General features: G+C 63.3%; 55 protein-coding genes (2 of these 55 cut by a window edge). 29 read left to right on the top strand and 26 right to left on the bottom strand.

The features are described from left to right. From V1278_RS04280 to V1278_RS04255, 6 genes are all read left to right on the top strand, one after another. On the top strand, positions 1-1,002 hold the 3' portion of the coding sequence (locus V1278_RS04280) for a divergent polysaccharide deacetylase family protein (RefSeq protein WP_334379798.1). The gene continues 201 nt to the left of window position 1, outside the view; only the last 1,002 of its 1,203 coding nucleotides appear in the window; the start codon falls outside the window, past its left edge; it ends in the stop codon at positions 1,000-1,002. A 96-nt stretch (positions 1,003-1,098) separates the two neighbouring features. Beyond that, positions 1,099-1,602 (top strand): RNA pyrophosphohydrolase, encoded by a 504-nt coding sequence (locus V1278_RS04275; protein ID WP_057842610.1) that lies wholly within the window; start codon positions 1,099-1,101, stop codon positions 1,600-1,602. Between the two features lie 52 nt (positions 1,603-1,654). Next, the gene (locus V1278_RS04270; RefSeq protein WP_334384093.1) at positions 1,655-2,152 is read left to right on the top strand and encodes an RNA pyrophosphohydrolase; all 498 of its coding nucleotides are present in this window, start codon (positions 1,655-1,657) and stop codon (positions 2,150-2,152) included. 158 nt (positions 2,153-2,310) lie between these two features. Beyond that, positions 2,311-2,541 carry a hypothetical protein gene (locus tag V1278_RS04265; RefSeq protein WP_334365578.1) on the top strand — a complete coding sequence of 77 codons (231 nt, stop codon included), beginning with the start codon at positions 2,311-2,313 and terminating at the stop codon, positions 2,539-2,541. Between the two features lie 561 nt (positions 2,542-3,102). Further along, a complete protein-coding gene (locus tag V1278_RS04260; RefSeq protein ID WP_213250974.1) occupies positions 3,103-3,555 on the top strand; it encodes an Hsp20 family protein in 453 nt (150 codons plus the stop codon). Between the two features lie 92 nt (positions 3,556-3,647). After that, positions 3,648-4,148 (top strand): Hsp20/alpha crystallin family protein, encoded by a 501-nt coding sequence (locus tag V1278_RS04255; protein ID WP_334365579.1) that lies wholly within the window; start codon positions 3,648-3,650, stop codon positions 4,146-4,148. Between the two features lie 127 nt (positions 4,149-4,275). Here the strand turns inward: V1278_RS04255 and V1278_RS04250 are convergent, their stop codons facing one another. The 5 genes from V1278_RS04250 to V1278_RS04230 all read right to left on the bottom strand — a co-directional run bounded on the left by V1278_RS04250 (position 4,276) and on the right by V1278_RS04230 (position 9,360). Then, on the bottom strand, positions 4,276-4,683 hold the full coding sequence (locus V1278_RS04250; RefSeq protein ID WP_334365582.1) for a F0F1 ATP synthase subunit epsilon: 408 nt from the start codon (positions 4,681-4,683) through the stop codon (positions 4,276-4,278). 116 nt (positions 4,684-4,799) lie between these two features. Next, on the bottom strand, positions 4,800-6,242 hold the full coding sequence (gene atpD, locus V1278_RS04245) for a F0F1 ATP synthase subunit beta (protein ID WP_028348512.1): 1,443 nt from the start codon (positions 6,240-6,242) through the stop codon (positions 4,800-4,802). A gap of 54 nt (positions 6,243-6,296) precedes the next feature. Continuing rightward, positions 6,297-7,175: a F0F1 ATP synthase subunit gamma gene (locus V1278_RS04240; RefSeq protein WP_334379797.1), complete on the bottom strand. Its 879-nt coding sequence runs from the start codon at positions 7,173-7,175 to the stop codon at positions 6,297-6,299. A 95-nt stretch (positions 7,176-7,270) separates the two neighbouring features. Continuing rightward, a complete protein-coding gene (gene atpA / locus V1278_RS04235; RefSeq protein ID WP_334365584.1) occupies positions 7,271-8,800 on the bottom strand; it encodes a F0F1 ATP synthase subunit alpha in 1,530 nt (509 codons plus the stop codon). Then, a complete protein-coding gene (locus tag V1278_RS04230) occupies positions 8,800-9,360 on the bottom strand; it encodes a F0F1 ATP synthase subunit delta (RefSeq protein ID WP_334379796.1) in 561 nt (186 codons plus the stop codon). Before V1278_RS04230 ends, atpA begins: the two co-directional genes overlap by 1 nt. Before the next feature lie 643 nt (positions 9,361-10,003). On the opposite strand from V1278_RS04230, the gene V1278_RS04225 reads away from it, so the two are divergent. After that, a complete protein-coding gene (locus V1278_RS04225) occupies positions 10,004-10,492 on the top strand; it encodes a septal ring lytic transglycosylase RlpA family protein (RefSeq protein WP_334365586.1) in 489 nt (162 codons plus the stop codon). 300 nt (positions 10,493-10,792) lie between these two features. Here V1278_RS04225 and V1278_RS04220 read toward each other — a convergent pair whose 3' ends face one another. After that, the gene (locus V1278_RS04220; protein WP_334379795.1) at positions 10,793-13,003 is read right to left on the bottom strand and encodes a primosomal protein N'; all 2,211 of its coding nucleotides are present in this window, start codon (positions 13,001-13,003) and stop codon (positions 10,793-10,795) included. 159 nt (positions 13,004-13,162) lie between these two features. Here V1278_RS04220 and V1278_RS04215 point away from each other — a divergent pair, with 159 nt between their 5' ends. Together V1278_RS04215 and V1278_RS04210 are read left to right on the top strand one after the other, a co-directional pair. Next, a complete protein-coding gene (locus tag V1278_RS04215) occupies positions 13,163-14,134 on the top strand; it encodes a tyrosine recombinase XerC (RefSeq protein WP_334379794.1) in 972 nt (323 codons plus the stop codon). 120 nt (positions 14,135-14,254) lie between these two features. Continuing rightward, a complete protein-coding gene (locus tag V1278_RS04210) occupies positions 14,255-14,845 on the top strand; it encodes a DUF4337 domain-containing protein (RefSeq protein ID WP_334365588.1) in 591 nt (196 codons plus the stop codon). A gap of 112 nt (positions 14,846-14,957) precedes the next feature. Here V1278_RS04210 and V1278_RS04205 read toward each other — a convergent pair whose 3' ends face one another. The 12 genes from V1278_RS04205 to V1278_RS04150 form a co-directional block, all read right to left on the bottom strand. Next, positions 14,958-15,488 (bottom strand): hypothetical protein, encoded by a 531-nt coding sequence (locus V1278_RS04205; protein WP_334379793.1) that lies wholly within the window; start codon positions 15,486-15,488, stop codon positions 14,958-14,960. 124 nt (positions 15,489-15,612) lie between these two features. Further along, positions 15,613-17,013 carry a dihydrolipoyl dehydrogenase gene (lpdA, locus tag V1278_RS04200; protein ID WP_334379792.1) on the bottom strand — a complete coding sequence of 467 codons (1,401 nt, stop codon included), beginning with the start codon at positions 17,011-17,013 and terminating at the stop codon, positions 15,613-15,615. Between the two features lie 35 nt (positions 17,014-17,048). Then, positions 17,049-17,795, bottom strand: coding sequence for an SDR family oxidoreductase (locus V1278_RS04195; RefSeq protein ID WP_334379791.1), 747 nt, complete (start codon positions 17,793-17,795; stop codon positions 17,049-17,051). Positions 17,796-17,874: 79 nt separating this feature from the next. Further along, positions 17,875-19,128, bottom strand: coding sequence for a 2-oxoglutarate dehydrogenase complex dihydrolipoyllysine-residue succinyltransferase (gene odhB, locus V1278_RS04190; protein ID WP_334379790.1), 1,254 nt, complete (start codon positions 19,126-19,128; stop codon positions 17,875-17,877). A 151-nt stretch (positions 19,129-19,279) separates the two neighbouring features. Beyond that, complete coding sequence (locus V1278_RS04185) at positions 19,280-22,237, bottom strand: 2-oxoglutarate dehydrogenase E1 component (protein WP_334365593.1); 2,958 nt, start codon at positions 22,235-22,237, stop codon at positions 19,280-19,282. 135 nt (positions 22,238-22,372) lie between these two features. Next, positions 22,373-23,257: a succinate--CoA ligase subunit alpha gene (gene sucD / locus V1278_RS04180; RefSeq protein ID WP_057842589.1), complete on the bottom strand. Its 885-nt coding sequence runs from the start codon at positions 23,255-23,257 to the stop codon at positions 22,373-22,375. Positions 23,258-23,296: 39 nt separating this feature from the next. Further along, positions 23,297-23,773 (bottom strand): DUF1579 family protein, encoded by a 477-nt coding sequence (locus V1278_RS04175; protein ID WP_065744742.1) that lies wholly within the window; start codon positions 23,771-23,773, stop codon positions 23,297-23,299. A 2-nt stretch (positions 23,774-23,775) separates the two neighbouring features. Further along, positions 23,776-24,975 (bottom strand): ADP-forming succinate--CoA ligase subunit beta, encoded by a 1,200-nt coding sequence (gene sucC / locus V1278_RS04170; RefSeq protein ID WP_334379789.1) that lies wholly within the window; start codon positions 24,973-24,975, stop codon positions 23,776-23,778. 132 nt (positions 24,976-25,107) lie between these two features. After that, positions 25,108-26,076, bottom strand: a complete 969-nt coding sequence (mdh, locus tag V1278_RS04165) for a malate dehydrogenase (protein WP_065744744.1) — start codon at positions 26,074-26,076, stop codon at positions 25,108-25,110. Positions 26,077-26,333: 257 nt separating this feature from the next. After that, complete coding sequence (zapE, locus tag V1278_RS04160) at positions 26,334-27,518, bottom strand: cell division protein ZapE (RefSeq protein WP_334379788.1); 1,185 nt, start codon at positions 27,516-27,518, stop codon at positions 26,334-26,336. 199 nt (positions 27,519-27,717) lie between these two features. After that, positions 27,718-28,254 carry an RNA 2',3'-cyclic phosphodiesterase gene (thpR, locus tag V1278_RS04155; protein ID WP_028348494.1) on the bottom strand — a complete coding sequence of 179 codons (537 nt, stop codon included), beginning with the start codon at positions 28,252-28,254 and terminating at the stop codon, positions 27,718-27,720. Between the two features lie 180 nt (positions 28,255-28,434). Beyond that, positions 28,435-29,145, bottom strand: coding sequence for an arylesterase (locus V1278_RS04150; protein WP_334384092.1), 711 nt, complete (start codon positions 29,143-29,145; stop codon positions 28,435-28,437). Between V1278_RS04150 and V1278_RS04145 the strand changes: the two genes are divergently transcribed. The 4 genes from V1278_RS04145 (at position 29,144) to V1278_RS04130 (ending at position 34,301) form a co-directional block, all read left to right on the top strand. Further along, entirely contained in the window at positions 29,144-29,857 is a 714-nt protein-coding gene (locus V1278_RS04145; RefSeq protein WP_334365596.1) for an ABC transporter ATP-binding protein, read from the top strand. The genes V1278_RS04150 and V1278_RS04145 overlap by 2 nt on opposite strands. Continuing rightward, entirely contained in the window at positions 29,854-32,424 is a 2,571-nt protein-coding gene (locus V1278_RS04140) for an ABC transporter permease (RefSeq protein ID WP_334379787.1), read from the top strand. The genes V1278_RS04145 and V1278_RS04140 overlap by 4 nt, the downstream gene beginning before the upstream one ends. A gap of 242 nt (positions 32,425-32,666) precedes the next feature. After that, complete coding sequence (locus V1278_RS04135) at positions 32,667-33,458, top strand: Bax inhibitor-1/YccA family protein (protein ID WP_334365598.1); 792 nt, start codon at positions 32,667-32,669, stop codon at positions 33,456-33,458. A 312-nt stretch (positions 33,459-33,770) separates the two neighbouring features. Then, entirely contained in the window at positions 33,771-34,301 is a 531-nt protein-coding gene (locus V1278_RS04130; protein ID WP_334379786.1) for a GNAT family N-acetyltransferase, read from the top strand. Between the two features lie 112 nt (positions 34,302-34,413). Here V1278_RS04130 and V1278_RS04125 read toward each other — a convergent pair whose 3' ends face one another. Continuing rightward, positions 34,414-34,785 carry a DUF2794 domain-containing protein gene (locus tag V1278_RS04125; protein ID WP_334379785.1) on the bottom strand — a complete coding sequence of 124 codons (372 nt, stop codon included), beginning with the start codon at positions 34,783-34,785 and terminating at the stop codon, positions 34,414-34,416. 1,306 nt (positions 34,786-36,091) lie between these two features. Between V1278_RS04125 and V1278_RS04120 the strand changes: the two genes are divergently transcribed. Both V1278_RS04120 and V1278_RS04115 read left to right on the top strand, forming a co-directional pair. After that, positions 36,092-36,298, top strand: a complete 207-nt coding sequence (locus V1278_RS04120) for a hypothetical protein (protein WP_334365601.1) — start codon at positions 36,092-36,094, stop codon at positions 36,296-36,298. Between the two features lie 2 nt (positions 36,299-36,300). Then, on the top strand, positions 36,301-36,681 hold the full coding sequence (locus tag V1278_RS04115) for a DUF1036 domain-containing protein (RefSeq protein ID WP_334379784.1): 381 nt from the start codon (positions 36,301-36,303) through the stop codon (positions 36,679-36,681). A 233-nt stretch (positions 36,682-36,914) separates the two neighbouring features. Here V1278_RS04115 and V1278_RS04110 read toward each other — a convergent pair whose 3' ends face one another. Together V1278_RS04110 and acnA are read right to left on the bottom strand one after the other, a co-directional pair. Further along, positions 36,915-37,676, bottom strand: a complete 762-nt coding sequence (locus tag V1278_RS04110) for a DUF1223 domain-containing protein (protein ID WP_334365603.1) — start codon at positions 37,674-37,676, stop codon at positions 36,915-36,917. A 158-nt stretch (positions 37,677-37,834) separates the two neighbouring features. Beyond that, entirely contained in the window at positions 37,835-40,555 is a 2,721-nt protein-coding gene (gene acnA / locus V1278_RS04105; protein WP_334379783.1) for an aconitate hydratase AcnA, read from the bottom strand. Positions 40,556-40,780: 225 nt separating this feature from the next. Between acnA and ccmA the strand changes: the two genes are divergently transcribed. The 6 genes from ccmA (at position 40,781) to V1278_RS04075 (ending at position 44,441) form a co-directional block, all read left to right on the top strand. Next, a complete protein-coding gene (ccmA, locus tag V1278_RS04100; protein ID WP_334379782.1) occupies positions 40,781-41,383 on the top strand; it encodes a heme ABC exporter ATP-binding protein CcmA in 603 nt (200 codons plus the stop codon). A gap of 271 nt (positions 41,384-41,654) precedes the next feature. Further along, positions 41,655-42,323, top strand: a complete 669-nt coding sequence (gene ccmB / locus V1278_RS04095; RefSeq protein WP_334379781.1) for a heme exporter protein CcmB — start codon at positions 41,655-41,657, stop codon at positions 42,321-42,323. Positions 42,324-42,402: 79 nt separating this feature from the next. Beyond that, positions 42,403-43,134 (top strand): heme ABC transporter permease, encoded by a 732-nt coding sequence (locus V1278_RS04090; RefSeq protein WP_334379780.1) that lies wholly within the window; start codon positions 42,403-42,405, stop codon positions 43,132-43,134. Position 43,135: 1 nt separating this feature from the next. Continuing rightward, complete coding sequence (gene ccmD, locus V1278_RS04085; protein ID WP_334379779.1) at positions 43,136-43,315, top strand: heme exporter protein CcmD; 180 nt, start codon at positions 43,136-43,138, stop codon at positions 43,313-43,315. Continuing rightward, positions 43,315-43,908, top strand: coding sequence for a DsbE family thiol:disulfide interchange protein (locus V1278_RS04080; RefSeq protein WP_334365609.1), 594 nt, complete (start codon positions 43,315-43,317; stop codon positions 43,906-43,908). The genes ccmD and V1278_RS04080 overlap by 1 nt, the downstream gene beginning before the upstream one ends. A gap of 173 nt (positions 43,909-44,081) precedes the next feature. Next, positions 44,082-44,441 (top strand): ComEA family DNA-binding protein, encoded by a 360-nt coding sequence (locus V1278_RS04075; RefSeq protein WP_334365610.1) that lies wholly within the window; start codon positions 44,082-44,084, stop codon positions 44,439-44,441. A 132-nt stretch (positions 44,442-44,573) separates the two neighbouring features. Here V1278_RS04075 and V1278_RS04070 read toward each other — a convergent pair whose 3' ends face one another. Both V1278_RS04070 and ftsY read right to left on the bottom strand, forming a co-directional pair. After that, on the bottom strand, positions 44,574-45,176 hold the full coding sequence (locus V1278_RS04070) for a septation protein A (RefSeq protein ID WP_334365611.1): 603 nt from the start codon (positions 45,174-45,176) through the stop codon (positions 44,574-44,576). Further along, the gene (ftsY, locus tag V1278_RS04065) at positions 45,176-46,120 is read right to left on the bottom strand and encodes a signal recognition particle-docking protein FtsY (protein WP_028348478.1); all 945 of its coding nucleotides are present in this window, start codon (positions 46,118-46,120) and stop codon (positions 45,176-45,178) included. The genes V1278_RS04070 and ftsY overlap by 1 nt, the downstream gene beginning before the upstream one ends. Before the next feature lie 178 nt (positions 46,121-46,298). On the opposite strand from ftsY, the gene V1278_RS04060 reads away from it, so the two are divergent. After that, a complete protein-coding gene (locus tag V1278_RS04060) occupies positions 46,299-46,934 on the top strand; it encodes an RluA family pseudouridine synthase (protein WP_334384091.1) in 636 nt (211 codons plus the stop codon). 185 nt (positions 46,935-47,119) lie between these two features. Here the strand turns inward: V1278_RS04060 and mtaB are convergent, their stop codons facing one another. Together mtaB and dapF are read right to left on the bottom strand one after the other, a co-directional pair. Beyond that, a complete protein-coding gene (mtaB, locus tag V1278_RS04055; protein WP_334379778.1) occupies positions 47,120-48,385 on the bottom strand; it encodes a tRNA (N(6)-L-threonylcarbamoyladenosine(37)-C(2))-methylthiotransferase MtaB in 1,266 nt (421 codons plus the stop codon). A gap of 5 nt (positions 48,386-48,390) precedes the next feature. Next, on the bottom strand, positions 48,391-49,263 hold the full coding sequence (dapF, locus tag V1278_RS04050; RefSeq protein WP_334379777.1) for a diaminopimelate epimerase: 873 nt from the start codon (positions 49,261-49,263) through the stop codon (positions 48,391-48,393). 180 nt (positions 49,264-49,443) lie between these two features. Between dapF and V1278_RS04045 the strand changes: the two genes are divergently transcribed. Both V1278_RS04045 and V1278_RS04040 read left to right on the top strand, forming a co-directional pair. Beyond that, entirely contained in the window at positions 49,444-50,154 is a 711-nt protein-coding gene (locus tag V1278_RS04045) for a GyrI-like domain-containing protein (RefSeq protein WP_334379776.1), read from the top strand. A gap of 5 nt (positions 50,155-50,159) precedes the next feature. Beyond that, on the top strand, positions 50,160-50,855 hold the full coding sequence (locus tag V1278_RS04040) for an SIMPL domain-containing protein (RefSeq protein WP_334379775.1): 696 nt from the start codon (positions 50,160-50,162) through the stop codon (positions 50,853-50,855). A gap of 156 nt (positions 50,856-51,011) precedes the next feature. On the opposite strand, the gene V1278_RS04035 is transcribed toward V1278_RS04040, so the two are convergent. Continuing rightward, positions 51,012-52,076, bottom strand: coding sequence for an MBL fold metallo-hydrolase (locus tag V1278_RS04035; RefSeq protein ID WP_334379774.1), 1,065 nt, complete (start codon positions 52,074-52,076; stop codon positions 51,012-51,014). Between the two features lie 489 nt (positions 52,077-52,565). On the opposite strand from V1278_RS04035, the gene ffh reads away from it, so the two are divergent. From ffh to rplS, 5 genes are all read left to right on the top strand, one after another. Then, on the top strand, positions 52,566-54,116 hold the full coding sequence (ffh, locus tag V1278_RS04030) for a signal recognition particle protein (protein WP_334365618.1): 1,551 nt from the start codon (positions 52,566-52,568) through the stop codon (positions 54,114-54,116). A 142-nt stretch (positions 54,117-54,258) separates the two neighbouring features. Continuing rightward, the gene (rpsP, locus tag V1278_RS04025; protein ID WP_028348470.1) at positions 54,259-54,591 is read left to right on the top strand and encodes a 30S ribosomal protein S16; all 333 of its coding nucleotides are present in this window, start codon (positions 54,259-54,261) and stop codon (positions 54,589-54,591) included. Positions 54,592-54,610: 19 nt separating this feature from the next. Then, on the top strand, positions 54,611-55,135 hold the full coding sequence (gene rimM, locus V1278_RS04020) for a ribosome maturation factor RimM (RefSeq protein WP_334379773.1): 525 nt from the start codon (positions 54,611-54,613) through the stop codon (positions 55,133-55,135). 10 nt (positions 55,136-55,145) lie between these two features. Next, the gene (gene trmD / locus V1278_RS04015; RefSeq protein ID WP_334365621.1) at positions 55,146-55,865 is read left to right on the top strand and encodes a tRNA (guanosine(37)-N1)-methyltransferase TrmD; all 720 of its coding nucleotides are present in this window, start codon (positions 55,146-55,148) and stop codon (positions 55,863-55,865) included. Positions 55,866-55,973: 108 nt separating this feature from the next. Then, positions 55,974-56,290: the 5' portion of a 50S ribosomal protein L19 gene (gene rplS, locus V1278_RS04010; protein ID WP_028348467.1), read on the top strand. It continues 64 nt past the right edge of the window; only the first 317 of its 381 coding nucleotides appear in the window; it begins with the start codon at positions 55,974-55,976; its stop codon lies off the right edge, out of view.

Here is a 56,290-nt window from a genome sequence, read left to right as displayed (position 1 = left end):
CCTGTGGGGGACGACAAGCAGCCGGCGGCTTCCGCCCACACCGAACAGGCCGCAAAAAGGCCATCCCCGGCCGCCGACAATAGGGGCGATAACAAGACCGTCACCATCATCGATGGCTCCAGCGGCAAGCGCCAGGACGTCGTGATCGGCAGCGATGCCGCCGACAAGTCCGGCTCGGACTCCGCGCCGGCAACCGCGATGGCCGGCATCGATCAGCGGCTCCTCGAAAAGTCGCGCTACGGCATGATCCCGGCGGTTGCCGACGGTCTGAAACCCTTCACTGTCTACGCGGCCGACGCCGACCGCACCAAGGCCGCGAAGATGCCGGTGGTCGCCATCGTCATCGGTGGCCTCGGCGTCGGCGCTGCCAAGACGACCGATGCCATCATGAAACTGCCACCGGCCGTGACCCTGGCGTTTACGCCGTATGGGGCAGATCCCGCCAAGTTGGCCGAGCGGGCCCGCGCGCAGCGCCACGAGATCCTGCTGCAGGTTCCAATGGAGCCGTTCGATTATCCCGATAACGATCCCGGCCCGCAAACCCTGCTCACGACGCTGACGTCAGAGCAGAACATCGACCGGCTGTACTGGCACCTCAGCCGGTTCCAGGGCTATGCCGGGATCGCCAATTTCATGGGGGCGCGTTTCACGGCCACTGACGCAGTGATGCAGCCGATTATCCGGGAGGCAGCCAAGCGCGGCCTCGGCTATCTCGATGACGGCTCCTCGCCGCGGAGCGCCGCGCCGTCCCTGACGGCAGCCCAATCGATGCCCTTCGCCACGGCCGATTTCACCATCGATGCCGTGCCGACCTCGGCCGAAATCGACCGGACGCTGGTGAAACTGGAAACGCTCGCCAAGGAGCGCGGACTGGCTGTGGGCGTCGCCTCGGCGCTACCGGTTTCGATCGAGCGGATTGCCGCCTGGATCAAGACTCTCGAGGCCCGCGGCATCATGCTTGTGCCATTGACAACGGCGATGCTGAAATCAAAATCAGGCTAGAGATCAACCTGATGGCAGCAATCCGGGCTCCCTCGGATTGCGCCGCCCCGGCCGGTTTGCGGGTGACTTGCTGCAGCTATAGGAGTCCTGACGGAAATGGCGCGCTACGAGGACCTGCCCTACCGGACCTGCGTCGGCATGATGCTGATCAATGCAGCCGGGCTGGTTTTCATTGGCCGGCGCGCTGGCGGCATCGAACATGTCGACGAATCCCACGTCTGGCAGATGCCGCAGGGCGGGGTCGATCCCGGCGAGGATACTTGGGAGGCCGCCAAGCGCGAGCTTTACGAGGAAACCAGCGTTCGCTCGGTGGAGAAGCTTGGTGAAGTCCCGGATTGGCTGATCTACGACATTCCACGTACGGTGGCCGGCCGCGCCTGGAAGGGCCGTTATCGCGGGCAACGGCAGAAATGGTACGCGGTGCGTTTCACCGGCAAGGATAACGAGATCAACGTCGCCAGCCCTGGCGGCGGGCACAAGGCCGAATTCGTTAGCTGGCGCTGGGAGCCGATGAAGAATCTCCCGAACCTGATCGTTCCGTTCAAACGGCCAGTCTATGAGCGTGTGGTCAAGGAATTCGCCAGCCTAGCGGGCGGCTAGCCACTTTCTTTGTGACGCGTCTATCGTGACGCGAACCGGCACTTATCAGGACATGTCCGACAAGCCCTATCGCCCCAACGTGGGAATCGCGCTGTTCAACACCTCGGGTCAGGTGCTGATCGGCCGCCGTTTCCGTGACGACGGGCCGGAAATCATCTTGCCGGGTTTGGAATGGCAGATGCCCCAGGGCGGCATCGACGCCGACGAGAACCCGCGCGATGCTGTCATGCGCGAACTCTGGGAAGAGACCGGGGCGGTCAGCGCCGAATACCTCGGCGAGACCGATTGGATGAATTACGAATTTCCACCGTATGATGGGCCGGTCGACCATCGCTTGGCGAAATTCCGCGGCCAGCGGCAGAAATGGTTCGCATTGCGGTTCACTGGCCGCGATGACGAGATCGACCCACTGACGCAGCGCAACGGCCAGCCGGCCGAATTCGATTCCTGGCGCTGGGAACGGCTCGACCGTGTCGCGGACCTCGTGGTGCCATTCCGGCGCGACGTGTACCGGATGGTGGTGCAGCAGTTCGCGGAATTCGCCCGCTAGATTCTATCGAACCGAAAGGCTCTAGACTGCGTCTAACCACACGGTGGATGCGAGGCGCTTGACAGTGGTTTGTCGCTGAATATTTTTTACGCAAAGCGGATTCTCCGCCGTAACCCACTCAGAGGAAACGATAGAGCGACCGTCAAGGGATGACGAAGATGATCGACGAAAAACTGGCCCGTTTGCGTACACATCGCAACAATATCGACCGTTATCGCCGTCTTCTTAAAACCAGGCTGACAGAGCTTGAACAACAGTACATCGAAAAGCGGCTCTCCGAAGAACAGTCGGCTCTGGAAAGACTCGCTGCCTCTACGTTTCCGCTCACCTTCCAGGCCCCGGAACAGCATTCTCACCGACCGGAGCCGCCGATCTCGTCGGCGGCCTGAGATGCCCGTTGCGGCGCGGCGCTTGTCAGTCGATCCGGCCACGGCCGGGAATGGCGAGCGTGATGCGATGTTTGCCTGACATGAAGGACGTGACCGTAACCAAGCGCCGCCGGAGTTGGGAATGGCGGGTAACAGACGAGAGCGGCAGGCTGATCATGAGCGGCCGAGAACGCAGCCGGCCGGCTGCCCGCTATCAGGGCTACCGAGCCTTGTTCATGCTGCTCGCCGTCGGCCAAAGGCCGGGTGAAATGCAGGCCCAGCCCGCGGGCCGCAATATCGGGCAAATGGCTGCGCGCGCCCGGCCTCACCCGGTTGTGCGAACGGCGCCTTCGACATCGGCAGGACCGGGGTCGGGCGGCTTAACGCCCGACTAAGCATCCGACTACCGCGTGACGGTGCAAAATTTGGCCCGCCGGTCTTGAAACTTTTCGATCGATTTCTAATTCGATTTCTGCCGCCGACAGCGGTGCCGGATGCCAGCCTGGATCCGGCGAGTTGAGCGGGCGCCGGACGGTGTCCGACGCTCCTTCGTATCCATCTTGCTCTTAGGAGGACTTGGTTATGAGGACCTTTGACTTCTCGCCCCTGTGGCGTTCCACGATCGGCTTCGATCACCTGGCCGACCTGCTCGACAGCAGCTTGCGGCACTCGGCCGACGACAATTACCCGCCCTATAATGTCGAACGCTGCGGCGAAGACGCCTACCGGATTTCGCTCGCGGTTGCCGGTTTCGGCATGGACGATATTGCCGTAACCGCAGAACGCGACACACTGATCATCGAGGGCAAGAAGCCCGACGCCGAGCAACGCGAATACCTCTATCACGGCATCGCGGCCCGGCCGTTCCGGCGGGTGTTCAATCTCGCCGACTATGTGCAGGTCAAGCAGGCCTCGTTCAAGGACGGGCTGTTGATCGTCGATCTCGTTCGCGAAGTGCCCGACGCGATGAAGCCGCGGCGCATCCCGATCGGCAACGCCGGCGCTTCCCACCAGATCGAGCAGAAGGCGGCCTGAGCCGCTTCGGCAATGCCGGCTCGGTGCGCGGATAACCGGCCGCGCCGCGAGCCAATGCAAAGCAACATAGCAATCTCTGTGAGGAGGATATTATGGCTTTTCGTGATTTGATCCCCTGGTCGAGAAACCAGGAGCTTGTGCCTACGCGCGACAGCTTCGATCCTTTCTTCACCCTGCACCGGGAGATGAATCGGCTGTTCGATGACGTTTTCCGTGGCTTCGCGACGCCTGCCCGTTTCGGCACGCCGCTGATGGAAGGTCGCTTCGGATGGCCAAGCATCGAGCTCAACGAAACCGACAAGGAGCTGAAGGTATCGGCTGAGCTGCCCGGACTGACCGAAAAGGACGTCCAGGTCGAGATCGCCAACGGCGTTCTGACGCTGCGCGGCGAGAAGAAATCCGAACGGACCGATAATGGCGGAAGGTACTTCACCGAGCGCTATTACGGTGCGTTCGAGCGGCAGATCCCGCTCGATGGCGTCGTCGAGGATAAGGCTGAAGCCAAATTCCATGACGGTGTCTTGACCATCACGCTGCCGAAATCCGAACAAGCCCGTTCGGCCATCAAGCGTATCCCCATCGTCAATCAGTAACGAGAATGGCGGCGGCGCAGTGCGCCGCATGAAAAGACCGATGCCCAAAAAGCCCAGCGCCCGTCACGGTGTGACGAGCGCTGGCGTTTCAGGGCCTTCACTAAGCCCCGGAGCGGTGCCCCGGGGCTCAGTGCATAGCGGTGGCGTTGAGCTCGATCTGAATGCTCTTGAAGTGGTCCAGCCGCTCGATGGCGTGATCGAGCTCGGTGCCTTCCTTCTCGGCAAGCTTGGCTTCCATCTCGGCGATGGTCTCGGCGAACTGCGCGCGGTCGACCTCGGCCATCGAGGTAGCGACATCGGCCAGCACGGTCAGTCCGTCTTCCGACATTTCGGCAAGGCCGCCGAGCACGATGATCTTCTGATGTGCGTCGCCTGACGTGATGGTCAGGATACCCGGGCGGATCGCCGCCACGACCGGCGCGTGGCCGGCCAGCACGCCGAAATCGCCTTCCACGCCGGGAACGTCAACCTGATCGACCTCGCCGGAGAAAGCGAGCTTTTCGGGGGAGACGAGATCGAAATGGAAGGTAGCCATGGTCTTTCCGTTCTTTTCTGCTGTCACCCGCTGGCAGTGACCAGCGGGTCCATCAGACGAAAGTTTTCTTGGGCCGATGGACTGCCGGGTCAAGCCCGGCAATGACGGCATCAAACTTAGGCTGCCTCGGCAGCCAGCTTCTTGCCCTTCTCGACGGCTTCCTCGATGGTGCCGACCATGTAGAACGCCGCTTCCGGCAGATGGTCGTACTTGCCTTCGCAGAGGCCGCGGAAGCCCTTGATGGTGTCGGCGAGATCGACGAACTTGCCCGGCGAGCCGGTGAAGACTTCGGCGACGTGGAATGGCTGCGACAGAAAGCGCTCGATCTTGCGGGCACGGGCCACCGCGATCTTGTCCTCTTCCGACAGCTCGTCCATGCCGAGAATGGCGATGATGTCCTGCAGCGACTTGTACTTCTGCAGCACCTGCTGAACCATGCGCGCGGTCTGATAGTGCTCCTCTCCGACGACGAGCGGGGAGAGCATGCGCGAGGTGGAGTCGAGCGGGTCCACCGCCGGGTAGATGCCCTTTTCCGAAATCGCGCGGCTGAGCACCGTGGTCGCGTCCAGATGGGCGAACGAGGTGGCGGGCGCCGGGTCGGTCAAGTCGTCGGCCGGCACGTAGATCGCCTGCACCGAGGTGATCGACCCCTTGTGCGTGGTCGTGATGCGCTCCTGCAGCGCGCCCATGTCGGTGGCGAGCGTCGGCTGATAGCCCACCGCTGAGGGGATGCGGCCGAGCAGCGCCGACACTTCGGAGCCTGCCTGCGTGAAGCGGAAGATGTTGTCGACGAAGAACAGCACGTCCTGGCCCTGGTCGCGGAAGTGCTCAGCGACCGTCAGACCCGTAAGGCCGACGCGGGCGCGGGCGCCCGGCGGTTCGTTCATCTGGCCGAACACCAGCGCGCATTTTGACTTCACGCTCGGATCGGGATTGCGCGGGTCGGCGTTGACCTTGGACTCGATGAACTCGTGATAGAGGTCGTTGCCTTCGCGAGTGCGCTCGCCGACGCCGGCGAACACCGAGTAACCGCCATGGGCCTTGGCGACGTTGTTGATCAATTCCTGAATCAGCACGGTCTTGCCGACGCCGGCGCCGCCGAACAGGCCGATCTTGCCGCCCTTGGCGTAGGGGGCGAGCAGGTCGACGACCTTGATGCCGGTCACAAGAATTTCGGCTTCAGTGGACTGGTCAGTGTAGGTCGGCGCTTCCTGATGGATGGCGCGCTTGCCTTCGGACTTGATCGGACCGGCTTCGTCGATCGGTTCGCCGATAACGTTCATGATGCGACCGAGTGTGCCATCGCCGACCGGAATTGCGATGGGCTCGCCGGTGTCGGTCACTTCCTGACCGCGCACCAGACCTTCGGTAGCGTCCATCGCAATCGTGCGCACCGTGGACTCACCGAGGTGCTGCGCGACTTCCAGCACCAGACGGTTGCCCCCGTTCTTGGTCTCCAGCGAATTGAGAATGGCCGGCAGGTGACCTTCGAACTGCACGTCGACGACGGCGCCCATGACTTGGGTGACACGACCGATCTGGTTAGCTGCTGTGGCCATGAATTGCTCTCCTTCGAAATTCTGTACTTGAACGACCGTCGACTGGTTCGTGCGCTAGACCGCCTCGGCGCCGGAGATGATCTCGATCAGCTCCTTGGTGATCTGGGCTTGACGGGTTCGGTTGTAGACCAGGGTTTGCTTGCGGATCATTTCGCCGGCGTTGCGGGTGGCGTTATCCATCGCGCTCATCTGCGCGCCGTAGAAAGAGGCGTTGTTTTCCAGGAGCGCGCGGAAGATCTGTACCGCAAGATTGCGCGGCAACAGCCGGGCCAGAATCTCGTCTTCTTCCGGCTCATATTCGTAAGCGGTCGACGGACGGGCATTGGCGGCCGGCTCTTCGACCACCAACGGAATGACCTGCTGGGCGGTCGGGATCTGCGCGATGACGGACTTGAAGCGCGAGTAGAATAGCGTGCAGACGTCAAACTCGCCGGCTTCGAACCGTGTCAGGATCTTCTTGGCGATATCCTCGGCGTTGACGAAGCCGAGCTGGCGAACCCCGCGCAGATCGACGTGCTCGACGATCTGCTTATCGAAGGTGCGGCGAAGCTGGTCGTAGCCTTTGCGGCCGACGCAGAAAATCTTGACGTCCTTGCCCTGGTTGATCAGGGAGAGCGCGCGCTCACGGACCAGACGCACGATCGCCGAATTGAACGCACCACACAGGCCGCGTTCGCCGGTGCAGACGAGCAGCAGATGCACCTGGTCCCTGCCAGTGCCGGCCAACAGCGGCGGAGCGCCGGGCGAGGCGGCGGCAGCAGCGGCGATGTTGGAAATCACCGCATCCATCTTTTCGGCGTAGGGCCGGGCCGCTTCGGCGGCGCTCTGCGCGCGCCGCAGCTTCGACGCCGCGACCATTTGCATGGCCTTGGTGATCTTCTGCGTCGCCTTGGTCGAGGCGATGCGGACCCGCATGTCTTTAAGTGAAGCCATTCTCAGTTCACCCCGGCGATCAGACCTTGAGGATCCGACCGCAAGCCACTCTTTCGTCGGACCCGGCTAGCAGCCGGGCCTCAACGGCAAAATCGTCAAGAAAATGTCTTGGCGTAACCTTCGACCACGGTCTTCAGCTTGCCGGCGAGATCGTCAGAGAGATCCCGGCTGTCGCGGATGCCGTTGAGGATCTCGACGTTCTTGCCGCGCAGCAGCGACAACAGGCCGTCCTCGAAGGCGCGCACCTTGTTGAGCGGGAGCGGGTCGAGATAGCCGTTGGTGCCGGCCCAGATCACGCAGACCTGCTCTTCCATCTTCAGCGGCGAGAACTGCGGCTGCTTCAACAGCTCAGTCAGGCGCGAGCCGCGGTTGAGCAGGCGCTGGGTCGAAGCGTCGAGGTCGGAGCCGAACTGCGCGAAGGCCGCCATTTCGCGGTACTGCGCCAGCTCACCCTTGATCTTGCCGGCGACCTTCTTCATCGCCTTGGTCTGCGCCGAGGAGCCCACGCGCGACACCGACAGACCGACGTTCACCGCGGGACGGATGCCCTGGAAGAACAGGTCGGTTTCCAGGAAGATCTGACCGTCGGTAATCGAAATCACGTTGGTCGGAATGTAGGCCGACACGTCGTTGGCCTGGGTTTCGATGACCGGCAGCGCCGTCAGCGAGCCGGAGCCCTGGTCCTTGTTGAGCTTCGCCGCGCGCTCGAGCAGGCGGGAGTGCAGGTAGAACACGTCGCCCGGATAGGCTTCGCGGCCCGGCGGCCGGCGCAGCAGCAGCGACATCTGGCGGTAGGCGACGGCCTGCTTGGACAAGTCGTCATAGATGATGACCGCGTGCATGCCGTTGTCGCGGAAGTACTCGCCCATCGTGCAGCCGGTGAACGGTGCGATGTACTGCATCGGCGCCGGGTCGGACGCGGTGGCGGCGACGACGATCGAATATTCCAGCGCGCCCTGCTCTTCCAGCACCTTGACGAACTGGGCAACGGTCGAGCGCTTCTGGCCGATCGCGACGTAGACGCAATACAGCTTGATGTTCTCGTCCGGCTGCGCGTTGAGCGGCTTCTGGTTCAGGATGGTGTCGAGCGCGATTGCGGTCTTGCCGGTCTGACGGTCGCCGATGATCAGCTCGCGCTGGCCGCGGCCGACCGGGATCAGCGCATCGATCGCCTTGAGGCCGGTCGCCATCGGCTCGCTCACCGATTTGCGCGGAATGATGCCGGGTGCCTTGACGTCGACGCGCTTGCGTTCGGCAGCCTGGATCGGGCCCTTGCCGTCGATCGGGTTGCCGAGCGCGTCGACGACGCGGCCGAGCAGACCCTTGCCGACCGGCGTGTCGACGATGGCGCGGGTACGCTTGACGGTCTGGCCTTCCTTGATCTCGCGGTCGGCGCCGAAGATCACGATACCGACGTTGTCGGTTTCGAGGTTCAGCGCCATGCCGCGGGTGCCGTTCTCGAACTCGACCATTTCACCGGCCTGGACATTGTCCAGACCGTAGACGCGGGCGATACCGTCACCGACGGACAGCACCTGCCCGACTTCGGTAACCTCAGCCTCCTGGCCGAAATTCTTGATCTGGTCCTTGAGGATCGCGGAAATTTCCGCGGCGCGGATGTCCATCAGCCTGCCTCTTTCATCGCGTGCTTGATCGAATTGAGTTTGGTGCGAAGCGAGCTATCCACCATGCGACTGCCGAGCTTGACCACAAGGCCGCCAATGATGGAGGGATCGACTTTCACGTTGAGCGCGACGTCCTTGCCCGTCACCGATTTCAGTGCGGTCTTCAGCGCGTCGAGATTCTTGTCACTGAGCTGTTCGGCGACGGTGACGTCGGCGGTCGCCTCGCCTTTGAACTTGGCCACCAGCGCGCGGAAGGCGCGGATCACATCGGCCACGGCGAACAGCCGGCGGTTGGCGGTCAGCACTTTAAGGAATTTGGCGGTGGTGCCGGTAATTCCCGCCTTATCGAGCAGGGCATTGAGCGCCTTGGCCTGCGCATCTGCCGAGAAGACCGGGCTGCGGACGAGGCGCTTGAGATCGGCGCTTTCGTTCAGCATGGCCTCGAATTTATCGAGATCGGCCCTTACCGCGTCGACGGATTTCTCCTCGCGCGCCAACTCGAACAAGGCCGTAGCATAACGGCCGGACACTCCCGAAACGGACGGATCTTCAGCAGCCACAGAGACGCTCTTTTCAGATGTCAAACTCGCAAGGGAAAAACCGTCGCCACGGGTAGCGGCGCCTAGCGATCCAAGCCCTTGGAATTCAAGCGGGACTTCGATTTTCGACCGGCACGAGAGGTGCCGGGATCGTTAAAATCGCGGCTTTGCTAACATAGCAAGCGCGCAGGTGCAACATGACGCCGCATGCGGGCGATGCCTTGTCGCACGTCAATTTTCAGGCCCGGTCGAATGCAGCTTGAAGGGATCAGCGCGCCGGAATTTCGACTCCGGCGGTTGCAGGCGATCTGGAGCGGTCCTCGACCAGCCGATTTGTTCCACCCATATTTGCATGGCCGCTATGACCGTTAGCGTTCGGAACGAATCGCGCGGCTCGCCTCCATTCGATCATTACTTGCGCAAATCTTTACTCGATGTGTGATGACTGTATTGTTAAGTAATAATGAGTATTGATTTTGTTAAAAGTCTATTAACGCGCAAGATTACGGAATATCGCTCGTCGGTAACAAGATATGTCAGCGCGATACATTCCCGATTTACTGCCCAATTCATGCCTCATTGCCTCATCAAACGGCCCCCTGAAGTTGGGACGGGGGTTCCATTTGTCACGTATGTGGCAAATACTATCTGAGGGACTAGTTTAATGTTGCATACCAATAATGTGGTGCCGGGAACTCTAACCCGGTCGCGTACGGCGCTCGCCTTGATCGCCGCAACTCTCCTGGTCGGTGGCGCCGTCACCGAAGCTTCTGCAAAATCCAGGCATCATCGTCATCACCACCATCACGCCAGCAAGGCCAAGGCCGCCGGCAACTGGCTGAACGCCAACGCCTCGATCGGCCAGAGCACCGGGCGCGGCTTCTCGGGAAAGGCCTCGTTTTACGGCAATGAATCCGGCAGCAAGACCGCCTCTGGACAGCGCTTCAATCAGAACGCCATGACCGCGGCCCACCGCTCGCTGCCATTCGGCACCAAGCTCCGCGTCACCCATCGCGGCCAGAGCGTAATCGTCACGATCAACGACCGTGGTCCCTTCATCAAGGGACGCGTGCTCGACCTGTCCACGGGTGCTGCCCGGGCCATCGGCCTGACCGGCGCCGGCGTCGGCCACGTCACCGCCGAGGTCATCTAAGGCGCGCGATCGCGCGCCGTTTTCCGGTCCATCAGATCGCGTAAGCGTTGCGTTGCGTAACTGCCTGCGGAACTTTCCGCGGCAACAAAGGCCTGCCGTCGCAAATGACGGCAGGCTTTTTTGTTTACCCTCCCCTGGAGGGAGAGGGTCGGCTCACATGAGCACAGCGAATGTGAGACGGGGTGGGGTGATCTCTCCACTCGGGCACTGATCGAAAGGATGGACCGTCACCCCACCCCGCCGCTTCGCGTCGACCCACGAGCGAGCTTTGCTCGTCTCGGACCCCTCCAGGGGAGGGTGTTACAAAAAGCTCTGCGGATCGACGTCGACTTCGAGTTTGAGATTGCCCTTGGTCTTCGGACCCGCGGCAAGCCACTCGCGCAAATATTCCGAGAGGTCGACATTGCGCAGCGACTTCACCAGAATCCGGAACCGATAGCGGCCCTTGATCACCGCAAGCGGCGCTTCGGCAGGCCCCAGCACCTGGATGCGCTCGTCGATCGGCGCCACAGCGGCAAGACGGCGCGCAAAGCCTTCCGCGGTCGGCCGGTCGCCTGCGGAAATGATCAGGCTGGCGAGCCGGCCGAACGGCGGATAGCCGGTGCGCTCGCGGGAGTCGATTTCGCTGGCGTAAAACGCCTCACGGTCGTTGGCGACCAAGGCCTTCATCACGGGATGTTCGGGCTGATGGGTCTGCAGGTACCCGACGCCGCGGCCCTGATCGCGCCCCGCACGCCCGATCACCTGATTGAGCAGTTGGAACGTGCGCTCGGCAGCGCGCGGATCACCATTGCCGAGGCCCAGATCCGCATCGACCACGCCGACCAGATTGAGCCGCGGGAAATTATGGCCCTTCGCGACCAGTTGCGTGCCGATGATGATGTCGACGCGACCTTCGGCGATTTCGTTCAGCTCGCTGCGCATGGTCTCGATCGAGGTGATCAGATCGCTCGACAGCACCATGGTGCGCGCTTCCGGAAACAGCGCAGCCGCCTCCTCCTGCAGGCGCTCGACACCGGGGCCGACCGCGACCAGCGATTCCTCAGCCTGGCAATGCGGGCAGATATTCGGGCGCGGCATCGAGAAGCCGCAATAGTGACAGACCAGCCGCTGGCGAAACCGGTGATCCACCAGCCAGGCGTCGCAGATGGTGCAGGCAAAGCGATGGCCGCACGCGCGGCATAGCGTCAGCGGCGCGTAGCCGCGGCGGTTGAGAAACAGCAGCGCCTGCTCGCGCTTCTCGATGGCGAACCGAATCTGCTCGGCGAGCGGCGGCGAGATGAAGCGGCCGCGTGGCGGTGGTGCACGGCGCAAATCGATCGCCTCGATATGCGGCATGTGCTGGCCACCGAAACGCGACGGCAGCGCGACGCGCTGATAGCGCCCCTTGCGTGCATTGACTTCCGATTCGACCGACGGCGTCGCGGACGCCAGCACGATCGGGATTTTGGCGATATGCGCGCGCACCACTGCCATGTCGCGGGCATGGTAATGCGCGCCGTCATCCTGCTTGTAGGCCTGGTCGTGCTCCTCGTCGACAATGATGAGACCCAGATCCGCATAGGGCAGAAACAGCGCCGAGCGCGCGCCGACCACGACCGGCGCTTCACCCGCCGATATCGCCGCCCAATTGCGCTGCCGTGTGCGCGGCGTCAGTTCGGAGTGCCATTCCAATGGACGCACGCCGAAACGCTGGGCGAAGCGGTCGAGGAATTGCCCGGTCAGCGCGATCTCCGGCATCAGGATCAGCGTCTGCTTGCCGCGCCGGACGACTTCCGCAATCGCCTCGAAATAGACTTCCGTCTTGCCCGATCCGGTGACGCCGTCGAGCAGCGCGACGTGAAACGTGCCGTTGGCGGCAAGCGCGCGCATCATGTCGACTGCCGCGCGCTGCTGGTAGGAAAATTCCGGCTGCGCAAAGGACGGATCGGGCGCCGGCGGCGCCAGCGGCGGCGGCATCGCCTCGACGGCAAGGGTTCCCTCATCGACAAGGCCGTCGACCACGCCTGAGCTGACGCCCGCCTCCCGCGCCGCATCCGACTTGCCGTGCAGCAGGCCGTCCGACAGCACCTCGATCAGCCGCCGTCGCGCCGGTGTCAGGCGCTGTGGCGGCTCGCCTACCAGCCGCACGCCGAGGCGCATCCGTTCGGGCCCGAGGTTTTCGCCCATCCGCAAGGCCATGCGCAGCACCATGCCGCGCGCGGACAGCGTATAGTTGGCGACCCAATCGACCAGGCTGCGCAATTCCTCCTTCAGCGGCGGCACGTCGAGCTTTTCGCCGACGTCCTTCAGGCGGTTGTGCAGGCGCGGATCGGGATTGGCGTTCTCCGCCCACACCACCGCCACCACCTCGCGCGGCCCGAGCGGCACGCAAACGACATCGCCTGCCCTCAGCTCCATGCCGCGCGGCACGCGGTAGGAATAGTTCTGATTGAGCGCGACCGGCACCAGCACGTCGACGACGCGGGTCGACGAGGTCGATGAGCTGATTTGGCGGGTGGCGTGGTCCATCGGGGGAATCAGGCTTGCGGTATCTGGAGCGACGCTAGCGCGGCGCCGGTGAGTTAGCGAACGGTAAACGAAAGAGGTGCGATATAATGCGCTGAATCACCGTCTCCAAGACAAGCTCTCAAGGCAAGCTCTCAAGACAAGCTCTCGAAGGCAAGGATGATGGCCAGGGAAGTTCCGCCACTGCAAGCGATCGAGCTCGACTGCGCCGACGAAGGTCTCGCGCGGGAGATGACCCGCTGGCTGACGCATCTGCGCGCCGAACGGCGGCTATCGCCAAAGACGCTCGAAGCCTACGCCCGCGACCTCCGCCAATGCCTCACTTTCCTTGCCGAACACTGGGGTGAGAAGGTCACGCTGAAACGATTTGCGGCGCTGGAGGCCACCGACGTCAGGGCTTTCATGGCGATGCGCCGTGCCGACGACATCGCCGGGCGCTCGCTGATGCGGGCGCTGGCTGGCCTGCGTTCGTTCGGCCGCTACCTCGAACGGGAGGGCAAGGGCAAGGTCGGAGCTCTGTCCGCGATCCGCGCGCCGAAAATTGCAAAAAGCCTGCCGAAGCCGATCCAGATGGCCGCCGCCAGGCGCTTTGCCGATGCCGACGAGCGCGCCGGCGAGGAACGTGATCCCTGGATTCTCGCGCGCGACGCCGCGGTGATGGCGCTGCTCTATGGATCTGGTTTGCGTATCTCCGAAGCGCTGGGACTGAAACGCCAGGACGTGCCCAAACCGGGCGAAGGCGACGTCATTATCGTCACCGGCAAGGGCAACAAGACCCGCATGGTGCCGGTGCTGCAAAACGTGCTGGCGCTGATCGCCGATTACGTAGCGATGTGTCCGCATTCATTGCCGCCGGCGGGCCCGATCTTCGTCGGCGCGCGCGGCGGACCGCTTTCCCCACGGATCATCCAGCTCACCATGGAGCGACTGCGCGGCGCGCTCGGGCTACCCGACAGCGCCACCCCGCACGCACTGCGGCATTCTTTCGCAACCCATCTGCTCAGCCGCGGCGGCGATCTGCGCGCGATCCAGGAACTGCTCGGCCACGCCTCGCTCTCGACCACCCAGATCTACACCGGGATCGACAGCGAGCGGCTCTTGGAAGTGTACAAGAGTGCGCATCCGCGCGGCTGAATCTCGGCGCTCGGCGTCGACATACTCCCGTCACATCGGTGGCTTCCTTAGCTGACCTCTTGCGCTCGCGTTGCGGTTCCGGCAATCGTGCGCGCGTCAACCGACAGGAGGGGAATATAAATGGGCGCACATGAAAGCATGGAGCATGCGGAGCATGCCGAGCACGCTTCGGGGTCGAACAAGAAGATCGCGTTGCTGATCGCGGTGATCGCGCTGTTTCTGGCGCTGTCGGAAACGCTGGGCAAGGGCGCACAGACCGAAGCCATCAGCAAGAATGTCGAGGCTTCGAATCTCTGGGCATTCTTCCAGGCCAAGAGCATCCGCCGCACCGTGGTGCAGGCCACCGCCGAACACGCCAAGCTCAGCCTCGGCACCGTCGGGGACGATGGCGCAAAGGCGGCGCTGCAAAAGCAGATCGACGACTGGAACAAGACTGCGCAGCGCTATCGCTCGGAGCCGGACACCGGCGAAGGTTCGGAAGAGTTGGCAAAACGCGCCAAGCACGCCGAGCACGAGCGCGACGAGGCGACCGCAAAATATCACCACTACGAAATCGCTTCAGCCGCCTTCCAGATCGGCATCGTGCTGGCGTCCGCCACCATCATCACCGGCATGATCGTGCTGGCCTGGGTCTCCGGCATATTGGCGATCGCCGGCATCGGCATCACCGCGCTCGGCCTCTACGCCCCGCATCTTTTGCATTTGCATTGAGTGGTCATGCCCCGCGAAGGCGGGGCATCCAGTACGCCGCGGCTTCTCGACTCAATCACCGGCGCCTCTGGAATACTGGGCGCCGGTCAAGCCGGGCGACGACAGCAAGAAGCTACCGCGCTTCGTGCACGCTCCTGCGGAAGCGCGCGATCGTGCGCAGCATGCGCGATGACCAGCTATCACCGTCGCCGCGCAAAATTTCCCGGATGCGCTGCTTGATTGGATGGACCAGGGCGGCTGCCTTGGCGCGCATCGCCATGACGAATTCATAGGTCTTCTTGAACCACGCCATCTGCAGCAGCTTCGGCCGCGTCACGTCGAAGATGAACGCGGTGACGCCGACGCCGAGCAATTTGCCGAACACGATCACGACCGCCGCGCTGAACCAGTATTGGTGCGCCAGTAGCCAGAGCCCGGCCAGCTTGAGCGGAAACAGCGGGATGACAGGCACGGCAAACACGATCAGCGTCATCGCCGGCGACAGCGCATCGACCCGGTCGGACAGCCATCGCTTGAAGGCGCGAAGCGGAATCAGCGCAACGATGCGCTCGACGATCGGCTCGAGATGATCCCACAGCCAGGCTTCGATCAGGAAGATGACCGCAAGCAGGACCCAGAACGGCTGAAGTAGGCGGCGCATCATCGATCGTGATCTTTAGAGAGGAATGACATTCTTGATTCGTCGCTCCGCTCTATCTCTACGTTCAAAGCATGGTCTTTTCGAGAATGGATAGCCGCTTCTTCAATCATGCTCTGCCGGACGTCGATCACATATGGATGGCGCGTTTGCCGACCGCAAGCGCGGCTTCCTTGATCGCTTCCGAGCGGGTCGGATGCGCGTGACACGTCCGCGCCAGATCCTCGGCAGAACCGCCAAACTCCATGAGAACAGCAGCTTCCTGAATCATTTCGCCGGCCTCGCGGCCGACAATGTGCACGCCGAGCACGCGATCGGTCTTCGCATCCGCGAGAACCTTCACAAAACCGTCAGTGGTCTGGTTGACCTTGGAGCGGCCGTTGGCGGTGAACGGGAATTTGCCTGAGGTGTAGGCAACGCCGGCCTGCTTCAGCTCTTCCTCGGTCTTGCCGACCGACGACACTTCCGGCGTCGTATACACGACGCCCGGGATGACATCGTAGTTCACGTGGCCCGCCTGCCCTGCGATGATCTCGGCGCAGGCAACGCCTTCATCCTCGGCCTTGTGCGCGAGCATCGGCCCCGCCACGACGTCGCCGATCGCATAGACGCCTTTCAGGCTGGTAGCGAAATGCGCGTCGATCTGCACGCGGCCGCGGTTGTCGAGTGCAATGCCGGCTTCCTTGCAGCCGAGCCCTTCGGTGTAGGGCACGCGGCCGATGCAGACCAGCACCACGTCGGTCTCAATCGTTTCCGCTGCGCCGCCCGCCGCCGGCTCCACCGTTGCCTTCAACGTCTTGCCGGAAGCGTCGACCGCCGTCACCTTGGCGCCGAGCTTGAATACAAAGCCCTGCTTTTCGAGGATGCGCTGGAATTGCTTGGCGACTTCCCCATCCATGCCGGGCAGGATGCGATCGAGGAATTCGACGACCATGACCTCGGCACCAAGCCGTTTCCAGACCGAGCCGAGCTCCAGCCCGATCACGCCAGCACCAATGATGAGCAGCCTCTCCGGCACCTTCTCAAGCGACAGCGCGCCGGTCGACGACACCACGCGCTTCTCGTCGATCTCGATGCCCTTCAGCCGCGCGATGTCGGAGCCGGTGGCGATGACGATGTTCTTGGTCTCGACCGTCTGCGACTTGCCGTTAGCGCTGACCTCGACCTTGCCGGTACCGAGAATCTTGCCGGCGCCGTAGAGGACGTCGATCTTGTTCTTCTTCATCAGGAACTCGACACCCTTGACGTTGCCGTCGATGCCCTGCTGCTTGAAATTCATCATCGACGGCAGATCGAGCTTTGGCGCGGAAATGCTGACGCCCATCTTGGCAAAGGAATGCGCGGCCTCCTCGAACATTTCGGAAGCATGCAGCAGCGCCTTCGACGGCATGCAGCCGACATTGAGGCAGGTGCCGCCCAGCGTCGGATTCTTCTCGACGACAGCGACCTTCATGCCGAGTTGCGCCGCGCGCACCGCGCAGACATATCCGCCCGGACCGGTGCCGATGACGACGAGATCGTAGGAAGCCATGATGAAGTCCTGTAGCTGAGATAAGGTGTCAGGTATTACCGGCCGCCCGATACATCCAGGATGGCGCTGGTGACGTAGGAAGCCTCGTCCGAAATCAACCAGACGATGGCATTGGCGATTTCTTCGGCGGTGCCGACGCGCTTCATCGGCACCATATGCGCGAGCCGATGCGCGCGGTCGGGCTCGCCGCCGGAAGCATGAATATCCGTATCGATCAGTCCAGGCCGGATCGCGGCGACCCGAATGCCCTCTCCGGCAACCTCATAGCCAAGGCCGATGGTGAAGGAATCAACCGCGCCCTTGGACGCCGCATAATCGACATACGTATTGGGCGAGCCGAGTTTCGCCGCGACGGAGGAAAGATTGACGATGACGCCGCCCGCGCCGCCGTTGCGGGTCGACATCCGCTTCACGGCTTCGCGCGCGCATAAAATGCTGCCGGTGACGTTGACTGCCATCATGCGCTGGATGCGCTCGGCCGACATCTCCTCGACACGTATCGACGGGCCGACAATGCCGGCATTGTTGACGAGCGCCCCAAGCGTCCCGAAGTCATCGGCGGCCTTGAACAGCGCGAGAATGTCCGCCTCGCTGCCAACGTCGCACTTCACGGCGATCGCCTTGCCGTTCTTGCGTTCGATCAGCGAGACGACCTCATCGGCCGCCGCCTTGTTGCTGGCGTAGCCGACCACGACGCGAAAGCCGCGCGCGGCGGCGGCGATGGCGGCCGCACGGCCGATGCCGCGGCTGCCGCCGGTGATCACAACAACCTTGTCCGTCACATCAGGCCCCACAAATCAACGTGCATGATCCACGGCTTGCGGCGCAGGCATGAGTGCCGGCGCCGGCAAGCGTGTTGTGTCAGAGATCCAGCACCAGCCGCGCGGGATCCTCCAGGCTCTCCTTGACGCGCACTAGGAACGTCACCGCCTCCTTGCCGTCGATCACGCGGTGATCATAAGACAGCGCCAGATACATCATCGGGCGCACCTCGATCTTGCCGCCGACCACCATCGGCCGCTCTTGGATCTTGTGCATGCCCAAGATGCCGGATTGCGGGGCGTTGAGGATCGGCGTCGACATCAGCGAACCGTAGATGCCGCCATTGGTGATGGTGAAGGTGCCGCCCTGCATCTCGTCGATCTTGAGCTGGCCGTCGCGGGCGCGGCGGCCGAAATCGGCGATCGATTTTTCGATGTCGGAGATCGACCTGTGGTCGCAGTCGCGCACCACAGGCACGACCAAACCCTTGTCGGTGCCGACGGCGACGCCGATGTGGTAATAGTTCTTGTAGATCAAATCGGTGCCGTCGATCTCGGCATTGACGGCCGGGATGTCCTTCAGCGCCTGCACCACCGCCTTGGTGAAGAAGCCCATGAAGCCGAGCTTGCTGCCATGCTTCTTCTCGAACACGTCCTTGTACTGCGCGCGCATCGCCATGATGTGGCTCATGTCGACCTCGTTGAAGGTCGTGAGCATCGCGGCCGTGTTCTGCACGTCCTTCAGCCGCCGCGCGATGGTCTGGCGCAGCCGCGTCATCTTCACGCGCTCTTCGCGCGCGGCATCATCGGCCGGCGACGGCGCGCGGACCTGCACGGAAGCGGCCGGCTGATTGACCGGGGTCGGCGCCGACGCCGCCTTCTCGATCGCGGCCAACATGTCGCCCTTGGTGACGCGGCCGTCCTTGCCGGAGCCGGGTACAGTCGCCGCATCGATGCCGCTCTCGGCGGAAAGTTTGCGAACCGACGGCGCCAGCGGCGCATCTGCTGCCGCAGCCTTCGGAGCCGTAGCAGGTGCCGCGGCAGGTGCCGCGGCGGGCGCTGCAGCCGGAGCGGTGGTCTTGGCGGGTGCGGCCGCGACCGGCTTGGCGGCGCCGCCGGCACCTTCATTGATCTGCCCGAGCAGCGCGCCGACGGCGACGGTCTCGCCGTCCTTGGCCGCGATCTCGCCGAGCACGCCGGCGGATGGCGCCGGCACTTCGATGGTGACCTTGTCGGTCTCGAGCTCGACCAGCGGCTCATCCACCGCAACCGCCTCGCCGGCCTTCTTGAACCAGCGGCCGATGGTGGCTTCCGTCACGGACTCGCCGAGCGTCGGAACACGAATTTCAGTCATGGTATTTTTCCTCTTTGCGTCATGGCCGGGCTCGTCCCAGCCATCCACGCCCTAAGACAATTTTGACAAGCAAGACGTGGATGCCCGGGACATTGGGGCGAAGACGGCGCTGCGCGCCATTGCCCCGGGGCATGACGACTTGGGGCAATTGCTAGTTCAGCGCCTCATCCAGCATGGCCTTGAGCTGCGCCAGATGCTTCGACATCAAACCGGTGGCGGTTGCCGCCGAGGCGGCGCGGCCGGCGTAACGCGGACGCCGGTTCGGCGCGTGGATCTGGTTCAGCACCCATTCGAGGTAGGGCTCGATGAAATGCCATGCGCCCATGTTGCGCGGCTCTTCCTGGCACCACACCACTTCGGCATTCTTGAAGCGGACGAGCTCCTGCACCAGCGCCTTCAGCGGCACCGGATAGAGCTGCTCGACGCGCAGGATGTAGATGTCGTCGATGCCGCGCTTCTCGCGCTCCTCGTAGAGATCGTAATAGACCTTGCCCGAGCACAGCAGGACGCGGCGGATCTTGTCGTCAGGCGCCAGCTTGATCTTCTCGTCGGGCAGCATCTGCGCGTCATCGTACAGAATGCGGTGGAACGTCGTGTCCTTGCCGAGCTCATCGAGCCGCGAGACCGCGCGCTTGTGGCGCAACAGCGACTTCGGCGTCATCACGATCAGGGGCTTGCGGATCTCGCGATGTAACTGGCGCCGTAGCACGTGGAAGTAATTCGCCGGCGTGGTCGGATACACCACCTGCATGTTGTCTTCGGCGCACATCTGCAGGAAACGCTCAAGCCGCGCCGAGGAGTGCTCCGGTCCCTGCCCTTCATAGCCATGTGGCAGCAAGCAGACGAGACCGGACATGCGCAGCCATTTGCGTTCGCCGGAAGAGATGAACTGGTCGAACAGCACCTGCGCACCGTTGGCGAAGTCACCGAACTGGGCTTCCCACATCGCCAGCGCCTTCGGCTCGGCCAGCGAATAACCGTACTCGAAGCCGAGCACCGCCTCTTCGGACAGCAGCGAGTTGATGACCTCGTAGTGGCCCTGATCGTGGCCAAGGTGGTTGAACGGCGTGTAGCGGCTCTCGTCTTCCTGGTCGATCAGCACCGAATGGCGCTGCGAGAAGGTGCCGCGTTCGGAATCCTGGCCGGATAGCCGGACGTGGTGGCCTTCCTGCATCAGCGTGCAGAACGCCAGCGCTTCGCCGGTCGCCCAGTCGATGCCGACACCGTTGTCGATGGCCTTGGCGCGGTTTTCCAGGAAACGCTGGATCGTGCGGTGAACCCGGAAACCGTCCGGCACCTTGGTAATCTTGCGCCCGATATCCTTGAGGATACCGACATCGACGCCGGTGACGCCGCGGCGAGCGTCTTCTTCCTGGTCGGCGGATTTGAAGCCGGCCCATTTGCCGTCGAGCCAGTCGGCCTTGTTGGGCTTGTAGCCGGAGCCTGCCTCGAGCTCGGCATCGAGCCGCGCGCGCCAGTCGGCCTTCGCCTTCCCGACCTCGCCTTCGGTCAGCACGCCGTCGGCGACCAGGCGCTTGGCGTAGAGTTCGAGCGTCGACGGATGCGAGGCGATGTGCTTGTACATCACCGGCTGGGTAAACGCCGGCTCATCGCCCTCGTTATGGCCGTGCCTGCGATAGCAGAACATGTCGATCACGACCGGCTTGTGGAATTTCTGCCGGAACTCGATCGCGACCTTCGCCGCGAACACCACCGCTTCCGGATCGTCGCCGTTCACGTGGAAGATCGGCGCATCGATCATCTTCGCCACGTCGGACGGATATGGCGAGGAGCGCGAATAGCGCGGATAGGTGGTGAAGCCGATCTGGTTGTTGACGATGAAATGCAGCGAGCCGCCGGTGCGGTAGCCCTTCAGGTCGGAGAGGCTGAAGCATTCCGCCACCACGCCCTGGCCGGCGAACGCGGCATCGCCGTGCAGCAGCAGCGGCAGCACCGAGATGCGCATGTCGGGCGGATCGCCGTGCTGGTCCTGCTTGGCGCGCACCTTGCCGAGCACGACGGGGTCGACGATTTCCAGATGCGACGGGTTGGCGGTCAGCGACAGATGGATCTTGTTGCCGTCGAACTCGCGGTCGGACGACGCGCCGAGGTGATACTTCACGTCGCCCGAGCCTTCGACGTCCTCGGGATTGGCGGAGCCGCCCTTGAATTCATGGAACAGCGCGCGGTGCGACTTGCCCATCACCTGCGTCAGCACGTTGAGGCGGCCGCGATGCGGCATGCCCAAAACGATCTCCTTCACGCCGAGATTGCCGCCGCGCTTGATGATCTGCTCCAGCGCGGGGATCAACGACTCGGCCCCGTCGAGGCCGAAACGCTTGGTGCCGGTGAATTTGAGATCGCAGAATTTTTCGAAACCTTCGGCTTCGATCAGCTTGTTGAGGATGGCGCGGCGCCCTTCCGGCGTAAAACTGATTTCCTTGTCCGGCCCCTCGATGCGCTCCTGGATCCAGGCCTTCTGCGCCGCGTTGCTGATGTGCATGAACTCGACGCCGAGCGTCTGGCAGTAGGTGCGCTCGCAGATCGCGACGATCTCGCGCAGCGAGCCGTATTCGAGCCCGAGCACATGATCGAGGAAGATCTTGCGGTCGAAATCGGCCTCGGTGAAGCCATAGGTGCGCGGATCGAGCTCTTCGCGATCGCGCGGCGCTTCGATGCCGAGCGGATCGAGCTTGGCGTGGAAATGACCGCGCATGCGGTAGGCGCGGATCAGCATCAGGGCGCGAACCGAATCGCGCGTCGCCTGGTTGACGTCGGCAGGGGATAGTTCGGCGCCCTTGGCCTGCGCCTTGGCGGCTAGCTTGGCGCCGACGGCCCTCTCGACGGTGACCCAGTTACCGTCCAGCGCCGAGGTCAGTTCGTCCTGCGGCGTGATCGGCCAGTTGTCGCGGCCCCAGGAAGGCCCCTCGGCGTTCTTCTGGACGTCGGCCGGGGTGTCTTTCAGGCTCTTGAAGAATTGCTGCCAGTCGCTGTCGACCGACCCGGGGTCCTGCTCGTAGCGGGCGTAGAGCTCGTCGATATAGGTGGCGTTGGTGCCTTGCAAAAATGAGGAAAGGGCAAATGCTGCGTTCGCGTCCTGGCGAGACATGATGGCGTCCTGGTGAGTTTCGCTTTGCGCGTGGAAAACGGCGCTGTAGCCGGTCCGGGAGGCCCGAACCAGCTCGGTAAGAAGCTTTACCCTATTTAAGACGGATATTCCCGCCTAAAAGGACCAAGAACTGAATTAAGATTTCAACTTTTCGGCAAGGGTATGTCCGAGCCGTGCCGGCGACGGAGACACCGTAATTCCGGCCGCCTCCATGGCCGCCGTCTTGGAGCCTGCGTCACCCTTGCCGCCGGAAATGATGGCGCCGGCATGCCCCATGCGGCGGCCGGGAGGGGCGGTGACGCCCGCGATGAAGCCAACCATCGGCTTTTTCCGGCCGCGCTTGGCTTCGTCCTTGATGAACTGGGCGGCGTCTTCCTCGGCCGAGCCGCCGATTTCACCAATCATGATGATCGAGGTGGTTTTCTCGTCCTTGAGGAACATCTCCAGCACGTCGATGAATTCGGTACCCTTGACCGGGTCGCCGCCGATGCCGACCGCGGTGGTCTGACCGAGGCCCTCCTGGGTGGTCTGGAACACGGCCTCATAAGTCAACGTGCCCGAACGGGAAACGATCCCGACGCTGCCCGGCTTGAAGATATTGGCCGGCATGATGCCGATCTTGCACTCGCCCGCCGTCATCACGCCCGGGCAGTTCGGCCCGATCAGGCGGGATTTCGATCCCGACAACGAACGCTTCACGCGCACCATGTCCAGCACCGGAATGCCCTCGGTGATGCAGACGATCAGCGGAATCTCCGCATCGATCGCTTCGCAGATCGCGTCTGCCGCACCCGGCGGCGGGACATAGATCACGCTGGCGTCAGCGCCGGTCTTCTCGCGCGCCTCACGAACGGTGTCGAAGACGGGCAAGCCGAGATGCGTCGAGCCGCCCTTACCCGGCGAGGTGCCGCCGACCATCTTGGTGCCATACGCGATCGCGGCTTCCGAATGGAACGTGCCGTTCTTGCCCGTAAAACCCTGGCAGATGACTTTGGTGTTGCTGTCGATCAGAACGGACATGATTGCGAACGCTTTCTTCGGTGACCGTGAACGAGGGGGTTAATGAATACGACGGTACGTGCCGGTGAGCACGTCGGCCCATCCTTCGGCATCAGGCGAGAACTGGATCTTCATGGTGTAGTTGTTGTCGTCGACGACTTCGTAGACGTGGCGCGCATTGCCGCGCAGCGAGCCGCGCACCAGGGTCAGCTTGTTGCCGACCCAGGCGCCCGAGGCCGGCGCCGGCGAATAGTAGCCGAGCGAATCGTGCCAGAATAATTTGTAGGTCCGGTCGTCGCGGTCATAGGTGAACACGCCGTGGGTGGCGAAAGCCTCCTTGCCGTCGCGCATCTGACGGGTGTCCTGAATCAGGTAAAAGCCGTTGAGATCGACGCGCGCGACCACATGCGAGGTCGCCGGACCGCCTGCGGTCCAGCGCGACGGATAGACCATTTCCTCGCCCGCCCACTCGCCCGCAAAAACCGCGAGCCGGCGGTGTTCTTCCAGCGGTGTCGGTGCGGCGAGATGGTCAGCCATCGCTAGCCTCCCTTGACGGCTTTCACGATTTTCTGTGCGGCATCGTCGAGATTGTCGGCAGGTACCACGTTGAGGCCGGATTCGCGGATGATCTGCTTGCCGGCGTCGACATTGGTGCCTTCGAGCCGCACCACCAGCGGCACTTTCAGGCCGACTTCCTTCACGGCGGCGACCACGCCTTCGGCGATGATGTCGCACTTCATGATGCCGCCGAAGATGTTGACCAGGATGCCCTTCACGTTCGGGTCGGCGGTTATGATCTTGAACGCCGCCGCCACCTTCTCCTTGCTGGCGCCGCCGCCGACGTCGAGGAAGTTGGCGGGCTCCATGCCGTAGAGCTTGATGATGTCCATGGTCGCCATCGCAAGGCCGGCGCCGTTGACCATGCAGCCGATGGTGCCGTCGAGCGTGACGTAATTGAGGTCGTACTTCGACGCCTCGACCTCCTTGGCATCTTCCTCGGTCAAATCGCGCAACGCCACCGCCACGTCGGGATGGCGGAACAGCGCGTTGTCATCGAACGACACCTTGGCATCGAGCACGCGCAGTTCGCCCTGCTTGGTGACGACGAGCGGATTGATCTCCAGCATCGCCATGTCCTTGGCAACGAAGGCCGTGTAGAGCTGCGTCACCAGCTTCTCCGCCTGCTTGGCGAGATCGCCGGTGAGCTTCAGGGCTTTCGCGACCGTGCGGCCGTGATGAGCCATGATGCCGGTTGCCGGATCGACGGAGAATGTCACGATCTTCTCAGGCGTGTTGTGGGCGACGTCCTCGATATTGACGCCGCCTTCGGTCGAGACCACGAACGCGACTTCGGAAGTTTCACGGTCGACCAGGATTGAGAGATAAAACTCCTTGTCGATGTCGGAGCCTTCCTCGATGTAGAGGCGATTGACCTGCTTGCCCTGCGGCCCGGTCTGCACCGTGACCAGCGTCGCCCCCAGCATCTGCTTGGCGAATTCGTTGACCTCGGCGACTGATTTCGCGATGCGGACGCCGCCCTTGTCGCCGGCGGAAGCTTCCTTGAATTTGCCCTTGCCGCGGCCGCCGGCATGGATCTGGCTCTTCACCACCCAGATCGGGCCGGTAAGCTGTTTGGCGGCGGCTTCCGAATCCGAGGCCTTCAAGACAGGCACGCCACGCGAAATCGGCACGCCGAATTCATGCAGCAGAGCCTTGGCCTGGTATTCGTGGATATTCATTTGGACGCTCCCCAAAACCCTTAGCGGCGAGTTCTACAGTTCACCGGCATTGGTAGTTGGCATACCATATACCAAGATAACTGCAACCCTGAAAACGCTTTCGCCCCGGCAAGGGGCGAAAGCTGAGTAAGATCAACGACCGAGCAGGTCGGGCGCGATCTTCTTGCAGGCGTCGACCAGGCCCTGAACCGCGCCGACCGACTTGTCGAAGGCTTCGCGATCCTTGCCGGCCAGCTCGATCTCGACGATGCGCTCGACGCCCTTCGAGCCGATCACGACGGGGACGCCGACATACATGTCCTTCACGCTGTACTCGCCGTTGAGATAGGCGGCGCAGGGCAGCACGCGCTTCTTGTCCTTCAGATAGCTCTCGGCCATCGCGATCGCCGAAGCGGCCGGGGCGTAGAACGCCGAACCGGTCTTCAGGAGATTGACGATCTCGGCGCCGCCGTTGCGGGTGCGGTCGACGATCTCGTCGATGCGGGTCTGCGAGGTCCAGCCCATCTTGACGAGGTCGGGCAGCGGAATGCCAGCGACCGTGGAGTAGCGCGTCAACGGCACCATGGTGTCGCCATGGCCGCCGAGCACGAAAGCGGTGACGTCCTCGACCGAGACGTGGAATTCGTCGGCCAGGAAGTAGCGGAACCGCGCGGAGTCGAGCACGCCGGCCATGCCCACCACCTTCTTGTGCGGCAGGCCGGAAGCCTTCTGCAGCGCCCACACCATCGCATCCAGCGGGTTGGTGATGCAGATGACGAACGCATCGGGCGCATACTTCTTGATGCCGGCGCCGACCTGCTCCATGACCTTGAGATTGATGCTCAGGAGGTCGTCGCGGCTCATGCCGGGCTTGCGCGGCACGCCGGCGGTGACGATGCAGACCTTGGCGCCATCGAGCGCCTCATAGGAATTGGCGCCTGTCAGATGGGCGTCGAAACCGTCGACCGGCGAAGATTGCGCGATGTCGAGCGCTTTACCCTGGGGGACGCCCTCGGCGATGTCGAACATCACGACGTCGCCAAGCTCCTTCAGGCCGACGAGGTGAGCCAGCGTTCCGCCGATCTGACCGGAGCCAATCAAAGCAATCTTGTCGCGCGCCATGGGAAATTTGTCCTTCTGAGACGAAGAGTGAGGGTGGATAATCAGTCGGATGGCTGGTTATCCCTTTCGAATGGCCGGTTCAAGCCGGGGCATGCCCGATTCTAAGGCCGCGCCTTGAATTCGGTCAGGTATGCCACGACCGTCATCCCCGTCATTGCGAGCGAAGCGAAGCAATCCACCTCTCCACTCGGGGATAGATGGATCGCTTCGTCGCTTTGCTCCTCGCAATGACGGGGAAAGACCAATGACGGAAGAGACTACGTCTCCACCAGCCCGGTGCTCGATCCGCTGGCCGCGGAATCCTTCCTTCCGTGTGGAAGCGCCAAATAGGATTCGGAACTCATTTCGATCAGACGCGACGCGGTCCGCTTGAACTCGTTGGCTTCAACACCCTCGGCAGCGACATACAGCGACACCGGATCGGCCTCGGCCGAGGCCATCAGCTTCACCGCGTTGTCGTAGAGCGTGTCGATCAGCGAGATAAAGCGCTTGGCGGCGTTGCGCTCGGCGTAATCCATCACTGGAATGCGATCGATCAGGATGGTGTGATAGTCGTGCGCCAGCCGCAGATAGTCCGACGCGGCCAGCGGCTTTTCGCAGATATCGGCAAAGGAAAATCGCGCCACGCCGTGCACCGAACACGGCACCCGCAGGACGCGGCCCTTGATCGCAATGTCGCGCGGCTTGCACGGCGCGTTGCCGGTCATCTTTCGCCAGGCGCGGTCGAGCGCGGCGCCGGCTTCATCATCCGGCGGCACCAGCCACATCTTGACACCGGCCAGTTTTTCCAACCGGAAATCGGTGCGGGCATCGAGCCGCAACACGTCCATGCGGCCTTCGATCTGCGAAATGAACGGCAGGAACAGCGCGCGGTTGAGCCCGCCCTTGTAGAGGTCTTCGGGCGCGACGTTGGAAGTCGCGACCACGACGGTGCCGAGTTCGAACAGTTTTGAGAACAGCCGGCCCAGGATCATGGCGTCGGCGATGTCGGTGACGTGGAATTCGTCGAAGCACAGCAGCCACGCCTCGTCGAAGATCGCGTTGGCCGTCAGCTCGATCACGTCGCTATCTGCGATTTCACCGCGCGCGATGTTCTGGCGGTAGGCGTAGATCTTCTCGTGCGCCTCGGCCATGAACTCGTGGAAGTGGGCGCGGCGCTTGCGCTGGACCGGGCACTGCTGAAAGAACAGGTCCATCAGCATGGTCTTGCCGCGGCCGACCTCGCCGTGAATGTAGAGCCCGCGCGGCGGCGGCTCGCTTTTGTCGCCGAACAATCGGCCGAGCAGGCTCACCTTGCGCGCCGGCTTGTAGCTCGACAGCCGCTCCTCAAGTGCGGCAAACGCCTCGGCAGCTTCCGCCTGCGCGGGATCGGCCTCGATCGCGCCGGAGGAAACCAGAGCCTGATACTGTGCGCGGAACGAGGTGGGGTCAGTCGACAGCATGGCCCCTTTCGGCCTCAAGCGAGCGGAAATTGCAAGCCGTGAATTGGTGCTGGGGGTATGCAAACACTACTCGTCATACCCGCGAAAGCGGGTATCCAGTACGCCGCGGCTCCTCGGTTCTATCGCAGGTGTCTCTAGTATACTGGATCATCCGCTTTCGCGGATGATGACAGCGGTGGACGTGACGCGCACCAAGCCCTCACGCACTCAGCGCATAGGAATCCTCGACCACATAAGGCCCGCCGCCGGTGGACGCGCGGGACGAGAACAACACGAAGCGCGAAGCCCAGAACGTGCGGCTCGGGAAATAGCCGCGCACCGAGAGATAATCGGCAACGTCCTGGCTGGAGGCGTCGTGCAGCCGCGCCAGCGTCACATGGGGAATGAATTTGCGCCCCTCCGGGTCGAGCCCGAGCCGCTGCATCAGCCGTTCGAGTTCGGCCTGCAGCTCGATCAGCGGCCGGCTCGGCTCGACGGAAGCGACCACTGCGCGCGGTTTCTTGCCGCCAAAGCTCTGCAGGCCCTGCACCTTGACCTCGAACGGCTTGCGGTTGACCCGAAACAGCATCGAGGCGATTTCATTCGCCGACATGCCGTCGATATCGCCGATGAAGCGCAAGGTGACGTGATAATTTTCGGGATCGATCCAGCGTGCGCCGGGAAGGCCGCCACGCAAATTGGAAAGGCTCTGGCCGATCTCGGCCGGAATTTCCAGTCCAGCAAACAAACGTGGCATCGCATGACTCCCGATGCTTGGGCATGACCTTAAAAAGGACCATGTCCTGTAACAGCGCCCGGTGACGAATCACCGATAGTTATTTTCTATCCGACTTATGTGACTCTGCGAAGCACGCGGGGCGAGCACTCCGCAATGCTACGGGAAAACCTTGGGGTAACCTAATTCGTTGCTGCTTTTTCAACTCCGCTGCCCGGAGATCGTGCCGATAAATGCCTCCACCATGGGCAGAATATTCTTCACGATGACATCGATGCCCTCGGCGGTCGGATGAATTCCGTCGGCCTGGTTGAGCTTGGCCTCACTCGCAACCCCCTCCAGGAAAAATGGGTAGAGCGGCACGCCGTACAATTTGGATAGCTCCGGATAGATGGCGTTGAAGCGCGCCGCATATTCGCTGCCGTAATTGGGCGGCGCCAGCATCCCGCACAAGAGAACCGCGATCTTGCGCGCCTTCAGCCGGGTCAGGATATCGCTCAGCGCCGCTCGGGTGACGGCGGGGTCGATGCCGCGGAGCGCATCGTTGGCGCCGAGTTCGAGAATCACAGCCTCAGTTCCCTCCGGGATCGACCAGTCCAGCCGGTCGCGACCGCCGGACGTGGTATCGCCGGACACTCCGGCGTTGATCATATCGACCTTTATGCCCTTGTCGCTTAACGCTTTTTGCAGGCGGGCGGGGAACGCTGCCGGCGCAGACAGGCCGAGGCCAGCGCTCAAGGAATCACCGAGGACGACCATTTTGACCGGTTTGGCGGGTGCAGTGGCCGGGGCTTGAGTCTGGGCCAAAACCGGCCCGGCCGTCATCAAAGCCACAATCAACACGCGTATGTGCGCAAACATCCGTTTCAAGCCCTCGACCCGAGCGGTGGAAGTGCCATATGACCGAGCCATGGACAGTCTCATCGAACCCTCTTCACTGACCGGCGTCGGGCCGGACACCATTTCCATCTCCAACGTCAACCTCTCGCTCGGCACAGGCGCCGCACGCGTTCATATCCTGAAAGATATCAGCCTTCGTGTGGCATCCGGCGAGGCGATCGGCCTGATCGGGCCGTCAGGTTCGGGCAAATCGACCTTGCTGATGGTGATGGCGGGGTTGGAACGTCCTGACAGCGGAGAGGTGGTGGTCAACGGCACGCCGTTCAATGCCCTCGACGAGGACGCCCTCGCCCGCTTCCGCGGCCGCCGGGTCGGCATCGTGTTCCAGTCGTTTCATCTGATCCCGACCATGACGGCGCTGGAAAACGTGGCCGTGCCGCTGGAGCTTGCCGGTAGCCCCGACGCGGCGGAGCGCGCGGCGAAGGAATTGGCGTCGGTCGGCCTCGGCGAGCGCCTGCATCATTACCCGACCCAATTGTCCGGTGGCGAACAGCAGCGCGTGGCGCTGGCTCGCGCCCTGGCACCCGATCCCGCCATTCTCGTCGCGGACGAGCCGACCGGCAATCTCGATGAAACCACCGGCAAGCAGATCGTCGACATGCTCTTCACCAAACACGCCGAGCGCGGCATGACGCTGGTGCTGGTGACGCACGACAGCTCGCTGGCGCAGCGCTGCGACCGCGTGGTGCGGCTGCGCTCAGGCCGGATCGACGGGCACTCATGACCGCGATTTCCGAGCCGGTCTACAAGAGCCGCGCATCCTCGCTGGCGCCGCGTTACGCGCTTCGCGAATTGCGCGGCGGCTTGCGCGGCTTCTACGTCTTCATCGCCTGCATCGCGCTCGGCGTCATGGCAATTGCCGGCGTCGGCTCGGTGGCGGCGAGCCTTAGCGAAGGTCTGACCCGCGAGGGCCGAACATTGCTCGGCGGCGACGTCGCATTCTCGCTGATCCAGCGTGAGGCCAAGCCAGAGGAACTCGCTTTCCTGCGCGCGCGCGGCCAGGTGTCGGTCGCGGCCGCGCTGCGGGTGATGGCCCGCGCCAGCGACGGCAAGCTGGCGCTGGTCGAGCTCAAGGCGGTCGACGGTAACTATCCGATGCTCGGACAGTTGACGCTTGATCCCCAAATGCCGACGTCGGATCTGCTGGCTGAACGCGATGGCGCGTTCGGCGCGGCGGTCGATTCCACCCTGCTGGCGCGGCTCGATCTCAAGCTCGGCGACCGCATTGGCATCGGCAATGCCACGGTCGAGATTCGCAGCGTGGTTGGCGCCGAGCCGGACAAGCTCGCCGGCAATGTCGGCCTGGGCCCGCGCGTACTGGTCAGCGAGCAGAGCCTGCGCGCCAGCGGATTGCTGCAGCCGGGCAGCCTGGTGCGCTGGATGTACCGGGTTAAATTGCCGGACAATGCGGCCGACGAACGCGCCGCCGCCCAATTGGTCAACAGCGCCCGGAGCGCCTTGCCGGAAGCCGGCTGGTGGATCCGCAGCCGCGACAATGCCTCGCCGCAGCTCGAACGCACCATCAACCGCTTCACCCAATTCCTGACGCTGGTTGGCCTCGCGGCCCTTCTGGTCGGCGGCGTCGGCGTCGCCAATGCCGTCAAGAGCCATATCGATCGCCGACGCGACGTCATCGCCTCGTTCAAGGCGCTTGGCGCCACCGGGCGCGACGTCTTCACCATCTACCTGACGCAGGTGATCGTGCTCGCCGGGACCGGCTCGATGATCGGGCTTGCCGCCGGCGCGGCCTTGCCGTTTGTCATCGTCGGCCTGTTTGGCAAGCTGCTGCCGCTGCCGGTGATCCCTGCCCTGCACGCCGACGAACTGGCGCTGTCGTTCCTCTACGGCCTGCTCACCGCGCTCGCCTTCGGGCTGTGGCCGCTCGGCCGGGTCCATGATGTCCCGGTCGCGGCATTGTTCCGCGAAGAGGTCGCCCGCGAATGGCACCGTCCGCGCTGGAGCTATCTCGCGCTGATGGCCGTGGTGATCGTGCTCCTGGTCGCGGTCGCGATCGGGCTGGCCTATGACAAGCGGGTCGCCGCCGTGTTCGTCGTCGCTTCGGTTGCGGTGTTTGCACTGTTGCGCGGCGTCGCTGCCGGCCTGATGGCGCTGGCGCGGCGCCTGCCGCGGTCCAGCATCACCATGCTGCGGCTGGCGATCGCCAATATCTACCGGCCCGGCGCGCTGACGCCGTCGGTTGTGATGTCGCTCGGGCTGGGGCTCGCGGTCCTCGTCACCATTACCCAGATCGACGGCAACCTGCGCCGGCAGTTCCTGGCCGCGCTGCCGGAGCGGGCGCCCTCATTCTACTTCATCGACATTCCGACCGCCGACGCCGACCGCTTCGGCGCCTTCCTCAAGCAGATCGCGCCGCAATCCACCGTCGACGACGTGCCTATGCTGCGCGGGCGCATCGTTGCCGCCCGCGGCGTCAGGGCGGACGAACTCAAACCCTCGCAGGATACCGAATGGGTGCTGCAGAGTGACCGCGGCCTGACCTATACCGGCGAAGTTCCAAAAGGCTCGAAGGTGGTCGAAGGCGAATGGTGGAGCGCGGACTACAAGGGGCCGCCGCTGGTCTCGCTGGAGAAGAAGATCGCCGACGGGCTGAAGCTTAAGATCGGCGACGAGATCGTCGTCAACGTGCTCGGCCGCGACATCGCGGCCAAAATCGGCAATCTGCGCAACGTCGACTGGCAGGGGCTCGGCATCAATTTCGTGCTGGTGTTCTCACCCAACGCCTTCAGGGGCGCGCCGCACAGCCATGTCGCGACCCTATCGGAGCTCCACCCCGACCCGGCAGGCGACGCCCGAATCATCAAGCAGGTGGCGGACGCCTTTCCGATGGTGACCAGCGTTCGGGTCCGCGAGGCGCTCGATACCGTCGGCACCGTCGTCACCAACCTCGTGCTCGCCGTCCGCGGCGCCAGTGCAGTGACGCTGATCTCGGCGATCCTGGTGCTCGGCGGCGCGCTCGCCGCAGGCCATCGCCACCGGGTCTATGACGCGGTCATCCTGAAGACGCTCGGCGCAACCCGGGTGCGCCTGCTCGGGGCCTATGCGCTCGAGTACCTCATGATCGGCCTCGCGACGGCCATATTCGGCGTGATCGCAGGCTCGATCGCGGCATGGCTGATCGTGACCAGGCTGATGACGCTCAGCTTCATCTGGCAGGCCGGCAGCGCGGCCGGGGTGGTCGCAGCCGCCCTGATCGTCACGGTGGGGCTGGGGCTCGCCGGAACGTTGTTGGCCCTGAACCAAAAGCCGGCCAGCGTGTTACGGAATTTGTGACAATTTGTAGCGGCGGAAGGCAGGGGTTAACACTGCTTTTGCCCGGAAATCGTCGCGAGAAGCGACATTCAGCCGCGCGTGGAAGCTTGCATCGAATGTGCTAGTTTCCCACATACCAGCCAAGATCAGTGGCCGGGTTGATGACGTAAGATTAACGTCGGCAGATCGGGACATCTGAGATAGAAATCTAACCGGCGCCGCAAACCCTTGCGCTCCGCCGGGCAACCAACGGGAATTCGACCATGTCGGACCTAGACCGTAACTACGCTTCTCCTTTCGGCCGGGCTGCCGGACGCGTTGACGCTGCGGCCGTCGATGCCGGTCTGCGCGCCTACATGCTGCGCATCTACAACTACATGAGCATCGGCCTGGCGATCACCGGCCTTGCGGCGCTCGGCGTCTACATGGCCGCGGTGACCACCGACCAGGCCGGCGCCGTCGCCAGGTTCGGCAACGCCTACCTGACGCAGTTCGGCTACGCGATGTATGTCAGCCCGCTGAAGTGGCTGTTCATCCTCGCGCCGCTGGCGATGGTGTTCGCGATCTCGGCGGGCATCAACCGGCTGCGGCCCGCGACCGCCCAGATGCTGTTCTGGGTGTTCTCGGCGCTGATGGGCATTTCGCTGTCGTCGATCTTCCTGGTGTATACGCACACCTCGATCGTTCGGGTGTTCTTCATCACCGCGGCGACCTTCGGTGCGCTCAGCCTTTATGGCTACACCACCAAGCGTGACATGAGCGGCATGGGGTCGTTCCTGTTCATGGGTCTGATCGGCGTCATCATCGCGAGCCTGGTAAACCTGTTCCTGGCGAGTTCGATGCTGCAGTTCATCGTCTCGGTGGTCGGCGTGCTGGTGTTCGCGGGCCTCACCGCCTGGGATACCCAGCGGCTGAAGAACGAGTACATCTACGGCTACGCTTCGGGAGGCGCTGACGTTGAAGAGCGTGCGGCGATTACCGGCGCACTGTCGCTCTACCTGAACTTCATCAACCTGTTCACGCTGCTCCTGCAGCTCCTCGGCCAGCGCGACTAAGCGCTGCCTATCAGGTTCAAGGGTTAAAGCCCCGGCCTCGCGGCCGGGGCTTTTGTTTTGCTCAGTGACCGTCAGTCCCGGCTTGCCGCCTTCACTAAAGCTTCGGCGACCGGGTGCGCTTGGGCCCGGCGAAGCCTTGGCGGAGAAGCCTCGGCGGAGACGGGACCCGGGCATCCACGCCCTGCGCCGTGGCGACAAAGACGTGGATGGCCGGGCATAGGCGAGCGGAAGCGACGCCGTCCTTCAGACGGCTATGCCCGGCCATGACGGAAAGAGCGTTGATCCAGATTTGTCGCCTGATATCCTTTCCCCATGTCCGCTGCCGAAATCCGGCCCGCCACCGAGGCCGACCTCCCCGCCATCACCGAGATCTACGAGCACGCGGTGCGCTACGGCACCGCCACGTTCGAACTCGTCCCGCCCGACCTCGCCGAGATGACCCGGCGATTCAGGGCGCTGTCGGATGGCGGCTTTCCCTATTTGGTCGCCGCCGTCGAAGGCCAGGTGATCGGATACGCCTATGCCGGCCCCTACCGGCCACGGCCGGCCTATCGCTTCACGGTGGAGAATTCGGTCTATTTGAAGCCGGCCACGCACCGGCGCGGTATCGGCCTGCAACTGATGCAGCGGCTGATCGCCGAATGCGAGGCGCGCGGCTACCGGCAGATGATCGCGGTCATCGGCGACTCCGCCAACGCCGGCTCGATCGGCGTTCACACCAAATGCGGCTTCCAGATGATCGGGACGCATCCCAGCGTCGGCCTCAAGTTCGGCCGCTGGCTGGACACGGTCATGATGCAGCGCGCGCTCGGCGAAGGCAGCACGACGGTCCCCGCCTCGTAGTCTGGCCACGCGTGGCACCTCTTTGGCGGTACACCGCAGGGCCCAGGCTCAAAATCGCGAAAACAACCCCATGCAAAGTAGAATGGGCCCCGGCTCGCAGCAGCCCGGCCGATTAAACCACCGCCAGCTTGCGGTCGATCACCAGCAGCACGCGCTCGAGTTCGTGGCCGCGGCGCAGGATCAGTCCGGTCGCCGAGATCACGCTGTACATGCCCTGCTTGCGCGCGAGCCGCGGATCTTTCTCGATGCGATAGATCGGAACTTCGGAAGCGCGGCGGAATACGGAGAACACCGCGCGGTCTTTCAGAAAGTCGATGGCATAGTCGCGCCACTCGCCGTCGGCGACCATGCGCCCATACAGATTGAGGATACGGTTGAGTTCGAGACGATTGAACGTGACGCGATTCGGCGGCGTGCTCGCAGTGGCGACGCGCGCCACTGCGCGGCTATCGCTTGGATCGGTGTCCTCCGATATCAGGGTCATGGAGCGCTCCTGTCATCCAATTTACATGATCGCGCTAACCGCGGGGCGCCGCAAGGGGGTGCAAATACGAAGGAAACTGCGGCGGATGGCCCGATATCGCTGGAAATATCGATTCACGGGATCGTTAGCGGAATCTTATTGCTGCCCTACTTCCGCCAACCGTCCGCCCCGCTAGATTGCGAAAAGAAAATCCTGCGTTGGCCCGGTCCTTTCGGTTCCGGATTCCTCAGCCCCCAGCCCCCCGGGGCCGTCGGGATCGGGCCTGTTCGCAGAGGGAGTTAATCCCGATACTGGGCCAACGAAAGTTGGTCCTTTTTCGTTTGGGGCACTGTTCTCGCAAATGTCGCGCGCGGCTCTGACTTCGCCGATTATGCGACGCTGAATCAAGGTGGGAGAAAAAGCCAGGCCCCGTAGCCCGGAGCTAACTAATGTAATAACAATAGCTGCAGCGAAGGTTGCAGGCGCGAATGGCCTTGATCACCACCAAGTTGATCATGATGATGCCTCCTCCGCTCGCGGACGGACACCTTCGAAGCCATAGTAAAAGGCAAATGCTGGCGGGCGACAACCCACAGGTTAGGACCATGGGCCCCTCAACCCCGGCTTGGAACTCGCTAAAACCGCTTTGCTTGACCGCGCCGCTGTTACAAATCAATCAGGCGCGACTGGTGCTCCGACCTATCCTTCTGCGATCTTGTGGTTACGGCGGAGTCGATTTAAGCAAACCGTAAGGTCAATTGCCGCCGATCAGGCCCATCATGGCGCTCGACAGAATCTGAGAGCGAGGAGGGTAGCTCGCGCATCTGCAGATCGCACCGGCGGCGTAGTTCTCTGGCGACATCTTCGGGCCACCGCTCGGCAGTATTGAAGGCAATGACGTCAAGGGATTGCTGTATTGGCCGCTCATCAGATCCTGAATGACCGTTCGAGATCGGTGGCTTCGTAGTCGGCTTCCCGCAAAGCCCGTCCCAGTCGGCCGGAATAATCTGCCATCAGGTAGATTGTTTCGTCAAACTCATGGGGCAATCGATGGCGTCCAGTTGGACCTACGCATTTCGAAACTCCACGCCACTCACAATGCCGCCTCAACTCGCCAGTGCCAAATCGTTCCCGCAACGCCGGCTCGCTATGCGTAAGTGAGCTCCGCGTCAGTCACGCTTCCGCGAAAGGTCTATTTGATTGACGACCTCGTTGATTTGACACACATTAAAGTTGTGCATTAGCTCGCTCGGGTTCGGGGCGCAGCCCGGAATTCTTCTCTCGATTGATCACTCGCCTCCGTTCCCATTTTAAGAGGAGAGATGTGATGGCAAGGACGACAAGAGAAAGTGATGCTGGAAACGAAGCTTTCGGAATCAGCAAAAACGTCGCACAGCACAAGCCAGGCGTGGATGTCGCGGCCGAAGTGAAAGACGAAGGCGCCGGCAACGATCGGTTCCAACGCAGCGAAAAAAAGGATATTCCGCGCGGCACACTTGCAGAACGCATCGCCAAGTCCACAAAGGGACGCTGACGATGGGAACCGGCCATTCTCAAGTGACCTTCACCAACTCGTATGGGAAAAAGTTGTTCGTCGCTTACATGCGGCGCGATTTTGCCTGCCAGGACCAGTGCGGCGGCATCTGGGACGTTCTCGGCTGGATCAATCTAGATCCGGGCGAGACGGAGACCCGCGCGAACCCAACTAGTAATCGGTGGTATTATTACTACGCGGAAGCCGTGGACGGGGCGGTATGGAACGGTCCACACGTGGCCGAAGTCACGCAATCAAAATTCGAGAAATGCACGTGTCTTGGCGTTGTTGTCGTCAACGGACCATCTACTAACCCCTACCACGACGTGGGTTTCCGAGAACTCGACAATAAAACCTATTCTGGCGTGAATTTTGTTCCCTAGCGATGGTTGAGCGGGTCGACCCCACCAACGCGGCACTCTTTCGGGGAAACACTTTTCGGGGAATACGGCCCGACTGTCTCTGAGGAGTCAGAGTGAGCAGCCAGAAGTGATAATCGGCCTCGGCGGGCACGCCGGCGCGCCGCCCGATGGATATGGACGTCGTGGAAGAAGAACTATCATGGAAGTCCGGCCGCACGTCCGCGCCGCGCTTGCCGCAGGCTTGGCAGACATAACTAGCGCAGCGCCGTCATGGCGGCGCCGAGCATCGCGCCCGGCTTGTCGCGACTGCCGTCCTGCACGTAGACGACCGCGGCGTCCACGCCGTCGCGGGAAATATTCTCAAGCGGAATGGTCCAGCTTCCCGAACCTCCGTTCCAGTCGCCGACCTTCACGAGGTTGCGTACCACGTTGTAGTAGGTGAGCTGTTGGCCGCGATTCTCGCCGCGCCCGATCGAGATCGGCACCGCCTTTGAGACCGAGCAGATCCAGACTTCGCCCCGGCCCGCCGCCGGCACCTTGCTCGCCTCTACCGAGACATTGAGCAGCTTACCCGACAACGTCATCTTGACCGGCACCGACATCACGCCTTCAGTCTTGCTGGTATTCTTGATGGCGCTTTCGATGGCGGCGCGATCGCTGCCGATCACCTGCGCCGAGCCGTTGACGATCATCTGCGGCGTGTAGAGGTTACGATCGCCACGCACATGCGAATAGGCCTTCTGACGCGCGCTGAAACGCGAGTCCGCCAGCGTGTCCTTCCAGCCAAGATAGTCCCAGTAGTCGATCGGCATGCTCAGCGCGATGATGGACGGGTCCTTGGCGAGTTCGCCGACGATCTGGTCGGCCGGCGGACACGACGAACAGCCTTGCGAGGTGAACAATTCGACCACGGTGCGCGGATCGGCATGAGCCGGACGGATGATGGCGATGATCGCGCAGACGCCGAGCGCACCGGACCATCGCGATATGCAGTTGTAGGCCATCATCGCTGTCATCGTGCGAACCAGGCGTAGCGTTTTCCATCCGTAATTGTACGGGGCATGATTTATTATCCCAAAGGTGTGCCCCAGACGCACGAAAGCGGCCCTGTCATAGGCCGCCTTCTCCTTGCTCGCTACTCACTTCGAAGTGAGGCACCGATCACAAATCCGCGTTAAGCTGCGAGTTTGCGCAGCACGTAATGCAGAATGCCGCCGTTTCGGTAATACTCCAGCTCATCGAGGGTATCGATGCGGCAGAGCAGCGGCACGCGCTGCAGCGAACCGTCGCCGGACACGATCTCGGCCGTCAGGGTCTGGCGCGGCTTCAAATCACCCTGGAGCCCGCGAATCGTCACCGTCTCGTCGCCCTTGAGGCCGAGCGATGTCCACGACGTGCCGTCTTCGAAGGTCAGCGGCAACACGCCCATGCCGACCAGGTTGGAGCGATGGATGCGCTCGAAGCTCTGGCAGATCACGGCGCGGACGCCGAGCAGACGGGTGCCCTTCGCCGCCCAGTCGCGCGAGGAGCCGTTGCCGTATTCGGCGCCCGCGAACACCACCAGCGGCACGCTTTCCTGCTGATACTTCATCGCCGCGTCGTAGATCGACATCTGCTCGCCGTCGGGCCAATGCTTGGTTAGTCCGCCCTCCGGAATATTGCCGTCAGCGCCCTTCAGCATGAAGTTCTTGATGCGGATGTTGGCGAAGGTGCCGCGCATCATGATCTCGTGGTTGCCACGCCGCGTGCCGTACTGGTTGAAGTCGGCGGGGCGCACCTGGTGCTCGCTGAGGAATTTTCCAGCCGGCGAAGTCAGCTTGATCGAGCCGGCCGGCGAGATGTGGTCGGTGGTGATCTTGTCGCCGAACATCGCCAGGATCCGCGCGTCGACCACGTCTGAGATCGGATCGGGCTGCTTCTTCATGCCTTCGAAATAGGGCGGATTCTGCACATAGGTCGAGCTCATGTTCCAGCGATAGGTCTCGCTCTCGACCGTCTTGATCTTGCGCCAGTTGGTGTCGCCCTTGAACACATCGGCGTAGCGCTTCTTGAAGATCGTGGCTGTCACGAACTTCTTCATGAAAGCATTGATCTCCTTCGTGGTCGGCCAGATGTCCTTCAGATACACCGGCTTGCCGTCCTTGCCGGTGCCGATCGGCTCGACCGCAAGGTCCTTGGTCACCGTGCCCGCCAGCGCATAGGCGACGACCAGCGGCGGTGACGCCAGATAGTTCGCCTGCACATCCGGGCTGACGCGGCCCTCAAAATTGCGGTTACCGGACAGCACGGCTGCGGCAACGATGCCGTGGTCGTTGATCGACTTCGAAATGTCCTCCGGCAGCGGACCCGAATTGCCGATGCAGGTGGTGCAGCCGAAGCCGACGAGGTTGAAGCCGACCTTGTCGAGATCCTTCTGCAGGCCGGAATTGGCCAGATATTCCGCAACCACCTGGCTGCCGGGAGCGAGCGAGGTCTTCACCCACGGCTTGGCCGTCAGCCCCTTGGCGGCGGCGTTGCGCGCCAGCAGGCCCGCGCCGATCAGCACGCTCGGGTTGGAGGTGTTGGTGCAGGAAGTGATCGCGGCGATCACCACGTCGCCATGGCCGAGATCGAAATCCCGGCCCTCGACCGGATAGCGGCTCGCAGCCGCGTCGGGCTTCTTGTACTCGCTGGTGAGCGCGGTCGCGAAGCCAGTGGAAACCGCCGGCAGCGCAACACGGCCTTCGGGGCGTTTCGGGCCCGCCATCGACGGCACGACATCCTTGAGGTCGAGCGTCAGGGTTTCCGTGAACACCGGATCGGTTGACTTCGCCGTGCGGAACAGGCCCTGCGCCTTGGCGTAGGCCGCCACCAGCGCGACGCGGTCGGCCTTGCGGCCCGAGGTCTTGAGATAATCGATGGTCGCGGCATCGACCGGGAAGAAGCCGCAGGTGGCGCCATATTCCGGCGCCATATTGCCGATCGTCGCCTTGTCCGCCACCGAGAGATAGTCGAGGCCGGGGCCGAAGAACTCGACGAATTTGCCGACCACGCCCTGCTTGCGCAGCATCTGCGTCACCGTCAGCACGAGGTCGGTTGCGGTGACGCCTTCCTTGAGCTGACCCTTGAGTTTGAAGCCGACGACTTCCGGCAGCAGCATCGACAGCGGCTGGCCGAGCATGCAGGCTTCCGCCTCGATGCCGCCGACGCCCCAGCCGAGCACGGCAAGGCCGTTGACCATGGTGGTGTGCGAATCGGTACCAACCAGCGAATCCGGGTAGGCGACCTCGAAGGTGCCGGTCTTCTTGCCGACCGTCATCTTCTCCTTCTTGGTCCACACCGTCTGCGCGAGATATTCGAGATTGACCTGGTGGCAGATGCCGGTGCCGGGCGGCACGACGGAGAAATTCGAGAACGCCTTCTGGCCCCACTTCAGGAATTCGTAGCGTTCCTGGTTCTGCTTGTATTCCTCGACGACGTTCTTGCCGAACGCCTTGTTGTCACCGAAGAAGTTGACGATGACCGAGTGGTCGATGACGAGATCGACCGGCACCAGCGGGTTGATCTTCTCGGCATCGCCGCCGAGCGCCTGCATCGCGTTACGCATCGCGGCGAGATCGACCACCGCCGGCACGCCGGTGAAATCCTGCATCAACACGCGCGCCGGGCGGAACGCGACCTCGTGCTCGAGCTTGCGCTTCCGGAGCCACTTCGAAACTGCGACGATGTCAGCCTTCTTGACCGTGCGGTCGTCCTCGTTGCGCAGCAGGTTTTCGAGCAGCACCTTCATCGAATAAGGCAGCTTGGAAATTCCCTTCAGACCGTTCTTCTCGGCGGCGGGCAGGCTGTAATAAACATAGGTCTTGCCGCCGACCTTGAGGGTCTTGCGGCATTTGAAGCTGTCGAGCGAGGTCATGTCAGAGAATCCCAAATTCTAGTTATACCCGGCAAGGGTATTTAAACACCGTCAGCGGAAGGCTGGCTTCTTGGCTTGCAGCCGCCGATTGAGTGCTGCATCAAGTTCCGGGCTTATAGAATCTTTCTAGAAGCGCCGCCACAGCGACAAACGTGCTGCAGCAATGCGGTACCCACAAATTCCGACGCGGTACCCATCAATTTCAGAGGGCTGTGACGAAGCAAAATGCGGCTCTCGGGACGCCAAATCAGTTGTGTCAGAGGCGGCCGAGAGGTGTTCTCGGGCCTCGATTTCGAGGCCGCTTCCGGCGAAGTGCTGGCCGTGGTCGGCCCGAACGGCTCGGGCAAGACCTCGTTGCTGCGCCTGATCGCGGGTCTCCTGGTGCCGGGGGGCGGATCGATCGGCCTGGAAGGCGGCGAGGCCGAGCTGACCTTGCCGGAGCAATCCCACTATCTGGGCCACCGCGATGCATTGAAGCCTGCGCTGAGCGTTGCGGAAAACCTGTCGTTCTGGTGGGATTTTCTGGGTGGAGCGACCGGCGACGTCAGAGAGTGCCTCACCGCTGTGGGGCTCGGCCACGCCACCTATCTGCCAGCGGCCTTTCTCTCGGCCGGTCAGCGGCGCCGGCTGTCGATCGCGCGGCTGCTGGTGGTGCGGCGGCCGGTCTGGCTATTGGACGAGCCGACCTCGGCGCTGGATACCGCCGGACAGGAACTATTCGTGGGCGTCATGCGCGAGCACTTGGCCAGCGGCGGGATCATTGTTGCGGCCACCCACACCCCGCTCGGGATCGAAGCGAGGGAACTGCGGATGGGGGGCGCGAAGTGATGGCCTCGAACTTCTCACCACCGAGCACAATTCTCACCATTCCCTCCCCCCTTGCGGGGGCCGAGGCGAGCGAAGCTCGCTCTCGAGGTCAGGGAGAGGGGTGCCACACGACGAACTCTCTCGACCTGGCTTCTCGCGACGCACGCACCTCTCAAACACCTTTTACGGGGCCACCCCTCTCCCCAGCCCTCCCCCGCAAGGGGGGAGGGAGCGCACCGTCTTCGCGGCAATCGCCACGGGCTCCAGGCACCCATTCGAAGCTGCGCCCCGCATGACCGCCCTTGCCGCGCTGATTCGCCGGGACATCAAAATCGCGCTCCGCGTCGGCGGCGGCGCGCTGATCGGCGTGCTGTTCTTCCTCACCGTCACAGTGCTGATGCCGTTTGCCATCGGGCCCGATCTGCCACTGTTGGCCCGGCTCGGCCCCGCCATCCTCTGGCTCGGCGCGCTGTTGGCCAGCCTGCTCACGCTCGACCGGCTGTTCATGGCCGATCATGAGGACGGCTCGCTCGACCTGATCGTGATGGGCCGGACACCGTTGGAACTCGCGTGTGCCGCGAAAGCGCTGGCGCATTGGCTCGCGGCCGGCGTGCCGCTGATCGCGGCGACTCCCGTGCTCGGGCTGTTGCTCAACCTCGACGCCGCGGCGACCTCGGCGGTGGCGCTGACCCTGCTGGTGGGGACGCCGGCGCTGACGTTCACGGGCATGATCGGCGCGGCGCTCGCCGTGACATTGCACCGCGGGGGCCTGTTGCTCGCGGTACTGGTGCTGCCGCTATCGATCCCGGTGCTGATCTTCGGCGTTGCTGCCTCGCAGGCGGCCATTGCCGGCCCGCTATCGTTTGGAACTCCGTTTTCGATCCTTTGCGCGCTCTCGCTGGTTAGTTTCGTGGTCGGGCCGTTTGCCGCTGCGGCCAGTCTGCGGCACGGTCTGGACTGAATTCGTTGACACCGATCAACTCTGGCGGAGGGGACCATGCCGCATTGCCTGCTCCGCCGCTGACGACTATCAGGATGCCATGACGCTGATCGACCTCGCCAATCCCTCGAAATTTCTCGTGCTGACCGCGCGCGTGCTGCCGTGGCTAGCAGGTGCAACCGCGATCCTGTTGCTGGTGGGCCTCTATCAGGCGGCGATGGCCCCCGACGATTACCAGCAGGGCGCCACCGTGAAGATCATGTTCATCCACGTGCCGAACGCGTGGCTTTCGATGTTCGTCTGGGGCGTCATGAGCATTGCCGCGCTGGGCACGCTGGTATGGCGGCATCCGCTCGCCGACGTCGCGGCCAAGGCCGCCGCGCCGATCGGAGCGGCGTTTACGTTTCTGGCGCTGGTCACGGGTTCACTGTGGGGGCGGCCGATGTGGGGCACCTATTGGGAATGGGACGCGCGACTTACATCGGTGCTGATCCTGTTCCTGATGTATCTCGGCCTGATGGCGCTATGGCGCGCGGTGGAGGACCCGTCGCGGGCGGCACGGGCCGCCGCCGTGCTGACGCTGGTCGGCGCGATCAACCTGCCGATCATCAAGTTCTCGGTCGACTGGTGGAACACGCTGCATCAACCGGCATCGGTGATGCGGATGGGCGGACCTTCGCTCGACAAGGCGTTCCTGATTCCATTGCTCGTAATGGCGATCGGGTTCTCGCTGCTGTTCATGACGCTGCACTTGGCGGCGATGCGCAACGAGATCCTGCGCCGCCGCGTGCGCAGCTTGCAGATGATGCAAGCCAGCCGGCAGGCGGCGTGACGTGACCTCGCTCGGACCCTATGCCTCGTTTATCGTGACCTCCTACGCGCTGGTCGCAGCGATCGTGCTGATCCTGATCGGCTGGATCGCGCTCGACTATCGTCATCAGAAGGAGCGCCTGCGTGAACTCGAGGCCTCTGGCCTGACCCGGCGCTCCGGCCGCCAGGCAACGGAGATTTGATGAGCGCGCCTGCAACATCCGATCAACCGCGCAGCCGGCGCTGGCTGGTGGCGCTGCCGCTGATCGGCTTTCTGGCGGTCGCCGGACTGTTCCTGCTGCGGCTTTACGGCGGCGATCCCTCAAAAATCCCTTCCGCCCTGATCGGCCGGCCGGCGCCGCAAACCACACTGCCGGCGCTGGAGGGTCTCGTCCATAACGGGACGCCCGTGCCCGGCCTCGACCCCGCCGTGTTCAAGGGCAAGGTCTCCGTCGTCAATGTCTGGGCCTCCTGGTGCGTGCCCTGCCACGATGAGGCGCCGCTGCTGACCGCGCTGGCGAAGGACACACGGCTGCAGATCGTCGGCATTAACTACAAGGATTCCCCTGATAACGCCCGCCGCTTCCTCGGCCGCTACGGCAATCCGTTCACCGCCGTCGGCGCCGACAGCAACGGCCGCGGCTCGATCGAATGGGGCGTCTATGGCGTGCCCGAAACCTTCGTGGTCGGCCGCGACGGCACCATCCGCTACAAGCTGGTCGGGCCGGTAACGCCAGCCAATCTCGATAGCGTGCTGAAGGTCGAAATCGAGAAGGCGCTGAAGGCGGGATCGTAGCCACTTTCGTCATTCCGGGGCATCGCGCAGCGTCGCTCCGGAATGACGAAGCAGAATGAGATTCAAATAATCTCCCGCTTTTATCTATCGTTCATTTCGCGGCCATGGCGCCGCCATGAATTCGCAGCTAGCTTTGGTGCGTTACTTGAACCGTCCTTGGGAGGGACACCCATATGCGTCATTTCACGCTCGCTTCTCTTCTCGCCACCGCGCTCACGCTGGGCATGCTGACGGCGACGCCGTCGATGGCCCAGACCGCGCAGCCCCCGGCCAAGTCCGACAGCAAGATGGCTCCCGCGCCAAAGGCCTCGGAGTCGAAGATGGCACCGGCGCCGAAGGCCGAGCTGCTGGACATCAATTCCGCGACCGCTGAGCAGCTCGATGCGCTGCCGGGCGTCGGGAAGGCCTATTCGGAGAAGATCATCAAGGGCCGCCCGTACAAGGGCAAAGACGATCTCGTGCACAAGAGCATCGTCCCGCAGGCGACCTACGACAAGATCAAGGACAAGATCATCGCCAAGCAGAAGAGCTGATCTCGTGCCCCGGACGCGGCGCAGCGCGGTAGCGGTGCGCTGCAGAGCCGGGGCCCACGCTCGAGCGGAGATATGGGTCCCGGCTCTGCGGTGCATCGTAAAGAACGCTGCACCGCGTCCGGGACACGCTACCTAGCCCTTGCTCACATCCCCGGCTTCCGCTTCGCTGACCTCCAGCGAAGCCGGTTCCAGATGATAGCGCTTGATCAGCGGCATCTGTGTTACGGCAAACAGCATCGTCAGCGGCACCATGCCGAAGACCTTGAAGGTAACCCAGAAGTCGGTGCTTTGCGTGCGCCAGATGATCTCGTTCAGCACCGCCATCGCGAAGAACCACAGCGCCCACCGCGCGGTCAGGATGCGCCAGCCGTGCGGGGTGAGATTGAACATCTGGTCGAACATGATCGCGATGAAGGAGCGGCCGAACAGCAAGCCGCCACCGAGAATGGCGGCGAACAGCGTGTAGACGATCGTCGGCTTCATCTTGATGAAAGTCTCGTCATGCAGGATCAGCGTCAGCGCGCCGAACACGACGACGACGACCGCAGTGACGATCGCCATCATGGGCACATGCCGCGTCACCATGTAAGACGCGATCATCGCAGCCACCACCGCCACCATGAATGCGCCGGTGGCGACGAACAGGTTGGACTTGGCATTGGCGACGAAGAAGATGAGCAAGGGACCGAGTTCGGTCGCAAGCTTGAACAGCGGATGCGGTACTTTCTTGTCCATTACTCGATTCCTGCAATCGCGTTCGCAAAGTCCCGCGCCGTGAAGGGCGCGAGATCGTCGATGCCTTCGCCGACGCCGATGAAGTGCACCGGAAGTTTGAATTTCTCCGCGAGCGCCACCAGAATGCCGCCGCGCGCGGTGCCGTCGAGCTTCGTCATCACAAGACCGGTGACGCCAGCGGTACGATGAAACGCTTCGACCTGCGACAGCGCATTTTGTCCCACCGTCGCATCGAGCACGAGCAGGACCGCATGCGGCGCCGACGCGTCGACCTTCTTGAGGACGCGAACGACTTTTTCCAGTTCGTTCATCAGTTCGGCCTTGTTCTGCAACCGCCCCGCCGTATCGACCAGCAGCACATCGAGCTTCTGTTCCTTCGCCGCGCTCAGCGCGTTGAAGGCGAGGCTCGCCGAATCCGAGCCCTGCGCACCCGCAACGACCGGCGATTTGGTGCGCTCACCCCACACCTTGAGCTGTTCGATTGCGGCGGCACGAAACGTATCGCCCGCCGCCAGCATCACCTTGCGGCCCTCGGCGCTCAGTTTCGCGGCAAGCTTGCCGATGGTCGTGGTCTTGCCGGAGCCGTTGACGCCGACCACGAGGATGACGAACGGCTTTTGCGCCGCGTCGATCTCCAGCGGCTTCGCCACCGGCGCCAACACCTTCTCGACCTCAGTCGCGACAACCGTCTTCACTTCGTCGGCGGAAATCGCCTTGTCATAGCGGCCGGCGCCGACGGCATCCGCGATCCGCACCGCAACCGCGGTGCCGAGATCGGCGCGCAGCAGCACATCCTCGATATCGTCGAGCATGGCGCGGTCGAGCTTGCGCTTGGTGACGAGGTCGGCGACGGCCGACCCAAGCGAACTCGAAGTCCGCTTCAGGCCGCTCGAAAGCCGCCGCCACCAGCTCAGTTTGGGGGTTCCAGGAGTGGTATCGCTCATGTCGGGGACGTGTTAGCGGTTTCGCGCCATGAGCGGAAGTCACAACAAATCCTTTGCTGTTCCCGGGCCATCTCTTGATGTGCCCGGGACAGCCTTTGGTGTTCCCAGAACATCAATTGATGTCCAGGGATTAACGGCAGACGAAATCCTGGCCCGCGTGCTCCATCGCGACGGGCTGATGCTGGTCATCGACAAGCCGGCCGGCCTGCCGGTGCATCGCGGCCCCAAGGGCGGGGCCAATCTGGAAGCTTCCTTCGATGCCTTGCGATTCGGCCTGCCGCGCCCGCCGGTGCTGGCCCACCGGCTCGACAAGGACACCTCAGGCTGTCTCGTATTGGGACGCCACCGCAAGGCCACCGCCTCGCTCGGCCTCTTGTTCAAGCACGGCAAGGTCGGAAAGAGCTATTGGGCCGTGGTCGAAGGCGGACCTGCCGAAGATGAAGGCATCATCGACATGCCGCTCGGACGGCTGAACGCCGAGCGCGGCTGGTGGCAGAAGCCGGACCCGGAGGGCCAGAAAGCCATCACCACCTGGAAAGTGCTCGGCCGCGGCGACGGCCTTGCCTGGCTGGCGCTGGAACCGGTGACTGGCCGAACGCATCAACTGCGCGTGCACACCTCAGCGATGGGCTGGCCGATCGTCGGCGACAATATTTACGGCAATGGTCCGCGCTTCGGCGAACCGATCCTGCATCTGCATTCCCGTGAGATCGTGGTTCCGATTTCGAAGAACAAGGAGGCGGTGCGCGTGGTGGCGCCGGCACCGGCGCATATGCGCGAGCGGTTGCGAAAGTGTGGGTGGAACGGGGAGTAGCGGTTCGTGCCGAGCACGCGCCCCAACTACCGCTGTCGTCATCCGCCAACGGGTCGCGCGAATGCGCGCCCGATGACAGGCTCCAGCAGATGATCCAGTATTCCAGAGGCATCTGTGATGAACTGAGAGGCCGCGGCGTACTGGGTCGCCCGGTCGAGCCGGGCGATGACAGCGGAATGTGCGATTCAAACCGTCAACCGTGCGCCGTCCTGACCTTTAATCGCAATCGCCATCACGGCACCCGGCTTTTCGCCTGATATCGCAACCGGCAGAAAATGCTCGGTGCGCCCCTGTTTGTCGCTTTCGATCAAGACCTGACGCGTGGCGCCGACCTCTGCCGCCAAGCGTCGGCGCAATGCGGCCTCGCCCGTCACGCGCAACCGCTTCGCCCGCGCCTTGATCACCTCACCCGCCACCTGCGGCATCCGTGCGGCCGGCGTACCCGGGCGCTTGGAGTAAGGAAACACGTGCAGGAAGGTGAGATCGCATTCCTCCACCAGGTCCTGCGAGCGCGCAAACATTTCTTCCGTCTCGGTCGGAAAACCCGCGATGATATCGGCACCGAGCGTCATGTCCGGACGCAGCCGCCGCACCTGCGCGCAGAATTCGATCGCATCCTGCCGCAAATGCCGCCGCTTCATCCGCTTCAAAATGAGGTCGTCGCCGGATTGCAGTGACAGGTGCAGATGCGGCATCAGCCGCTCATCCTCGGCAATGACGTCGAGCAGATCGCGGTCGGCCTCGATGGAATCGATCGACGAAATCCGCAGGCGCCTCAACTCCGGCACGTGGCGCAAAATCTGTTTTGTCAGTTGCCCGAGCTTCGGATCACCCGGCAGATCGGCACCGTAGCTCGTCAGATCGACACCGGTCAGCACGATCTCGGCATGGCCGCGTTCGGTGAGCGCACGCACCTGATCCACCACCGCCCCCATCGGCACCGAGCGCGAATTGCCCCGGCCGTAGGGGATGATGCAGAAGGTGCAGCGATGGTCGCAGCCGTTCTGCACCTGCACGAAGACGCGCGGCAGGCCGGCCTTGAACCCGTCAAGCAGATGCGGCGCCATCTCCTTGACCGCCATGATGTCGGCGACCGCGATCTTTTCGCTTGTTCCGACGCCAAAGCCCAGGTCAAACGCCGCGCGCGCATCGCGCCAGGCATCGCCCCGCATCTTGTCGTCATTGCCGACGACGCGATCGACCTCGGCCATTTCGGCAAACATTTCTGCTTGCGTCTGCGCCGCGCAGCCGGTGACGACGATGCGTACATCCGGCCGTTCGCGCTTCAGCCGGCGGATCGATTGCCGCGCCTGCGCCACGGCCTCATTGGTGACCGCGCAGCTATTGATGACGACGGTATCGCAAAGTCCGGCGCGTTCCGCCTCGCGGGCGATCACCTCGGATTCGAAGGCGTTGAGGCGGCAGCCAAACGTGAGGACGTCGACGCTCATGGCGCTCAGGCGACGTTGGCGAACAGCGCGGGATCGAAGCGGCCTTCATACTCGAAATCGGCCGTCCCCGTCATCAGCACGTGGTCGTCGCGCTCGCGCCATTCGATCGCAAGCTTGCCACCGGGAAGCGTGACCTCCACCGTGCGGTTGGCGCGCTTCAGCCGGGCGGCGGCGACCGCGGTCGCGCAAGCGGCCGAGCCGCAGGCCTTGGTCAAGCCGACGCCACGCTCCCAGGTGCGGATCGTGATGTGATCGCGATCGACGATATGGGCGAGCGTGATGTTGGCGCGCTCCGGAAAGATCGGGTGATTTTCCAATAGCGGCCCGAAGCGCTCGAGATCATGGGCGTTGACGTCGTCGACCCAGAAGATCGCATGCGGATTGCCCATCGAGACCACCGACGGCGAATGCAGCACCGGCGCATCGATCGGCCCGACCTGCAATTCGATGTAGCGGGTGTCGCGAAATTCTTCCGCCAGCGGAATGTCCTGCCAGCCGAACTTCGGCACCCCCATGTCGACGGTGTAGAGGTCGGGGGCCGGTCCCTGCCAGCAATTCAAAAGCCCGGCACGGGTCTCGAAGGTCACGGCGGTTTGGCCGGTCTTCTCGAACAGGCGGCGCACCACGCAACGCATGCCGTTGCCGCAGGCGCCGGCCTCCGAGCCGTCACTGTTGTAGATGCGGATGAAGGCCTCGGTGCCCGGCAGCCGCGGCGGCTGCAATACCATCAACTGGTCATAGGGCACGCCCGCGGGCGAAGCGACCGCACGCGCCTCTTCGGCCGTCACGGCTGCCTTGGAATCGCGCAGGTCCACCACGACGATTTCGTTGCCGATGCCATTCATTTTGGCAAATGCGTGGTTGGCCAGCGCGCTCATGGAATTTCCCAATTTATGCCTGCCTTATATGGCGAATGATGGCGCGTTGACCAGTGCAAGGGCCTATGACGCATCTGTCATGGGACGAAAACGGCCCTCGCGTGTTAGGAATACGCCCATCCTGGCGGGCGCGGACCCGGGACATGCCGCCGCCGGGTGGGGTGGATGGAGAATACCTGAATGAACCGTATCAGCACTTTCCGTGCGGCCGTGGCCGCGCTCGCCATGGTTGCGCTTGGCGGGGCCGCACTGGCGCAGTCGCCGGCGCCCGCAGCCCCTCCGGCCACAAACCCGGCGGCGACGCCCAGCCCCGCACCATCGGCGGTGCCGGTCCCGCCGCCGGCCGAAACCAAGTCTCCGGCGGATGTCCCCACCGCGGAGAAAGCCCCGACGCCCGTACCCCCGCCGCCCGCCGCCAGCGTCCAGAACGCCGACCCCTTCGGCGAGGAGCTCACGCTGGAGCCCAAGAAAGTCTTGGTGATGAAGGGCACCGCCAACTGGGATGCGGCGTTCGACACCCTGATCGATTCGTTCAAGGCGCTGACCGCGTTGCTCGACAAGCAGGGCATCAAGGCCACGGGCAATTCGATGATCGTCTACACCTCGACCGACGATACCGGTTTTACGTATCTGGCACAGATTCCGGTCGACCAGGACGTCAAGAACCTGACCAAGGACATCAGCATGGGCAAGTCGCCCGAGGGCAAGGCGCTGAAATTCGTCCATCGCGGCTCCTACGACAACATGGACAACACCTATGAGGCGATCACCAACCACCTGGACGACAAGAAACTGGAAGCCAAAGACACCTTCATCGAGGAATACATCACCGATCCCCTGAAGACGGCAGAGGACAAGCTGGTGATCAACGTCTATGTGCCGCTGAGGTGATCGGGATGAAACACCCGCTTGCCCTTGCCGTCGTTGCCGCTACGTGGCTCGCCGCGCCGGCATTGGCGCAGACGGTGCCGCCGCCCGCGATCTCCGTGACCGGCGAGGCGAACGTATCGGTGGCGCCTGACCAGGCCCAGATCGACGGCGGCGTGACGTCGGACGCCAAGACCGCGCGCGAGGCGTCGGACGCCAACAACGCGGCGATGGGCAAGGTGCTGCTGGCGCTGAAGGGCGCCGGCGTCGAAGAGAAGGACTACCAGACCTCGCGGCTGTCGCTGCAGCCGCAATTTGCGCCTAATCGCGCCGGCCCCTCGCCCATCGTCGGCTATCGCGCCAGCAACCGTGTCACGGTAAAGATCCGCGACGTGACCAAAGTTGCGAACGTAATCGACGTGCTGGTCGCCGCCGGCGCCAATGACATCGGCGGCATCCACTTCAGCGTGACGCAGGCATCCAAATATCTCGACGAGGCCCGCGAGAAGGCGGTCGCGGACGCCCGCCGCAAGGCCGAGATTTACGCCAAGACTGCCGGCGTGACGCTCGGCGAACCCATCAGCATTACCGAGGAAGGTGCACCCGTGCCGCTACATCGCGGCAAGATGGCAGCCCCCATGGCCGCCGGCGCACCGGTGGCGCAAGGCGAGGAGACGCTCTCGGTGATGGTGCTCGTGTCCTGGGCGATCAAGGGAAAAGAATAGTAATTCCCGTCGTCCCTGCGAAAATTGCTGTCGTCCCTGCGAACGCAGGGACCCATAACCAGAGGAAGATGTGGTTATGCTGAGCTGTGGCTTCAGCCTTTTTCAACAATCAGCAACGGTGGCTATGGGTCCCTGCGTTCGCAGGGACGACAAGAGTTAGATCTCCACCACCTGCCCCGGCTTCAGCGCGCAGAACCGCTCCGGCGGAATCTTCGCTTCCTTCAGCGCGTCGGCCAATGCATTGACCGGCGCGTCGATCGCCTCATCGGTGAGCTGGAACGTGCCGTGATGATGCGCCAGCGCTTCCTTAGCGCCGCAATCGGCCAGCGCCTTCACCGCATCAGCCGGATTCATGTGCTGATCCTTCATGAACCAGCGCGGCTCATAGGCACCGATCGGTAATATCGCCAGCCGCAGCGGGCCGTGCTGCTCGGCCACGCGGCGGAAATGCTTGCCTTCGCCATAGCCGGAATCGCAGACGATGTAGAGTTTGCCGGCCGGCGTCTCCAGCACAAAACTCGCCCACAGCGCCTTGTTGCGGTCGAACAGGCCGCGCGCCGACCAGTGCCGCGTCGGCACCAGCGTCACCGCTATGCCATTGCCGAGCTCCACCCGATCCTGCCAGTCGAACGCCTCGGCTTTGATCGATGCGTCCGCATCGCGCATGGTGACGTCGTTACCGAGCGGCGTGATCACGCGCGGCGAAAACTTTTCCGCGAGTTTGGACAGCGTCGCGATATCGAGATGGTCGTAATGGCCGTGTGAGACCAGCACCACGTCGATCTTGGGCAGCGCGTCGAATGCAATGCCGGGATCATTGTGCCGGTGCGGCCCGGCCCATGAAAGCGGCGAAGCCCGCGGCGACCACACGGGATCGACGAGAATATTGAGATCCCGCGTCTGGATCAGCCAGGAGACATGGCCGACAAAGGATAGCCGCACCTTGTCGCCGGAAACGCGCGGCGGCGGCGTATCGCTCTGCGCATTCGGCACCCAATCCGGCCAGCTCGCGCGCTTGCGGTCGGTGCCGAACTGCCAGCGCAGCACCTCCGCCAATGATTTTGGCGGCACGCCGTCGGGATCGAAGAAGCGCATGCCGTCGAAATGATCGGAGACAGGACCCTCATAGGTTTTCATATTGCTGATCCAGACAGACGGCACGCCGATGGCCGTGGCGGCTCCGGCGAGCACTGCAAAGACGCGGCGGCGAGTAATGGACATCACGACAGGCGGGACAGAACAAGAGACATGGGGCCTTATATGGCGTGTGCGGGTTCAACTTGGAACATGCGACGAAAGAAGCCTGATCGCCCACCGCCTTCATCTTGGATAATGCAACCATGTCAAAGCCTTACGCCTCAATCGCAGGGCATTATGCCCTAGTTTCTCCTTGACTTTCACCCCATCCGAGGGTTTAACCCGCCCACTTTCTCGGAAAGACGTTCTTTTCGACCCGCCGCCCGGCCCATGAGACCGGAGGCCAACGCCCGACAGCGCGATGCGCCCTCGGGCGCGAAAGTGTTTGGAATATCGTTTTGGCGTTTGGCGCCAGAGCGCATACGTCGTCACCCGCGCAGGCGGGTGATCCAGTATCCCAGAGCAGCTCGTTTAAACCGAGGGGCTGCGGCGTACTGGATACCCCGCTTTCGCGGAGTATGACGGCGGTGGGTTAGGCAGCGCCTGCCGCGTGCAGGACAAAGGACAACGGCATTGTTCGACAATCTGTCGGAAAAGCTTGGTGGGATACTCGATCGGCTGACGGGCCGCGGCTCGCTGTCGGAGGCCGACGTCGACGCCGCGATGCGCGAGGTGCGCCGCGCGCTGCTGGAAGCCGACGTTGCGCTTGAGGTGGTCCGAAGCTTCACCGAGCGCGTCCGCGAGCAGGCGGTCGGAGCCACCGTCGTCAAGTCGGTCACGCCCGGGCAGATGGTGGTCAAGATCGTCCATGACGAGCTGATCGCCACCCTCGGCGCGGACGGCCAGACCATCGATCTCAACGCGGTGCCGCCGGTCGCCATCATGATGGTCGGTCTCCAAGGCTCCGGCAAGACCACCACCACCGCAAAGCTCGCCCGCCGCATGACCCAGCGCGACAAGCGCAAGGTGCTGATGGCCTCGCTCGACATCTACCGCCCGGCGGCGATGGAGCAACTGGCCGTGCTGGGGCGCGACCTCGACATCCCGACGCTGCCGATCGTGACGGGGCAAAAGCCGGCGCAAATTGCAAAACGCGCACTCGAAGCCGGCAAGCTCGGCGGCTACGACGTGGTGCTGCTCGACACCGCCGGCCGCACCACGCTCGACGAAGAGATGATGAGCGAGGCGGCCGAGATCAAAGCCACGGCCAATCCGCATGAAGTGCTGCTGGTCGCGGACTCCCTGACCGGCCAGGACGCGGTCAACCTCGCGCGCGCCTTCGATCAGCGCGTCGGCCTCACCGGCATCGTGCTGACGCGCGTTGACGGCGACGGCCGCGGCGGCGCCGCGCTGTCGATGCGCGCGGTCACGGGAAAACCGATCAAGCTGATCGGCACCGGCGAAAAGACGGACGCGCTGGAAGACTTTCACCCCAGCCGCATTGCCGGCCGCATCCTCGGAATGGGCGACGTGGTGTCGCTGGTCGAACGCGCGGCGGCGAATATCGACGCCGAAAAGGCCGCGCGCACCGCCGAGCGGATGCGCAAGGGCCAGTTCGACCTCAACGACATGCGCGAGCAGTTGCTGCAGATGGCGAATATGGGCGGCATCAGCGGCTTGATGGGCATGATGCCGGGCATTGCCAAGATGAAGAACCAGATTGCGGCAGCCGGCATCGACGACAAGATTTTGAAACGCCAGGTCGCGATCATCGATTCGATGACGCGGGCTGAGCGCAAAAACCCGGACATTTTGAAGGCCAGCCGCAAGAAGCGCATCGCCGCCGGCGCCGGCCAGAATGTCGAGCAGGTCAATAAGCTCCTGAAGATGCACCGGAACATGGCCGACGTGATGAAGGCGATGGGTTCGGGCAAGCGCGGCCCGCTCGCCGGCATCGCGCAGGCGATGGGTTTTGGCGGCGGCATGAAGCCGCCCTCGCCGGAAGAGATGAAGGCGCTGGCGGACAAGATGCAGGGCGGCGCCGGTCCAGGCGGCCTGCCGAATTTGCCCAAGGATCTTCCCACCGGCCTGCGCCAGGGATTGCCGAATCTGCCGGGGCTTACCGGGCTGAGCGGCAAGCCGAACCTGCCGGGCCTCGGCGGCTTTCCGGGGAAGAAGAAATGAGGACACCGTCATTGCGAGCGAAGCGAAGCAATCCATCGATCCGCGGAAAGAAAGAGTGGATTGCTTCGTCTCTTCGCTCCTCGCAATGACGCCAATTCACACCGTTCAGATCATCGAGTTTTACATTTAACAGGAGAACTAAATGTCAGTCGTTATCCGCCTCGCTCGCGCAGGCACCAAGAAGCGTCCGGTCTATCACGTCGTCGTCGCCGACTCGCGCTTTCCCCGCGACGGCCGCTTCATCGAGCGTCTCGGCTATTTCAATCCGCTGCTGCCGAAGGACAATGAATCGCGGCTGAAGCTCGACATGGACAAGGTGAAGTCCTGGCTCGCCAAGGGCGCGCAGCCGTCGGATCGCGTGACGCGCTTCCTGGATGCGGCCGGTGTCGTCAAGCGCGCCGCCCGCAACAACCCGGAAAAGGCCGTGCCGCGCAAGGAGCGCAAGGCTCGCGCCGAAGCCGCCGCGAAGGCGTAAGGCTTAGCGGCGCGCGACGGTGAAAACACCGATTTGCGTCGCCCGTATCGGCGCCGCGCATGGCGTGCGCGGCGCGGTGAAACTGTGGACGTTCACCGAGGATCCGCTGGCCGTAAAGCAATACGGCCCGCTGATGACCAAAGACGGGGCGCGCCAGTTCGAGGTGACGGATGTCCGCGAGGCCAAAGACCATCTGGTGGCGACGCTGAAGGGCATCGCCACCCGCGACGACGCCGAGCGGCTCAATGGCCTCGAACTCTATGTCGCCCGCGACAAATTGCCCGAGACCGACGAGGGCGAGTATTACCACGCCGACCTGATCGGACTTGCCGCCGTCAACGCCGCGGGCGAGCCGCTCGGCCGCGTGATTGCGATTCACAATTTCGGGGCCGGCGACATTATCGAGATCGCGCCTTCGCAAGGCGCCACTATGCTGCTGCCGTTCACCAATGCAGTCGTGCCGACGGTCGATCTGGCGAATGGCCGCGTGGTGATCGAGCTGCCGCAGGAAATCGAAGGCGACGACGCTCCGACGCTTACGTGATGGGTTTTGTATGACCTGGCGCGCCACCATTCTCACCCTCTTCCCCGAGATGTTTCCCGGGCCGCTCGGCGTCAGCCTGGCCGGCAAGGCGCTGGCCTCCGGGCTGTGGGAGTTGGAGGCGCGCGACATCAGGGACTCCGCCACGGACCGTCACCGCAGCGTCGACGACACGCCGGCCGGCGGCGGTCCCGGCATGGTGCTGCGGGCGGACATTCTGGCCGCGGCGATCGACGCCGCGGATATCTCTCCCGACCGACCGCGCCTCCTGATGAGCCCGCGGGGTCGGCCATTGACCCAGCCCATGGTTGCCGAATTTGCCACAGGACCCGGGCCCCTGATCGTCTGCGGCCGGTTCGAGGGGGTCGATCAGCGGGTCATCGAGGCACGGAACCTCGAAGAGGTCTCGGTCGGTGACTACGTTCTGTCAGGAGGCGAAATCGCCGCGATGGCCCTGATCGACGCCTGCGTCCGGCTTTTGCCGGGGGTGATGGGCAAGCAGACCTCGGGAGTAGACGAAAGCTTCTCCGAGGGACTACTGGAATACCCCCAGTTTACGCGGCCGCAGGAGTTCGAGGGCCGCGGCATCCCCGAAATCCTGACCTCCGGCGATCATGCCAAGGTGGCGGCATGGCGGAGGGCCGAGGCCGAGGCGCTGACCCGGGCGCGGCGGCCGGATTTATGGGCGGCGAGGGGCGGCCAAAAAGGCACAAAAAGCACGACAGACGGGTGACAAGCGGCCGCCTATGCCTTATACGAGCGCCAAATCCGCACACGCGCAGGATAGATGGACGTTTGCGCAGCCCCCGAAAGGCTGGGCGCGCCGCCGATGGAGATTTCAATGAACCTCATTCAACAGCTCGAAAAAGAGCAATTCGAAAAACTGTCGGCGACCAAGTCGATCCCCGAATTCGGCCCCGGCGATACCGTGATCGTCAACGTCAAGGTGGTCGAAGGCGAGCGCACCCGCGTGCAGGCCTATGAAGGCGTCTGCATCGGCCGTTCCGGCGGCGGGCTCAACGAGAGCTTCACCGTCCGCAAGATTTCCTACGGCGAAGGCGTGGAGCGCGTGTTCCCGGTGATGTCGCCGATGATCGACTCGATCAAGGTGGTGCGCCGCGGCAAGGTGCGCCGCGCCAAGCTGTATTACCTGCGCAG

It is taken from the genome of Bradyrhizobium sp. AZCC 1577 (assembly GCF_036924575.1).
GTDB lineage: Bacteria > Pseudomonadota > Alphaproteobacteria > Rhizobiales > Xanthobacteraceae > Bradyrhizobium.
The sequence above is the reverse complement of the archived record's forward strand: the minus strand, read 5'-3'. Positions and strand labels throughout refer to the sequence as shown.

Bases quoted from the DNA above. Each gene is read 5' to 3' on its own strand.
- mdh (WP_065744744.1), bottom strand. From the start codon at position 26,076: ATGGCGCGCGACAAGATTGCTTTGATTGGCTCCGGTCAGATCGGCGGA.
- zapE (WP_334379788.1), bottom strand. From the start codon at position 27,518: ATGCTGTCGACTGACCCCACCTCGTTCCGCGCACAGTATCAGGCTCTG.
- odhB (WP_334379790.1), bottom strand. From the start codon at position 19,128: ATGACTGAAATTCGTGTTCCGACGCTCGGCGAGTCCGTGACGGAAGCC.
- V1278_RS04045 (WP_334379776.1), top strand. From the start codon at position 49,444: ATGAACCGTATCAGCACTTTCCGTGCGGCCGTGGCCGCGCTCGCCATG.
- V1278_RS04135 (WP_334365598.1), top strand. From the start codon at position 32,667: ATGTCGGACCTAGACCGTAACTACGCTTCTCCTTTCGGCCGGGCTGCC.
- V1278_RS04120 (WP_334365601.1), top strand. From the start codon at position 36,092: ATGGCAAGGACGACAAGAGAAAGTGATGCTGGAAACGAAGCTTTCGGA.
- V1278_RS04215 (WP_334379794.1), top strand. From the start codon at position 13,163: ATGGCCAGGGAAGTTCCGCCACTGCAAGCGATCGAGCTCGACTGCGCC.
- V1278_RS04275 (WP_057842610.1), top strand. From the start codon at position 1,099: ATGGCGCGCTACGAGGACCTGCCCTACCGGACCTGCGTCGGCATGATG.
- V1278_RS04250 (WP_334365582.1), bottom strand. From the start codon at position 4,683: ATGGCTACCTTCCATTTCGATCTCGTCTCCCCCGAAAAGCTCGCTTTC.
- V1278_RS04110 (WP_334365603.1), bottom strand. From the start codon at position 37,676: ATGACAGCGATGATGGCCTACAACTGCATATCGCGATGGTCCGGTGCG.
- ftsY (WP_028348478.1), bottom strand. From the start codon at position 46,120: ATGAGCGATACCACTCCTGGAACCCCCAAACTGAGCTGGTGGCGGCGG.
- V1278_RS04080 (WP_334365609.1), top strand. From the start codon at position 43,315: ATGAGCGCGCCTGCAACATCCGATCAACCGCGCAGCCGGCGCTGGCTG.
- V1278_RS04175 (WP_065744742.1), bottom strand. From the start codon at position 23,773: ATGGCTGACCATCTCGCCGCACCGACACCGCTGGAAGAACACCGCCGG.
- sucC (WP_334379789.1), bottom strand. From the start codon at position 24,975: ATGAATATCCACGAATACCAGGCCAAGGCTCTGCTGCATGAATTCGGC.
- V1278_RS04140 (WP_334379787.1), top strand. From the start codon at position 29,854: ATGACCGCGATTTCCGAGCCGGTCTACAAGAGCCGCGCATCCTCGCTG.
- ccmB (WP_334379781.1), top strand. From the start codon at position 41,655: ATGACCGCCCTTGCCGCGCTGATTCGCCGGGACATCAAAATCGCGCTC.
- thpR (WP_028348494.1), bottom strand. From the start codon at position 28,254: ATGCCACGTTTGTTTGCTGGACTGGAAATTCCGGCCGAGATCGGCCAG.
- acnA (WP_334379783.1), bottom strand. From the start codon at position 40,555: ATGACCTCGCTCGACAGCTTCAAATGCCGCAAGACCCTCAAGGTCGGC.
- V1278_RS04040 (WP_334379775.1), top strand. From the start codon at position 50,160: ATGAAACACCCGCTTGCCCTTGCCGTCGTTGCCGCTACGTGGCTCGCC.
- V1278_RS04115 (WP_334379784.1), top strand. From the start codon at position 36,301: ATGGGAACCGGCCATTCTCAAGTGACCTTCACCAACTCGTATGGGAAA.
- V1278_RS04270 (WP_334384093.1), top strand. From the start codon at position 1,655: ATGTCCGACAAGCCCTATCGCCCCAACGTGGGAATCGCGCTGTTCAAC.
- atpA (WP_334365584.1), bottom strand. From the start codon at position 8,800: ATGGACATCCGCGCCGCGGAAATTTCCGCGATCCTCAAGGACCAGATC.
- trmD (WP_334365621.1), top strand. From the start codon at position 55,146: ATGACCTGGCGCGCCACCATTCTCACCCTCTTCCCCGAGATGTTTCCC.
- mtaB (WP_334379778.1), bottom strand. From the start codon at position 48,385: ATGAGCGTCGACGTCCTCACGTTTGGCTGCCGCCTCAACGCCTTCGAA.
- V1278_RS04225 (WP_334365586.1), top strand. From the start codon at position 10,004: ATGTTGCATACCAATAATGTGGTGCCGGGAACTCTAACCCGGTCGCGT.
- V1278_RS04260 (WP_213250974.1), top strand. From the start codon at position 3,103: ATGAGGACCTTTGACTTCTCGCCCCTGTGGCGTTCCACGATCGGCTTC.
- V1278_RS04075 (WP_334365610.1), top strand. From the start codon at position 44,082: ATGCGTCATTTCACGCTCGCTTCTCTTCTCGCCACCGCGCTCACGCTG.
- rpsP (WP_028348470.1), top strand. From the start codon at position 54,259: ATGTCAGTCGTTATCCGCCTCGCTCGCGCAGGCACCAAGAAGCGTCCG.
- V1278_RS04145 (WP_334365596.1), top strand. From the start codon at position 29,144: ATGGACAGTCTCATCGAACCCTCTTCACTGACCGGCGTCGGGCCGGAC.
- lpdA (WP_334379792.1), bottom strand. From the start codon at position 17,013: ATGGCTTCCTACGATCTCGTCGTCATCGGCACCGGTCCGGGCGGATAT.
- V1278_RS04070 (WP_334365611.1), bottom strand. From the start codon at position 45,176: ATGGACAAGAAAGTACCGCATCCGCTGTTCAAGCTTGCGACCGAACTC.
- V1278_RS04130 (WP_334379786.1), top strand. From the start codon at position 33,771: ATGTCCGCTGCCGAAATCCGGCCCGCCACCGAGGCCGACCTCCCCGCC.
- V1278_RS04240 (WP_334379797.1), bottom strand. From the start codon at position 7,175: ATGGCTTCACTTAAAGACATGCGGGTCCGCATCGCCTCGACCAAGGCG.
- V1278_RS04255 (WP_334365579.1), top strand. From the start codon at position 3,648: ATGGCTTTTCGTGATTTGATCCCCTGGTCGAGAAACCAGGAGCTTGTG.
- V1278_RS04220 (WP_334379795.1), bottom strand. From the start codon at position 13,003: ATGGACCACGCCACCCGCCAAATCAGCTCATCGACCTCGTCGACCCGC.
- V1278_RS04210 (WP_334365588.1), top strand. From the start codon at position 14,255: ATGGGCGCACATGAAAGCATGGAGCATGCGGAGCATGCCGAGCACGCT.
- V1278_RS04265 (WP_334365578.1), top strand. From the start codon at position 2,311: ATGATCGACGAAAAACTGGCCCGTTTGCGTACACATCGCAACAATATC.
- V1278_RS04035 (WP_334379774.1), bottom strand. From the start codon at position 52,076: ATGTCCATTACTCGCCGCCGCGTCTTTGCAGTGCTCGCCGGAGCCGCC.
- V1278_RS04205 (WP_334379793.1), bottom strand. From the start codon at position 15,488: ATGATGCGCCGCCTACTTCAGCCGTTCTGGGTCCTGCTTGCGGTCATC.
- sucD (WP_057842589.1), bottom strand. From the start codon at position 23,257: ATGTCCGTTCTGATCGACAGCAACACCAAAGTCATCTGCCAGGGTTTT.
- atpD (WP_028348512.1), bottom strand. From the start codon at position 6,242: ATGGCCACAGCAGCTAACCAGATCGGTCGTGTCACCCAAGTCATGGGC.
- V1278_RS04150 (WP_334384092.1), bottom strand. From the start codon at position 29,145: ATGGCTCGGTCATATGGCACTTCCACCGCTCGGGTCGAGGGCTTGAAA.
- V1278_RS04060 (WP_334384091.1), top strand. From the start codon at position 46,299: ATGCTGGTCATCGACAAGCCGGCCGGCCTGCCGGTGCATCGCGGCCCC.
- V1278_RS04125 (WP_334379785.1), bottom strand. From the start codon at position 34,785: ATGACCCTGATATCGGAGGACACCGATCCAAGCGATAGCCGCGCAGTG.
- V1278_RS04185 (WP_334365593.1), bottom strand. From the start codon at position 22,237: ATGTCTCGCCAGGACGCGAACGCAGCATTTGCCCTTTCCTCATTTTTG.
- ccmA (WP_334379782.1), top strand. From the start codon at position 40,781: ATGCGGCTCTCGGGACGCCAAATCAGTTGTGTCAGAGGCGGCCGAGAG.
- dapF (WP_334379777.1), bottom strand. From the start codon at position 49,263: ATGAGCGCGCTGGCCAACCACGCATTTGCCAAAATGAATGGCATCGGC.
- V1278_RS04090 (WP_334379780.1), top strand. From the start codon at position 42,403: ATGACGCTGATCGACCTCGCCAATCCCTCGAAATTTCTCGTGCTGACC.